Origin of the sequence: Nonomuraea spiralis (assembly GCF_014648435.1) — a bacterium.
In the GTDB taxonomy this organism is placed as follows: domain Bacteria; phylum Actinomycetota; class Actinomycetes; order Streptosporangiales; family Streptosporangiaceae; genus Nonomuraea; species Nonomuraea spiralis.
Genome location: NZ_BMRC01000001.1, coordinates 293388 through 350168 on the forward strand (window position 1 = coordinate 293388; position 56781 = coordinate 350168).

51 protein-coding genes (1 of these 51 cut by a window edge) are annotated in these 56781 nt (G+C 74.1%); 15 read left to right on the top strand and 36 right to left on the bottom strand.

Annotated elements, in window-relative coordinates; all coding sequences use genetic code 11:
- Nucleotides 1-475 precede the first annotated feature (475 nt).
- Genes IEZ27_RS01320 through IEZ27_RS01335 form a run of 4 tightly spaced genes read left to right on the top strand, consistent with a single transcriptional unit; the run spans nucleotide 476 to nucleotide 3857 of the window.
- The gene (locus IEZ27_RS01320) at nucleotides 476-1243 is read left to right on the top strand and encodes a bestrophin-like domain (RefSeq protein ID WP_189645489.1); all 768 of its coding nucleotides are present in this window, start codon (nucleotides 476-478) and stop codon (nucleotides 1241-1243) included.
- A gap of 2 nt (nucleotides 1244-1245) precedes the next feature.
- The gene (locus tag IEZ27_RS01325; RefSeq protein ID WP_189645490.1) at nucleotides 1246-1908 is read left to right on the top strand and encodes a hypothetical protein; all 663 of its coding nucleotides are present in this window, start codon (nucleotides 1246-1248) and stop codon (nucleotides 1906-1908) included.
- Nucleotides 1909-1926: 18 nt separating this feature from the next.
- Nucleotides 1927-2766 carry a phosphotransferase enzyme family protein gene (locus IEZ27_RS01330; protein ID WP_229823055.1) on the top strand — a complete coding sequence of 280 codons (840 nt, stop codon included), beginning with the start codon at nucleotides 1927-1929 and terminating at the stop codon, nucleotides 2764-2766.
- Nucleotides 2767-2792: 26 nt separating this feature from the next.
- Nucleotides 2793-3857, top strand: a complete 1065-nt coding sequence (locus IEZ27_RS01335) for an NAD(P)-binding domain-containing protein (protein ID WP_189645492.1) — start codon at nucleotides 2793-2795, stop codon at nucleotides 3855-3857.
- A gap of 25 nt (nucleotides 3858-3882) precedes the next feature.
- On the opposite strand, the gene IEZ27_RS01340 is transcribed toward IEZ27_RS01335, so the two are convergent.
- Nucleotides 3883-4521: a GNAT family N-acetyltransferase gene (locus IEZ27_RS01340; protein ID WP_189645493.1), complete on the bottom strand. Its 639-nt coding sequence runs from the start codon at nucleotides 4519-4521 to the stop codon at nucleotides 3883-3885.
- 136 nt (nucleotides 4522-4657) lie between these two features.
- On the opposite strand from IEZ27_RS01340, the gene IEZ27_RS01345 reads away from it, so the two are divergent.
- Together IEZ27_RS01345 and IEZ27_RS01350 are read left to right on the top strand one after the other, a co-directional pair.
- Complete coding sequence (locus IEZ27_RS01345) at nucleotides 4658-6355, top strand: serine/threonine-protein kinase (RefSeq protein WP_189645494.1); 1698 nt, start codon at nucleotides 4658-4660, stop codon at nucleotides 6353-6355.
- Between the two features lie 111 nt (nucleotides 6356-6466).
- Nucleotides 6467-7462, top strand: coding sequence for a coiled-coil domain-containing protein (locus IEZ27_RS01350; RefSeq protein ID WP_229823056.1), 996 nt, complete (start codon nucleotides 6467-6469; stop codon nucleotides 7460-7462).
- Nucleotides 7463-7481: 19 nt separating this feature from the next.
- On the opposite strand, the gene IEZ27_RS01355 is transcribed toward IEZ27_RS01350, so the two are convergent.
- From IEZ27_RS01355 to IEZ27_RS01365, 3 genes are all read right to left on the bottom strand, one after another.
- Entirely contained in the window at nucleotides 7482-8414 is a 933-nt protein-coding gene (locus tag IEZ27_RS01355) for a pirin family protein (protein ID WP_229823061.1), read from the bottom strand.
- Between the two features lie 72 nt (nucleotides 8415-8486).
- Nucleotides 8487-9608, bottom strand: coding sequence for an MBL fold metallo-hydrolase (locus IEZ27_RS01360; RefSeq protein WP_125637555.1), 1122 nt, complete (start codon nucleotides 9606-9608; stop codon nucleotides 8487-8489).
- 86 nt (nucleotides 9609-9694) lie between these two features.
- Nucleotides 9695-10483 (bottom strand): SDR family NAD(P)-dependent oxidoreductase, encoded by a 789-nt coding sequence (locus tag IEZ27_RS01365; RefSeq protein ID WP_189645495.1) that lies wholly within the window; start codon nucleotides 10481-10483, stop codon nucleotides 9695-9697.
- Between the two features lie 108 nt (nucleotides 10484-10591).
- Between IEZ27_RS01365 and IEZ27_RS01370 the strand changes: the two genes are divergently transcribed.
- The gene (locus IEZ27_RS01370) at nucleotides 10592-11188 is read left to right on the top strand and encodes a TetR/AcrR family transcriptional regulator (protein WP_229823062.1); all 597 of its coding nucleotides are present in this window, start codon (nucleotides 10592-10594) and stop codon (nucleotides 11186-11188) included.
- 28 nt (nucleotides 11189-11216) lie between these two features.
- Here IEZ27_RS01370 and IEZ27_RS01375 read toward each other — a convergent pair whose 3' ends face one another.
- The 4 genes from IEZ27_RS01375 to IEZ27_RS54850 all read right to left on the bottom strand — a co-directional run bounded on the left by IEZ27_RS01375 (nucleotide 11217) and on the right by IEZ27_RS54850 (nucleotide 15099).
- Nucleotides 11217-11957, bottom strand: coding sequence for a DUF3152 domain-containing protein (locus tag IEZ27_RS01375; protein ID WP_229823063.1), 741 nt, complete (start codon nucleotides 11955-11957; stop codon nucleotides 11217-11219).
- 121 nt (nucleotides 11958-12078) lie between these two features.
- Nucleotides 12079-13479, bottom strand: a complete 1401-nt coding sequence (locus IEZ27_RS01380; protein WP_189645496.1) for an NAD(P)/FAD-dependent oxidoreductase — start codon at nucleotides 13477-13479, stop codon at nucleotides 12079-12081.
- A 134-nt stretch (nucleotides 13480-13613) separates the two neighbouring features.
- Nucleotides 13614-14042, bottom strand: coding sequence for a type II toxin-antitoxin system PemK/MazF family toxin (locus tag IEZ27_RS01385; protein WP_189645497.1), 429 nt, complete (start codon nucleotides 14040-14042; stop codon nucleotides 13614-13616).
- A 43-nt stretch (nucleotides 14043-14085) separates the two neighbouring features.
- Nucleotides 14086-15099, bottom strand: a complete 1014-nt coding sequence (locus IEZ27_RS54850) for a helix-turn-helix domain-containing protein (protein WP_268246030.1) — start codon at nucleotides 15097-15099, stop codon at nucleotides 14086-14088.
- A 115-nt stretch (nucleotides 15100-15214) separates the two neighbouring features.
- Here IEZ27_RS54850 and IEZ27_RS01395 point away from each other — a divergent pair, with 115 nt between their 5' ends.
- Nucleotides 15215-15571 (top strand): VOC family protein, encoded by a 357-nt coding sequence (locus tag IEZ27_RS01395; protein ID WP_189645498.1) that lies wholly within the window; start codon nucleotides 15215-15217, stop codon nucleotides 15569-15571.
- 35 nt (nucleotides 15572-15606) lie between these two features.
- Here IEZ27_RS01395 and IEZ27_RS01400 read toward each other — a convergent pair whose 3' ends face one another.
- A complete protein-coding gene (locus IEZ27_RS01400) occupies nucleotides 15607-16683 on the bottom strand; it encodes an epoxide hydrolase family protein (protein ID WP_229823064.1) in 1077 nt (358 codons plus the stop codon).
- 51 nt (nucleotides 16684-16734) lie between these two features.
- Here IEZ27_RS01400 and IEZ27_RS01405 point away from each other — a divergent pair, with 51 nt between their 5' ends.
- Together IEZ27_RS01405 and IEZ27_RS01410 are read left to right on the top strand one after the other, a co-directional pair.
- Nucleotides 16735-17679, top strand: coding sequence for a helix-turn-helix transcriptional regulator (locus tag IEZ27_RS01405; RefSeq protein ID WP_189645500.1), 945 nt, complete (start codon nucleotides 16735-16737; stop codon nucleotides 17677-17679).
- 7 nt (nucleotides 17680-17686) lie between these two features.
- Nucleotides 17687-18460, top strand: a complete 774-nt coding sequence (locus tag IEZ27_RS01410) for a thioesterase family protein (protein WP_189645501.1) — start codon at nucleotides 17687-17689, stop codon at nucleotides 18458-18460.
- 49 nt (nucleotides 18461-18509) lie between these two features.
- Here IEZ27_RS01410 and gndA read toward each other — a convergent pair whose 3' ends face one another.
- The gene (gndA, locus tag IEZ27_RS01415; RefSeq protein ID WP_189645502.1) at nucleotides 18510-19934 is read right to left on the bottom strand and encodes an NADP-dependent phosphogluconate dehydrogenase; all 1425 of its coding nucleotides are present in this window, start codon (nucleotides 19932-19934) and stop codon (nucleotides 18510-18512) included.
- 66 nt (nucleotides 19935-20000) lie between these two features.
- Complete coding sequence (locus IEZ27_RS01420; protein WP_125637546.1) at nucleotides 20001-20693, bottom strand: HAD family hydrolase; 693 nt, start codon at nucleotides 20691-20693, stop codon at nucleotides 20001-20003.
- 23 nt (nucleotides 20694-20716) lie between these two features.
- Here IEZ27_RS01420 and IEZ27_RS01425 point away from each other — a divergent pair, with 23 nt between their 5' ends.
- A complete protein-coding gene (locus tag IEZ27_RS01425; RefSeq protein ID WP_189645503.1) occupies nucleotides 20717-21361 on the top strand; it encodes an SDR family oxidoreductase in 645 nt (214 codons plus the stop codon).
- A 141-nt stretch (nucleotides 21362-21502) separates the two neighbouring features.
- The gene (locus tag IEZ27_RS01430) at nucleotides 21503-24007 is read left to right on the top strand and encodes an ATP-dependent Clp protease ATP-binding subunit (RefSeq protein ID WP_189645504.1); all 2505 of its coding nucleotides are present in this window, start codon (nucleotides 21503-21505) and stop codon (nucleotides 24005-24007) included.
- A 6-nt stretch (nucleotides 24008-24013) separates the two neighbouring features.
- Here IEZ27_RS01430 and ptsP read toward each other — a convergent pair whose 3' ends face one another.
- The 8 genes from ptsP to IEZ27_RS01465 are packed head-to-tail and all read right to left on the bottom strand — an operon-like array spanning nucleotide 24014 to nucleotide 30577.
- A complete protein-coding gene (gene ptsP, locus IEZ27_RS01435; protein ID WP_229823066.1) occupies nucleotides 24014-25594 on the bottom strand; it encodes a phosphoenolpyruvate--protein phosphotransferase in 1581 nt (526 codons plus the stop codon).
- Between the two features lie 22 nt (nucleotides 25595-25616).
- Complete coding sequence (locus IEZ27_RS01440) at nucleotides 25617-25952, bottom strand: HPr family phosphocarrier protein (protein WP_189645506.1); 336 nt, start codon at nucleotides 25950-25952, stop codon at nucleotides 25617-25619.
- A gap of 18 nt (nucleotides 25953-25970) precedes the next feature.
- Complete coding sequence (locus tag IEZ27_RS01445) at nucleotides 25971-26975, bottom strand: zinc-dependent dehydrogenase (protein WP_189645507.1); 1005 nt, start codon at nucleotides 26973-26975, stop codon at nucleotides 25971-25973.
- The gene (locus tag IEZ27_RS01450; RefSeq protein ID WP_125637540.1) at nucleotides 26972-27397 is read right to left on the bottom strand and encodes a PTS sugar transporter subunit IIA; all 426 of its coding nucleotides are present in this window, start codon (nucleotides 27395-27397) and stop codon (nucleotides 26972-26974) included. Before IEZ27_RS01450 ends, IEZ27_RS01445 begins: the two co-directional genes overlap by 4 nt.
- Entirely contained in the window at nucleotides 27390-27698 is a 309-nt protein-coding gene (locus IEZ27_RS53540; RefSeq protein ID WP_125637539.1) for a PTS lactose transporter subunit IIB, read from the bottom strand. The genes IEZ27_RS01450 and IEZ27_RS53540 overlap by 8 nt, the downstream gene beginning before the upstream one ends.
- Nucleotides 27699-27701: 3 nt before the next feature.
- Nucleotides 27702-28802 (bottom strand): PTS mannitol transporter subunit IICB, encoded by a 1101-nt coding sequence (gene mtlA / locus IEZ27_RS01455; RefSeq protein ID WP_229823068.1) that lies wholly within the window; start codon nucleotides 28800-28802, stop codon nucleotides 27702-27704.
- A 33-nt stretch (nucleotides 28803-28835) separates the two neighbouring features.
- The gene (pfkB, locus tag IEZ27_RS01460) at nucleotides 28836-29819 is read right to left on the bottom strand and encodes a 1-phosphofructokinase (protein WP_189645508.1); all 984 of its coding nucleotides are present in this window, start codon (nucleotides 29817-29819) and stop codon (nucleotides 28836-28838) included.
- Entirely contained in the window at nucleotides 29816-30577 is a 762-nt protein-coding gene (locus IEZ27_RS01465; protein WP_125637536.1) for a DeoR/GlpR family DNA-binding transcription regulator, read from the bottom strand. Before IEZ27_RS01465 ends, pfkB begins: the two co-directional genes overlap by 4 nt.
- A 102-nt stretch (nucleotides 30578-30679) precedes the next feature.
- Between IEZ27_RS01465 and IEZ27_RS01470 the strand changes: the two genes are divergently transcribed.
- The 3 genes from IEZ27_RS01470 (at nucleotide 30680) to IEZ27_RS01480 (ending at nucleotide 32920) form a co-directional block, all read left to right on the top strand.
- Nucleotides 30680-31540 (top strand): hypothetical protein, encoded by an 861-nt coding sequence (locus IEZ27_RS01470; protein ID WP_189645509.1) that lies wholly within the window; start codon nucleotides 30680-30682, stop codon nucleotides 31538-31540.
- Between the two features lie 198 nt (nucleotides 31541-31738).
- Nucleotides 31739-32308: a GrpB family protein gene (locus tag IEZ27_RS01475; protein WP_221762325.1), complete on the top strand. Its 570-nt coding sequence runs from the start codon at nucleotides 31739-31741 to the stop codon at nucleotides 32306-32308.
- A 60-nt stretch (nucleotides 32309-32368) separates the two neighbouring features.
- A complete protein-coding gene (locus tag IEZ27_RS01480) occupies nucleotides 32369-32920 on the top strand; it encodes a Pycsar system effector family protein (RefSeq protein WP_189645510.1) in 552 nt (183 codons plus the stop codon).
- Here IEZ27_RS01480 and IEZ27_RS01485 read toward each other — a convergent pair.
- The 17 genes from IEZ27_RS01485 to IEZ27_RS01565 form a co-directional block, all read right to left on the bottom strand.
- Nucleotides 32895-33848 carry a tetratricopeptide repeat protein gene (locus IEZ27_RS01485; RefSeq protein WP_189645511.1) on the bottom strand — a complete coding sequence of 318 codons (954 nt, stop codon included), beginning with the start codon at nucleotides 33846-33848 and terminating at the stop codon, nucleotides 32895-32897. The two genes, IEZ27_RS01480 and IEZ27_RS01485, sit on opposite strands and share 26 nt — an antisense overlap.
- A gap of 165 nt (nucleotides 33849-34013) precedes the next feature.
- The gene (locus IEZ27_RS01490; protein WP_189645512.1) at nucleotides 34014-34718 is read right to left on the bottom strand and encodes a Crp/Fnr family transcriptional regulator; all 705 of its coding nucleotides are present in this window, start codon (nucleotides 34716-34718) and stop codon (nucleotides 34014-34016) included.
- A gap of 15 nt (nucleotides 34719-34733) precedes the next feature.
- On the bottom strand, nucleotides 34734-36029 hold the full coding sequence (locus IEZ27_RS01495) for a tetratricopeptide repeat protein (RefSeq protein WP_189645513.1): 1296 nt from the start codon (nucleotides 36027-36029) through the stop codon (nucleotides 34734-34736).
- Nucleotides 36030-36078: 49 nt separating this feature from the next.
- Nucleotides 36079-36774: a vWA domain-containing protein gene (locus tag IEZ27_RS01500; protein WP_189645514.1), complete on the bottom strand. Its 696-nt coding sequence runs from the start codon at nucleotides 36772-36774 to the stop codon at nucleotides 36079-36081.
- 41 nt (nucleotides 36775-36815) lie between these two features.
- A complete protein-coding gene (locus IEZ27_RS01505) occupies nucleotides 36816-37925 on the bottom strand; it encodes a hypothetical protein (protein ID WP_189645515.1) in 1110 nt (369 codons plus the stop codon).
- A 31-nt stretch (nucleotides 37926-37956) separates the two neighbouring features.
- On the bottom strand, nucleotides 37957-38868 hold the full coding sequence (locus IEZ27_RS01510) for a protein phosphatase 2C domain-containing protein (RefSeq protein WP_189645516.1): 912 nt from the start codon (nucleotides 38866-38868) through the stop codon (nucleotides 37957-37959).
- Nucleotides 38868-40172 (bottom strand): hypothetical protein, encoded by a 1305-nt coding sequence (locus IEZ27_RS01515; protein ID WP_189645517.1) that lies wholly within the window; start codon nucleotides 40170-40172, stop codon nucleotides 38868-38870. The genes IEZ27_RS01510 and IEZ27_RS01515 overlap by 1 nt, the downstream gene beginning before the upstream one ends.
- Nucleotides 40169-42301: a hypothetical protein gene (locus IEZ27_RS01520; RefSeq protein WP_189645518.1), complete on the bottom strand. Its 2133-nt coding sequence runs from the start codon at nucleotides 42299-42301 to the stop codon at nucleotides 40169-40171. Before IEZ27_RS01520 ends, IEZ27_RS01515 begins: the two co-directional genes overlap by 4 nt.
- Entirely contained in the window at nucleotides 42298-43038 is a 741-nt protein-coding gene (locus IEZ27_RS01525; protein ID WP_189645519.1) for a hypothetical protein, read from the bottom strand. Before IEZ27_RS01525 ends, IEZ27_RS01520 begins: the two co-directional genes overlap by 4 nt.
- A gap of 3 nt (nucleotides 43039-43041) precedes the next feature.
- The gene (locus tag IEZ27_RS01530) at nucleotides 43042-44724 is read right to left on the bottom strand and encodes a hypothetical protein (protein WP_189645520.1); all 1683 of its coding nucleotides are present in this window, start codon (nucleotides 44722-44724) and stop codon (nucleotides 43042-43044) included.
- The gene (locus IEZ27_RS01535; RefSeq protein WP_189645521.1) at nucleotides 44724-46517 is read right to left on the bottom strand and encodes a TRAFAC clade GTPase domain-containing protein; all 1794 of its coding nucleotides are present in this window, start codon (nucleotides 46515-46517) and stop codon (nucleotides 44724-44726) included. Before IEZ27_RS01535 ends, IEZ27_RS01530 begins: the two co-directional genes overlap by 1 nt.
- Entirely contained in the window at nucleotides 46514-47524 is a 1011-nt protein-coding gene (locus IEZ27_RS01540; protein WP_189645522.1) for a protein kinase family protein, read from the bottom strand. The genes IEZ27_RS01535 and IEZ27_RS01540 overlap by 4 nt, the downstream gene beginning before the upstream one ends.
- On the bottom strand, nucleotides 47524-49719 hold the full coding sequence (locus IEZ27_RS01545) for a hypothetical protein (RefSeq protein WP_189645523.1): 2196 nt from the start codon (nucleotides 49717-49719) through the stop codon (nucleotides 47524-47526). Before IEZ27_RS01545 ends, IEZ27_RS01540 begins: the two co-directional genes overlap by 1 nt.
- Nucleotides 49716-52847, bottom strand: a complete 3132-nt coding sequence (locus IEZ27_RS01550) for a tubulin-like doman-containing protein (protein ID WP_189645524.1) — start codon at nucleotides 52845-52847, stop codon at nucleotides 49716-49718. Before IEZ27_RS01550 ends, IEZ27_RS01545 begins: the two co-directional genes overlap by 4 nt.
- 19 nt (nucleotides 52848-52866) lie before the next feature.
- Nucleotides 52867-55269, bottom strand: a complete 2403-nt coding sequence (locus IEZ27_RS01555) for a vWA domain-containing protein (RefSeq protein WP_189645525.1) — start codon at nucleotides 55267-55269, stop codon at nucleotides 52867-52869.
- 925 nt (nucleotides 55270-56194) lie between these two features.
- On the bottom strand, nucleotides 56195-56545 hold the full coding sequence (locus IEZ27_RS01560; RefSeq protein WP_189645526.1) for an MmcQ/YjbR family DNA-binding protein: 351 nt from the start codon (nucleotides 56543-56545) through the stop codon (nucleotides 56195-56197).
- Nucleotides 56546-56554: 9 nt separating this feature from the next.
- Nucleotides 56555-56781 carry the 3' portion of a CBS domain-containing protein gene (locus tag IEZ27_RS01565; RefSeq protein ID WP_189645527.1) on the bottom strand. 190 nt of this gene lie beyond the right edge of the window, so the window shows 227 of its 417 coding nt (coding positions 191-417); its start codon lies beyond the right edge, outside the window; it ends in the stop codon at nucleotides 56555-56557.

A 56781-nucleotide genomic window follows, 5' to 3' on the forward strand; every position in this document is an offset into this window, starting at 1 on the left:
ATGATCAACGATCCGTCCAGCCACCACACAACCCACGCCCACACCACAAGCACGTTCTCGCCCGCCCCCCAACCCCGAGCCTCCGTGCCCCGCGCCGTCTTGGGCCGCCCCGCTCAAGGCCGGCTCCCCAAGGGTTCGCCGCCAGGAGGGCCGGAGCGGGCGGTACGGCGTCCCCATGGGGAGCGTCAAGGGCCGCGTTGCCAAGATCCTGTGGCGGCGAGGGTTCATGTCGCCATGCGATTTCGTCGTGCGATGTCGGCTGGGGCGTCCCGGTGCGGGGGTGGGCCCGACGGGTGGTGGCGCTGTTCGGGGGCCGCTGGGCTGCCGGGAATGAGTACGTCGTCCCCGTGTGACGGCTGATCGGGGTGGGTGGTCGCGGGAGGTTCGGGACTTTACTTTCCGGTAGCTGACGCCGGCATTGCTTAGTGTGATAGTCATGTAACACTGTGTATTCGAGAAGATTTGGGAGATCTTCATGCTGGCGTACACGCTCTCGATCGTGGCGGCCGTGGGCGTGGTGGCGCTCACCGCGCTGGTGTTCCGGCTCACGAAGAAGGGCAGCGAGGACGCCGAGCCCGACGGGGTCTCGGCCGGTCATGCCGGGTCGATGTTGTCGGCGCTGTTCCTGCTGGTGTTCGCGATCGCGATCATCGTGCCCTGGACCACCGCCGACGCCGCCCGGCAGAACGCCCAGGCCGAGAGCCAGGCGGCGATCGACGCCTACTGGGCCGCGGCCGACCTACCTGGCACGGCCCCGCAGACGGTCCGCACCGCGCTGCGCGACTACGTCACCTTCGTGGTCAGAGACGAGTGGCCGCTGATGTCCGACGGCCGGATGGACCCCGTGGGCGCCGCGCGGCTCGACGCCATGCGCAGCCGGGTGAGCGCCGTCGACGCCAAGACCGACGACGACAAGGACGCCCGCGACGCCGTGCTCGAACACGTCGCCGCGATCGCCACCGCCCGCTCCCAGCGTGCGATGGACGCCGCCGCGACCCCGCCCGACGGGCTGCTGTTCCTGACCGTGCTGACGGGCCTGCTGGTCGTCGTCTTCCCCTACCTGGCCGGTGCGCGTCCGCGCGGCCTGGCGATCCTGCCGCTGCTGGCGATGGCCGCGATGCTCGGTTTCGGCACCTACCTGACAATGGACATCGCCCACGCCTTCGCCGGGCCGCTGGCGGTCGGGCCGCAGGCGTTCCAGGGCGCGTTGCAGGAGTTCTCCCGCGTCGCCGGGGGAATGTGACCGTGGGCGTCAGGCGCGCGCCGCTGATGCTGGCCGCCGCTCTGCTCGCCGCGGGCGCGGCCGGCCCGGCGGTGGCCGACCGGATGCTTCCCGCTCCCACACCCGCGCACGTACGGCCGATCGCCAAGCCGAGGATCACGGTTCCCGGCGTGCCGGGAGGGGACGGCCGGCCGGGGCCGGTGGTGTCGGTGCCCGGCGTGCAGATCTGGGATGGGCCGAATCCGCGGGTGTCGGTGTCGATGCGGCCGGGCATGCGTCCGCCGCGGATCCGCGTTCCCGTGCCGCACGTGTCGATCGGCGCCGACTCGCTGTGCGTGGGCGGGCCGGGCGGCACCGTGCAGATGGGGGAGTGCCGCGTCCGTACGCCCCGTCCGACACCACGGCCGACACCGCGACCGACGCATCGGCCGGTGCCGCGCCCGACCCCGACCCCGATCCCGACCCGGCCCCATGCTCCGGCGCCGGTGCGGGCGGTGCCGGAGCCCGTCCGGCGGGTCACGCCGACACCCACCCCGACGCCCACGCCGACCGTCGCGGCACGCAGGAGGATCGCGCAGATCCAGGCGACGCCGCGGCGCAAGAACCCGCTCGGCACGGTTCTGATCATGGTGGTTCTGGTGACCACGATCGCCTCCACCACCGCGGTCGCGTTCAGGGCCCGCTGACGTGCGACAATGGCCGGCGTGTCCGACGTATCCGGGGTGTCTGGTGTGTCCGGCCATGGCGAGGTGCCGCTGATCGGCGGCGGGGTCAATCACGTGGTCCGGGCCGGCGCCACCGTACGCCGCCCGACCGGCCCCTGGACACCGGCCGTGCACGCGCTGCTCGGCCACCTGGCCGCCCGCGGTTTCACGGGTGCGCCGGCCGGCCACGGGATCGACAACCGGGGGCGGGAGGTGCTCGACTTCGTCCCCGGCGAGGTGCCCGGTGACCCGCCGCCGTCCTACGTGCGTACCGACGAGACCCTCGGGGCCGTCGCCAGGCTGCTGCGCGCCTACCACGACGCCACCGAGGGCTTCCCCCTCGCGGCCGCGACCACCTGGTACTTCCCGCCGCGCGACCCGGCCGAGGTGATCTGCCACGGGGACGTCGCGCCGTACAACTGCGTGTTCCGCGACGGGCGGCCGGTGGCTCTCATCGACTTCGACACCGCCCATCCAGGACCGCGTCTGTGGGACGTGGCCTATGCCGCCTACCGGTTCGTCCCGTTGAGCGATCCCCGGCACGAAGGGGCCGGTCCGGTGGGGGAGCAGGCCCGCAGGCTGCGGTTGTTCGCCGACGCCTACGGCCTCGCCGCGCACGACCGGCCGGCGCTGCCCGCCACCGCCGCCGACCGCCTGGAGCATCTCGTACGGCACATGCACGAACGGGCGGCGGCGGGCGACCGCGCCTTCGCCGGGCACATCGCCCGAGGGGACGACGTGTTGTACGGCGTCGACCGCGAGCACGTCCTGCGCCACCGCGCCCGCTTCGCCGAGGCGCTGACCGGTTCGCCCCCTGGTATCGACGAACGGGAAGAGTAGGCCCGGGGCGGCGGTTTCACCTGATCGTGGAGACGACCGAGGTTGTGGTGATCGGGGCCGGGCAGGCGGGGCTGTCCAGCGCGTACTTCCTGCGGCGGTTCGGGATCGAGCCGCTGGTGCTGGACGCGGCGCGCGGGCCGGGCGGGGCGTGGCGGCACCGGTCGCCGTCGCTGACCATGGACAAGGTGCACGGCATCTTCGACCTGCCGGGCGCGCCGGACGGGGTGGAGGTGGCCGGTGACCGGCCGGCGGCGGAGGTCGTCCCGGAGTACTACGGGGGTTACGAGCGGCGGGTGGGGCTGGAGGTCCTGCGGCCGGTCAAGGTCGGGTCCGTACGGGAGGGCGACGGCGGTCGGCTGGTCGTGACGTCCGACGCGGGGGAGTGGGCGGCCAGGGCCGTGGTCAACGCGACCGGCACCTGGACGCGGCCGTACTGGCCCTACTACCCGGGGGCCCCGGACTTCCTGGGCGAGCAGCTGCACTACGCGGGCTATCGCGGGCCGGAGGCGTTCGCGGGCCGGCGGGTGGTCGTGGTCGGCGGCGGGGCCTCGGCGATGCACGTGCTGTCGGAGCTGGCGGGCGTCGCCGCCGCCACCACCTGGGTGACCCGCCGTCCGCCGGTCTTCCGGGACGACGACTTCGGCGAGGACGCCAGGCGGGAGGCCGTGGCCATGGTGGAGGCCCGGGTACGGGCCGGGCTGCCGCCGCAGAGCGTGGTCAGCGTCACCGGGCTCGGTTACAGCCTCGTCGTACGGCAGGCCATGGCGAAGGGGGCGTTGGAGCGGCTGCCGATGTTCCGGGGGCTGACGGCGTACGGCGTGGAGTGGGCGGATGGGCGGCGGGTCGCGGCGGACACGATCGTGTGGGCCACCGGGTTCCGGTCGGCGCTCGACCACCTCGCGCCGCTGCGCCTGCGGGAGCCGGGCGGTGGCATCAAGGTGGACGGCACGCGGGTGCTCAAGGAGCCGCGCCTGCAACTCGTCGGCTACGGGCCCTCGGCCAGCACGGTCGGCGCCAACCGCGCGGGCCGCGCCGCCGCCCGCGACGTCCGCGCCCTCCTGCGTCCACGCCCGGCCGTCCCGGCGGCCTGACCGCCCCTCGGGCCGTGGAGGGGGGTCAGTGTTCGGCGACGCCGAAGGCGGTCCAGCCGAGGTCGGGGAAGCCGGCCGCCTTGGCGACGGCGGCCGAGGCGGTGTTGCTGACCGCGTGCATGTACGTCGGCACCGCCCCCTCGTCCAGCACCCGCCGGGCCGCCTGCGCCACCAGCCGCCTGGCCAGCCCGCGCCCCCTGGCCTCGGGGGCCGTCACCACCGACAGCTCCCGCCCGTACCGGTCGTGCCGCTTGATGCCCACCCCGGCCAGGTGCTCGCGGGTCTCGGGGTCCACGGCCACCAGCACCTCGCCGCCGAACACGCGCAGCCACTCGGGTACGCCGTCGTCCGTCGCGGGCACCCACTCCCCGGCGTCGGCCAGCGGCGCGGGCTCGGTGGTCCAGCGGTAGACGGCCTCGAACCAGCCGCGATCCCCGAATCCGATCAGTGCCGGGATCTCGCGGACCGTCTCGACGGCCTTCACCCGGGCGACGTGCTCGGGCGGCACCGACAACACCGCACCCTCCGGTGTGCCGACTCCCAGCGCGGGGTGGACGCGTCCGTCCCAGCCGGGCTGCGTACGTCGGGGCGAGCCTGTGACGTCGAGGTTTCCCGTGGGCGGCCAGGCCCCGAGCCATTCGCGCAGATGATCGGTGAGAGCCACGGACCTACTATAGGAAGTAGGAAAAATACCGATTGAGGCAGGGGTCCGGTTACTCCGGCGAAGGGGCTCGACACGGGGTGTGACATTCGGCTAGCGTCCTGACATAAGGATCTTTATCCGGTCAGGAGGGCCCGACATGGCTGTTCCCGGTTACACGGAGATCCGGGAACTGGGTCACGGAGGGACCGGGCGGGTCATGCTCGCCGTACGCGACTCCGACGCCTTGCCGGTCGCGATCAAGCACCTGTCCGAGCCTCTGCGCGAGGACGCCGAGTTCGTCGCCCGCTTCCGTGCCGAGGCCGGGGTCATCGGCGAGATCGACAGCCCCCACACCGCCCGCCTGCTGGACTACGTCGAGGCCGGGGGCACGGCCGCCATCGTGATGGAGCTGGTCGACGGCGTCACGCTGCGCCGCCTGATCGCCCAGGAGGGCGGCACCGGCGTCGAGGCGGCGCTCGCCGTGCTGAAGGGGGCGCTGCTCGGCCTCGCCGAGGCGCACCGGCGCGGCGTGGTCCACCGCGACTTCAAGCCCGAGAACGTGATCATCACCACGGACGGCGACAGCAAGCTGGTCGACTTCGGCGTGGCGGCCCGCTTCGGGGAGACCGGCGCGCTGGCCGGCACCCCCTCCTACATGGCCCCCGAGCAGTGGGACGACGCCCCGGCCGGCCCGGCCTCCGACGTGTACGCCGCCGCCGTGGTGTTCTTCGAATGCCTCACCGGCCGCCGCCCCTTCACCGCCGCGAACCTGGCCGCCCTGGCCTTCCAGCACCAGCACATGCCGCCCCCGCTGGAACAGGTGGACGGGCGGCTGCGCGGGCTGGTCGAGCACGGCCTGGCCAAGGATCCGGCCCACCGGCCCGCCTCGGCCGAGGCGTTCCTGGCCGAGCTGGAGGAGGTCGCGCGCAGGACGTACGGCGCGGGGTGGGAGCTGCGCGGGCGGTCGGGGCTCGCCGTGCTGACGTTGCCGTTCACCGCGCTGCTGCCGTCGGCCGGGAGCGGCGTGGAGAGCGTGGCGGAGAGCGGCGCCGGGACGGCCACGAGCGTGGTGCGCAGCTCGTTCGGGCCGCCGGCCAGGCTCGCGGTGACCGGCGGCCTGGTGCTGGCGACCGCGGCGGCGGTGGCGTCGACGTTCGTGATCTGGAGCGGGTCGCCCTCGCCCGACAGCGGCACGGCGCTGCCGCCCGTGGTGGCGGAGGGCACCTCGCTCACGACGGCGCCCGCCTCGCCGGAGCCGGTGACCCCGGTGCCGAGCGGGTCGGGGACGGTCTCGCCGCCGTACACCGCCGGGCCCAGCGGGTACCCGACCGCGCCGCCCGCGTCGTCCGCGCCGCCTTCCACACAGCCCCCGGCCCAGCCTTCCACGCAGCCCGCCACGGCGCCGCCGTCCACGACGCGGCCGGGCACCCGGCCGCCGCGGCCGACCGGCGGGCCGCCCGCCTCCGAGGCGCCGCCCACGCGGTCGTCGCCGCCGTCCGCCCGGCCGCCGGCGAAGCCTCCGGCCACCCGCCCGGCCGATGACCCGCCCGCGACCCGGCCACCCGCCACGAGCGCCCCGCCCACCGGCGCGCCGGCCACGAGCGCCCCGGCCACGAAGCCGCCCGCCACGCCGCCGCCCGCCAAGACCCACAAGCCGCTCCTGTCGGTCTCGCTCGGGGTGTCGCTCGGCGGCTCGCTGCTCGGCCGCGACGGCGGCGGGCTGCTGGACGCCGACATCGACCTGGGACTCGGATCCAGCCTGCTGGGCATACTCGCAGTGCCCGGATCGGCGCTGCTGGGCGGGCGTCTCGCAGTCAGAAGAGCGCGAAAATCCCGTCATCGGGAAAAGTCATGAGTTGCGTACGCGGACGCTTGATCCCCTACTATCAGCGTCGGAAAGAGGGCGTCCCCGGGCCTGATTAGCTCCTGACCGGAACCTGCCCTGCGGCTCGGGTTAAGGAGGACAGTGGCGGTCGCCTCCCCCGCCGTGCGCCATGGAGCGCGGGCCGTGATCGCCGTACTCGCCGGGCTGGTCCTGATGACGGGGAACGCCGCCGCGGGCCGTGCCGCTCCGAAACCCTCGGTGAAGCAGCTCAAGAAGGAGCTGGCCGCGCTGCAGAAGGAGTCCGACCGGCTGATCGAGGAGTACTACAACAGCCGCCGTGCCCAGCAGCAGGCCGACCGGACGGAGAAGGGCGCGCGCGAACGGCTGGCCGCCGCCCAGGAGGTCTACGACCGGGAGTCCCTCCAGCTCAGGACACTCGCCGTGGCCCAGTACGTCGGCGGCGAGCCCAACCAGGTCGTCCAGTTCACCGGCAGCCAGGACCCGCAGGGTCTGCTGGCCCGGATGGCCCTCGGCCAGCACCTCGTCGCCCTTCAGGAGGCGCGGCTGCGCGGCTACGCCAAGGTCAGGAACGAGCGCCGCAAGGCCGAGGAGGAGGCCGCCGCCCGCGCCGAGGAGCTCGGCACCGCCGTGGCCGACCTCGAACGGCGCAAGGAGAAGGCCGAGAAACTGATCGGGAAGATCCGGGACAGGATCGACAAGCTGTACACGGCGCCCGGCGTGCGACGCCCGGACGGCACGTGGGTGCCCCAGCTCCCGGACGGCTCCGAGAACATCACCCCCCGCATGCGCCTGGTCAAGACGCTGATCAAGGAACGGTTCGCGGTGCCGTACGGGATCGGCTGCTACCGGACGATCCAGGACGGCGGCGAGCACCCGCTCGGGCGGGCCTGCGACTTCATGCTCAGCCACGGCGGCGCGATGCCGTCGGCGGGAGAGGTCCAGCGCGGCAACGAGATCGCGGACTGGGCGATCAAGAACTCCAAGCGCCTGGGGATCATGTACATCATCTACCGGCAGCGCATCTGGCACGCCCGGACGGGCACCTGGCGGACGATGTCCAACCGTGGCGGCACGACGGCCAACCACTACGACCATCCGCACATCTCCGTCTATTAGCCCCGATCGGGCGGCACGGTCACCGTACGCGCCCCCGGGGCTTGAGCCGGATGGAGGGCAGCACCGGGGCGGGCAGCGGCTCCCCGTCGAAGCCCTCGACCGTGCCGAAGCCCGTGCTCAGGCCCGAGCTCACGCCGTCCATCCACTCCGCGCGGAACCCGGCGATCTCCTCGTGGGAACGCCCCACGAAGTTCCACCACATGACGATCTCCTCGGCGAAGGGTTCGCCGCCGATCAGCAGCACCCGTCCGCGTCCCGACAACCGCAGCGTGCCGGGGCCGGGCGGCAGGTAGCGCAGCGCCCCCGGCCCGGCCTGCTCGACCTCCCCGTCGAGCAGCAGCAGCCCGTGCTCGTACGCCGGGTCGAGCGGCACCTCGGCCGCGCCGTCGACCGCCACCTCGGCCCCGACCAGGGGGCTGTGGGCGGTGGCGGGCGAGGTCACCCCGCCGAGCGAGCCCATGATCACGGTGGCCTCGAAGCCGGGACCGGTCAGCACGGGCAGGGTGGCGTGGTGCTCGAAGGTCGGGGCCGTCCGCCGGTGAACGTCGGGCAGGGCCACCCAGAGCTGTACGCCGTGCAGCATCGTGCCGGGCGACTCCTCGGAGTGGGAGATGCCGCGCCCGGCCGTCATCAGGTTGAGCTGCCCGGGGCGCACCCGCCGCAGGCTGCCCAGGCTGTCGCGGTGGAGCACCTCTCCGGCGACCAGCCAGGTCACCGTCTGCAGGCCGGTGTGGGGGTGGGGCGGCACGCGCATCAGGGCCGGCTCGGGGCCGAAGGCGTCCACGAAGCACCAGGCGCCGATCATCCGGCGGTGCACGCCGGGCAAGGTCCTGCTCACCCGCATCGCGCGCGGGCCGCCCAGCGGCACCTCGCGTCCGGTCAGCACCTCGCCGCGCCCGCCGGTCTCGGCGGCACAGCGGAGTTCCTGGGGGTCACGTTCCATGTTGCTCACCCCACGACTGTAGGCGTCGCGCGGGCGGCTTCCGTACGGCCTCCGGCGCGACCCCTCCGGGGGACATGGCGACTACGCCATGGTCTCCCACCAGCCGTCCACGGCCTGGGCGGCGGAGACGTCCACGCCCTCGCCCGGCCGGGGCACCACGATCTTGACGTCCCGCGCCTTGGCCTCCCGCCACAGCCGGTCCACCGGCTCGGCCCACGGGTGCAGCGCCAGCGTGAACGTCGCCCAGTGGACCGGCAGCAGCAGCGAGCCGCCCAGGTCGAGGTGGGCGTTGACGGCCTCCTCGGGGTTCATGTGGATGTCCGGCCAGGCCGGGCTGTAGGCGCCGATCGGCATCAGCGTCAGGTCGAACGGCCCGTGCGCGGCCCCGATGCCCCGGTAACCCTGGAAGTAGCCGGAGTCGCCGGCGTAGAACACCCGCTTGGTCGCACCGGCCACCACCCACGAGCCCCACAGGGTGTCGTTCCTGGTGAAGGCGCGTCCCGAGAAGTGCCGGGCGGCCGTGGCGACGAAGCGCAGGCCCGCCACCTCGGCCTCCTCGTCCCAGTCGAGCTCGATGATCCGGTACAGCGGCACGCCCCACCGCTCCAGGTGCGCCCCGATGCCCAGCGGGACCAGGAACGGCGCCTTCTGGGTGCGCGTGAGCGAGCGCACGGTCGCCATGTCCAGGTGGTCGTAGTGGTCGTGCGAGATGGCGATGGCGTCCACCTGCGGCAGCTCGCCGAGGTCGACCGGCAGCGGGTGGTGCCGCTTGGGGCCGGCGAGCTGCGAGGGGGAGACCCGGTTGCTCCACACCGGGTCGAACAGCACCCTCTTGCCCTCGATCTCCACCAGGGTGGAGGCGTGGCCGTACCAGACCGCGCGCACGCCGTCGGCGGGCGGCGGCGCGGACGGCGGCAGGCGCAGCGGGATGGTCCCGGCGGGGTGCCGCTGCTCCTTGTTCCTGGCCATCTCGGCCAGCAGGCCCGCGGGCGGGGTGGTCATCAGGGAGGTGGGCTCGGGCATGGGGTTGAAGAACGTGCCGCCCCTGAACTGCGGCGAGCGCCGCATCCTGCCCACGCGGTCCGGCCCCGACGACAAGGGCCGCACGCCCAGCTCGGCGGGTATCCCGCGCAACGCCCAACCGGCCGCGGCGGCGAGCGCGCCGCCCGCGAGGATCCGCCGTGCGGTCCGCAATCCTGCCATTGCCCACACTCCCCTGAGATGATGTCCATCCCGCCCAACCGGGCGGGACTCCCCGGTGTTCCCGTTCTACGATATATCGCGATAGTTCATACCGTCTTGATCGCTCCGCCGTCGATGACGTAGTCGGCGCCGTTCACGCTTGCGGCGCGCGGCGAGGCCAGGTACGTCACCAACGCGGCGACTTCTTCCGGTTCGACGAACCTACCGGTCGTCATTCCGGTGGCCGACGGCAGCCCCGCGAGCAACTGTTCGTGCTCCATGCCGAGCGAGGCCGCCAGCGCGGCGCCGTACCCGTCGGGGGCCTCCCACAGGGCGGTGCGCGCGGCGCCGGGGGAGACGGTGGCGACCCGCACCCCGTGCGGCCCGAACTCCTCGGCCACGGCCTTGCCGAACGCCGTCAGCGCGGCCTTGGCGGTGACGTAGGCGATCGGCCCCATGTGCGGCGCGCGGGCGCCGTTGGAGGAGATGTTGATCACGGTGCCGCCCCGCCGCAGCAGGCTCGGCATCGCGGCCCTGGTGGCCCGTACGGCGCTGAGGAGGTTCAGGTCGTACGTCTGGCGCCAGGTGTCGTCGTCGGTGCCCAGGAAGCCGGTGACCTGCGCGCCGCCGCCGTCGCCGCCGCCCACGTTGTTGACCAGCAGGTCGATCTCGCCCAGCTCGGCCAGCGCCCGCTCCACCAGCTCGGCGGGGCCCGCGGCGGCGGACAGGTCCACGCTCACCGGGATCGCGCCGGTGCCCTTCAGCTCAGGGGTGACCGTACGGGCCCCCGCCACGACCCGCATCCCCTCCGCGGTCAGCGCCTCGACGATCGCCAGCCCCAGCCCCCTGCTCGCCCCGGTGACGACGGCGGTCTTCCCGTTCAGTCGCATGTCCATGGTTTCGCCTTTCGCATCTGCGTCAGTGGTGATGCGATGACTCTAGAACTTGCAACATCAATGACGCAACTTCGGCGCTAATGGGGACGATCCTGTAACCTCTGAGCTGTGAATGGGACGACGCGGGCCCTGCGGTCCGACGCGGAACGGACTGTCAGGACGATCCTGGAGGCGGCCGAACGGGTGCTCAGCGCCAACCCGGCGGCCAGCATGGAGCAGATCGCCGAGGCGGCCGGGGTGGCGCGCACGACCGTGCACCGGCGCTTCGCCTCGCGGGAGGCGCTGGTGGAGGCGATGACGGCGTGGGCGACCCGGCAGTTCGCCGCCGCCGTGGACGCCGGCCATTCCGAGCAGGCGCCGCCGCTGATCGCGCTCTACCAGGTGACGGCGAACGTGTTGCGGGTGAAGACCGACTGGGGGTTCGCGATGAGCCGCGCGGCGTCGGCGGGAGGCGAGGTCGCCCGTGTGCACGCCGAGGTCCAGGAGAAGTGCGAGGCGCTGTTCCGCCGGGCGCGGGCCGCCGGGGTGCTGCGCGAGGACGTCGAGCCGGAGTGGGCCAGGCGGGTGTACTACGCGCTGATCCACGAGGCCGCGCAGAGCCGCGACGGCGACCCCGACGCGCTGGCCGCCCGCCTGGTGGACACGTTGCTGCGCGGGGTGGGCACGGGCCGCGGCCTGGCCACGACCCCCGCCGCCGAGTCCTAGCGGCGCCGAGTCCCAGCGCTGCCGTCCGTCAGGGGTCGCGGACCAGGGTGTCGCGGCGTTCGTCCGGGCGGCGTTCGGGGTGGGGCCACGGGTTCGGGCGGCAGCGGCCCAGCGACTTGGACTGCTGGACCATGACCGGGGCGGGCAGGCCGGGGCCGGGGCAGGCGCGGTGCTCGTGCCCCAGGCTGTGCCCGACCTCGTGGCTGATGACGTAGTCGCGATAGGCGGCCAGGTCGCCCTCGTACTGCGGGACGCCGTCGGCCCATCTGACCGCGTTGATGACCGAGCGGGTCCCGTTCCAGCACGACAGCGTGCCCCCGGTGCGCAGCGGCAGGCACTGGCGGATCGTCAGCCCGGGGCTGGACAGCGCCACCCGGACCCGTACCGGGCCGTGGTCGACCCGCTGGAAGCGGGCCCAGCCGCGCGGGTCGTTGAGCGTCCGGTGGACCGCCGCCGCGAACACCGCGCCGTCGAACGGCAGTCCCCGCTCGACCTCCACCAGGTAGCGCACCACCTCGCCCTGTCCCGCCCGCGCGGGCGCGCCGCCGCGCACGACGTCGTACGCGCCCGAGGCGGCGTACGGCACCCGGGCGTGCTCCCCGGCCAGCGGGTGCGGCGTGGGCGTCGGCGTGGTGGGGTGGGACGGCGGTGTGACGGAGGGGGCGGGCACGCTTCGCCCGCCGGGCGCCGCGGGTTCATGGCCTGCCTCGGGGGTGGAGGCGCATCCGACGGCCAGCAGCAGCACGATCAGCAGCGCGAGCAGCGGCAACGCGGCCTCCCCACGAGATCATGGTGGGGAGGAATCCACCATATCCACCCAGGGATGCACCGATCATGCCGGGGCCGGACCAGCGCCGGACGCCTCCATGGTCAGGGGGCGTCGGCCGGGGTCAGCGGGTGGGAAGCGCGTACGGGGTGAGGTCGAAGGGCGGCCGTTCGCCGAGGGCCAGGATGGCGGCGATCTCGCCGGTGAGCGGGCCCGCCGTGAGGCCGTACGCGCTGAGCCCGGTCGCCACGATCACCCGGGGCGTGAGCGGGCCGATGAGCGCGGGACCGGGGGCGTTCACCGGGCGCAGGCCGACCCTGGTCTCCGACACCGTCGCCCCGAACAGGCCGGGCGCCACCCGCAGCCCCGCCTCGATCACCTCTTCGAGCCCGCCCATCGTGACCCGCGGCGCGAACCCGACGTCCTCCACGGTCGCGCCGATCACGATCCGCGAGTCGGGGAAGCCGAGCAGGTACGGCCCGCTCCTGGGCAGCACCATGGGCCAGAACGCGGTGTCCACGCCGTCGAGGGTGGCGTGCAGGATCTGCCCGCGCCGGGGGAACACCGGCAACTCCACCCCGAGCGGACGGCACACCTCGCCCGTCCACGCCCCGGCCGCCACGATCACGACGTCGGCCTCCAGCGGGACGCCCTCCTCGGCCTGCATGCCGCTCGCGGGCGGCGTGCCGGTGGCCGGGCGGGGAGCGCGGGCGGCCGGGCCCCGCGACGGGGGCTCTTCCTCGGCGGGTTCTTCGGCGGGTTCCGCGGAGGGCAGGCCGGGGCCCTCCGGGGAGCCGTCGGGCGGGCCGCCGAAGGGCGCTCCGGCCACCGGTTCGATGGCCTCCTCCACGGGCGTTCCGGCGAGGGGCGAGGTGAGAGGGGCGGCCTGGCGCCAGGAGGTGGTTCCGCCGCCCGTCGCGCCCGCCGCCGGGCCCGGAGGGCTCCACTGTCGCCCGGTTCCCGCTGGCGTGTCCTCGTCCGCGGGGTGGACGTAGACCTGGCCGTCGGGGGTGAGGACGGCCGTGCCCCTGCGTACCTCGGCGCCCTGGGCGACGGCGGCGCGCAGCAGCGCGTCACGTACGGAACACCCGTCCACCCGGGCGGCGCCGGGCACGAGGAGCGCGCTGAGCTCGTCGGACAGCGGCGGGAACAGGTCCGACGGGGTCAGCACGTCGGTGACCTCGCCCATCTCGGGCGCGTCCGCGTGGCGGCGGCGCAGCAGGGCGCGCACCGGTTCGAGGTCGACCGGGTCCTCCGCGACCAGCAGGGCGCCGACCTTGGCGTACCCGAAGTCCTCGCCCAGGGCCTCGACCAGCCCCGGGTAGTGGCGGGCGCCCTCGCGGGTCAGGCGGTACCAGTCGTCGTCCTCCGGGTGGTCCACCCACGGGCACACGATGCCCGCGCCCGCCTGGGTCGCCTGACCCGGGCAGCCGCGGTCCACCACGGTCACGTCCACGCCCCGGCCGCTCAGATGGTAGGCGGCGCCGGCTCCGACGATCCCGCTCCCGATCACCACAACACGCATGCACCCATGATCGCAGGACGGGCTCATCCCGGGCGATGACCGGATCGTGCGCTTACCATCCGGATACTCCCTCGCGCCCATCCGTGGGGGCTACCGACCCGCCTCGCCGGTCGGGCGGCCCGACCCCGGCCGGGTCAGCCGGCGCCCCAGCCGTGCGTCCTCATGAGCGTGGCCGCCACCCGCGCGAACCGGTCGCCGTCGAGCACCGCGCCCTCCCGCCGGATGTCGTCCTCGTCCAGTACGAAGACCCGGTCGAGCCGCAGGTACGACACCCGCCCGTCGCGGCCCCACGCGCCGACCTCCAGCCAGTCGGGGCCGTCGTCGCCCTTGCTGGAGAGCATCATGCCGAGCAGCCTGCGCCCGGTACGGCCCACGATCAGTAGCGGCCGGTCCTTCCCCCGCGACGGATCCTCCTCGTACGGCACCCACGCCCACACGATCTCGCCCGGATCGGCCAGGCCGTCGAGGTCGGGGGAGTAGGCCAGAGTGACGGGCCCGCTGAGCGAGTGGACCTCGCGTACGACGCCCCGGTCGGGCCGGGGGTCCTCACCTAGATCACGCATTGTGGGAGCTTAAGGCGGCAGGGCGCCCGAAATCCACCCGCCCTCACAGAACGGGTGAGGCCAGCAGACGGCGCAGGGCCGTCGGGGTGTGGCCGAGATGGCGGCGGACCGTACGGGTCAGGTGGGCCTGGTCGGCGAACCCGAGATCGGCGGCCAGCGCGGCCAGGCTGGGCTCGCCGCTCTCCAGCCGGTCGAGCGCGCGGCTGACGCGTACGCGGTTGCGGTAGTGGGTCAGCGAGACGCCCAGCTCGCGGGTGAAGGCCCGGCTGAGCTGGTAGGGGGAGACGGACAGGAGCTCGGCGAGCGGCAACAGCCCGCCGGCCGCCGGATGATCGGCCGCGATCGCCTCGCGGGCGGCGTCTGCGACGGCCCGGGGCGAGCGGGCGGTGACCCGGCCCGGGTGGGGCGCCGCGGGGCGGGACCGCACGGCCGGGGCGTGGTGTCGAGGTACGGCGCCGGGACGCGCGGCCGAGCCCGGAGGAGTGGAGGGGGCACTCTCGCCGCGGCCGGTGGCGGGGGAGGGGGCGTTCTCGGTGCGGTCAGTGGCGGGGGAGGGGACGCTCTCGGTGCGGCCGGTGGTGTGGGAGGGGGTGGCGGGGGGGGGGGTGAGTGCCAGTTGGTCGAGGGTGGTGGAGACCAGGGAGAGCAGGGACTCGACCAGGGCGAAGTCGGGGTCGCCGGCGCGGGCCGAGGCGAGCAGGCTCCGGTGCGCCAGCTCCAGGCGGGCGTCGACGTAGACGGTCGAGCGGGCGAGCGGGGTGTCGTCGCCCGCCAAGCGGCGCCACAGGCCGGGGGACAGGGAGAGGGACGTGCACACGTCGCCGCCCGCCGGGTGGGCGAAGCGTTCCTCCTGGCCGGGTGTGCCCAGATAGGCCATCGTCGGATCGACGGCGGCGGGACGGCCGTCGGCCATGCGGCGGAACGCGCCGCGGTGCACCAGCACCATCCGGTGGTGCCGGCCGGCCTCCGCCGGTGACCAGCCGCGGTGGTCGTCCACGCAGGTCACCACGTCGAGGGAGAAGCCCTTTCCACGGGCCAGAGGCTTGGAGGATCGCACCCGCCGTACGTTACGCCGCCCCTCCGACAATCCCGCGACGGGCAGAGGAGGGAGCGCGGCGGTGGCGCAAGGATGTTCAAGACCGTGGTGGGGTGGCGTCGGCAGGCTGTGGGGCATGACGACAACGATTTCCTCCATAGTCATCGACTGCGCCGACCCTGTCGCCCTGGCGGGCTTCTACGCCAAGGCCACCGGGTGGCAGGTCGCCGACGCAGACCCCGATTACGCCTCCGTCACCGGCGGTCCCGTGCAGCTCTCCTTCCAGCGGATCGAGGGTTACCAGGGGCCCGGCTGGCCGGACGGCGGCGCCAAGCACCTGCACCTCGACCTCACCGTCCCCGACGTCGAGGAGGCCAGGAAGGCGCTGGTGGCGCTGGGTGCCACCGTGCCCGACCTGCAGCCGGGCGGCGACGAGTGGACGGTGGTGCTCGACCCCGAGGGCCACCCGTTCTGCGTGATGGCCGCCGGTTAGAGATCCGGAAAGCCGGTCAGAGGGCCGGAAGCCGGTCAGAGGGCCGAGAAGAACGCCTTGACGTCGTCGGCCAGCAGGTCGGGGGCCTGAAGGGCGGCGTAGTGGCCGCCGCGCGGCGGTTCCGTCCAGCGCACCACGTTGTGGGTGCGTTCGGCGTAGCGCCGGACCGTGCTGTCGCCCGGGAAGACGGCCACGGCCGTGGGGGTCTTGCCCGGTTCGGCGGGCGGCGCCCAGTCGCCGCCGCTCTCGCGGTAGAGGCGCGCGGAGGAGCCGGCGGTGCCGGTCAGCCAGGTGATGGTGACGTTGGTCAGGATGTCGTCGGGGGCGACCCCGCCGACGTCCTGGCCCCAGCTCGCGAACGCGTCCAGGTGCCAGGCGAGCTGGCCCGCGGGCGAGTCGGCCAGGGCGTAGGCGAGGGTCTGCGGCCTGGTCCCCTGGATGGCGGCGTACCCGGAGAACTCGCGGTGCCAGCGTTCGATGCGCCGCGCCCGTTCGGTCTCTGCCTCGGTCAGGCCGGCCAGGTCGTCGGAGACGAACGCCGTGAGCGCGTTCAGGTGCACGCCCACCACCCGGTCGGGGACCGCGCGAGCCACGGCGGGCGAGACCAGGGAGCCGAAGTCGCCGCCTTGGAGGCCGTAGCGGGTGTAGCCGAGGCGGTCCATGAGCTCGATCCAGGCGGCGGCGACGCGGCGTACGCCCCAGCCGGTCCGCGTGGTGGGCCCGGAGAAGGCGAACCCGGGCACCGACGGGATGACCAGGTGGAAGTCGCGGACGAGCTGCCCGGCCACGCGGGAGAAGTCGGCGAACGTGCTCGGCCAGCCGTGCGTGAGCAGCAGCGGCAGCGCGTCGGGACGCGGCGAGCGTACGTGGGCGAAGTGCACCCGCTGGCCGTCGATCTCGGTCGTGTACTGCGGCAGCGTGTTGAGCCGCGCCTCGTGTGCCCGCCAGTCGTAGCCGTCCCGCCAGTACGCGGCCAGCTCCTGCACGGCCTGCGGCGGCACGCCGTACGACCAGCCGACCCCCTCCAGGGCGTCCGGCCGGCGTGTACGGTCCAGCCGCGTCCGCAGGTCGTCGATCGCGGACTGCGGAATGTCGATGACGAATCGGTTCATGCCACCCACGCTAGGCAGCATTGCGGCCAGGTTCAGGCCACAATGGTCACCGTGCTGGAAACCTCGGCGCGGTTGTTGCGCCTGCTCTCGCTCCTGCAGTCCCGGCGCGAATGGCCGGGCGCCGAGTTGTCGGACCGGCTCGGCGTCGCCCCGCGCACGCTGCGCCGCGACGTCGACCGCCTGCGCGGCCTCGGCTACCCGGTGGGCTCCACGCCGGGCGTGGCCGGCGGCTACCGGCTCGGTCCTGGCGCGGAGCTGCCGCCGCTGCTGCTCGACGACGAGGAGGCCGTGGCGGTCGCGGTCGGCCTGCGTACGGCCGCGGGCGGCACGGTGACCGGCATCGAGGAGACCTCGCTGCGTGCCCTGGCCAAGCTCGAACAGGTGCTGCCCGCCCACCTGCGCCGCCGCGTGAACGCCCTGCAGACCCACACCGTGCCCATCGTCCGGCAGGGCCCGACGGTCGATCCCGAGCTGCTCACCCGCGTCGCCGCCGCCTGCCGCGACCACGAGCAGCTCCGCTTCGACTACACCGACCACGAGGGCGCTTCCTCGTCGCGGAAGGCCGAGCCGCACAGCCTGGTCAGCAAGGGAAACCGCTGGTACCTGGTCGGCTGGGACGTCGACCGCCAGGACTGGCGCACGTACCGGGCCGACCGGATCGAGGTGCGCACGCCGAACGGCCCGCGCTTCGTCCCGCGCGAGCCGCCCGAGGCCGACGTGGCCGCCTGGGTGCAGCACCGGCTCGGCCACCAGATGTGGCCCGTCCAGGGCCGCTTCCTGATGCACGCGCCCGCCGAGCGGCTGGCCGGCCGGATCGGCGGCGAGATCGAGCCCGTGGACGAGACCACCTGCGTGCTCACCATGCGCGGCGACGACCTGCACCTGATGGCCGTGGTCGTGGCCTTCCTCGACGTCGACTTCGAGGTGCTCGAACCGGCCGAGCTGAAGGACCGCCTGCGTGCCCTGGGACGGCGGCTGCTCTCCTCTAGAATATGATTCGGTGATGGCGACGACAGCGTTCTTCACGCGCAAGGAGGGCGAGTTCGTGCCCGCCCCGCACGCGCGCGGCCCCTGGTCCCCCGACATGCTCCACGGCCGCCTGCTCGGCGGCCTCGCCGCGAGCGCCCTTGAGGAGCGGTACGCCGAGCCCGGCCTGCACTTCGCCAGGATCACCGTCGACCTGTTCCGCAACAGCCCGATGGTGCCCGTCACGGTGGAGACCACCCTGGTCAGGGACGGGCGGCGGATCCGGGTCGCCGACGCCGTGCTCTCCACCGGGCAGGGCGTGATCGGACGCGCCTCGGCCGTGCTGCTCCGGCAGGGCGAGCAGCCCGAGGGCAGCCTGCCGCACACGCCCGCCTGGGACGAGCCGCCGCCCGCCGGCGACCCGGCGGAGGGACGGGACTGGAAGCCGCCGTTCGACCTGTGGCGCCTGACCGAGTGGGGTCAGGGCGGGCGCGGCCGGGTGTGGCTGCGGGAGACGCACCCGCTGGTGGACGACGAGCCGCTGACGCCGCTCACCCGCGCCGCCCTGGCCGCCGACTTCGCCAGCCCGCTCAGCAACATCGGCTCGGCGGGCGTCAGCTTCATCAACGCCGACTACACGCTGACGCTCGCCCGGCTGCCCGAGGGCGACCTGCTCGGCGTCGAGGCCACCGGCCATCTCAGCGCCGGCGGCGTCGCGACCGGCCAGGTCACGCTGCACGACACCGCCGGCCCGGTCGGGTTCTGCGTGGTCACGGCGGTCGCCAACCCGGTCGCCCTGACCTCCCGCTGACCCGCGCGCGCCCCGATGCGCTCGCGGGCGCGCGGACGCGGTGGAAAAGTCAGGCGGGGCGCTCGGCGCGGTCGCCCGACCAGTCGGTGTGGAAGGCGCCCTCCCGGTCCACCCGGTGGTAGGTGTGCGCGCCGAAGTAGTCGCGCAGCCCCTGCACCAGCGCGGCCGGGAGCCGGTCGCGGCGCAGCCCGTCGTAGTAGGCGAGCGCGGAGGAGAATCCCGGCGTCGGCACGCCGATCCGCACCGCCGTGGTGACCACGCGCCGCCACGCCTCCTGCGCGGTGTTCAGCGCGGCGGCGAAGGCCGGGTCGGCCAGCAGTGTCGGCAGGTGCGGGTCGGCGTCGTACGCGGAGCGGATGCGGTCCAGGAACTTGGCCCTGATGATGCAGCCGCCGCGCCAGATGGTGGCCATGGCGCCCAGGTCGACGTCCCAGCCGTACTCCTTCGAAGCGGCGGCGATCTGGTCGAAGCCTTGGGCGTAGGCGACGATCTTGGAGGCGTACAGGGCCTGGCGTACGTCCTCGACCAGCTCGCGCTCGCCGACGCCGGACAGCTCCGGGCCCTCAAGCGAGGCGGCGGCGGCGCGCTGCTCGGGGTGGCCCGACAACGCGCGGGCGAAGACCGCCTCGGCGATGCCGGTCACCGGCACGCCCAGGTCGAGCGCGCTCTGCACGGTCCAGCGGCCGGTGCCCTTCTGCTCGGCCTGGTCCACCACGATGTCCACGAACGGCTTGCCCGTGGCCGCGTCCACCTGCTCCAGCACCTCGGCGGTGATCTCGATCAGGTACGAGTCCAGCTCCCCGCGGTTCCACTCCCTGAACACCTCGGCCAGCTCGGCCGGCGTCGCGCCCAGGGCCTGGCGCAGCAGGTCGTAGGACTCGGCGATGAGCTGCATGTCCGAGTACTCGATGCCGTTGTGAACCATCTTCACGAAATGCCCGGCGCCGTCGGGGCCGACGTGCACCGCACACGGCACCCCGTCCACCTTGGCCGAGATGTCCTGGAGGATCGGGCCCAGCGCCTCCCACGACTCCGTCGAGCCGCCCGGCATGATGCTCGGCCCGAGCAGCGCGCCCTCCTCACCGCCGGAGATGCCGGTGCCCACGAAATGGATGCCCCGCTCGCGCAGCGCCGCCTCGCGCCGCCGGGTGTCCTGGAAGTGGGCGTTGCCGCCGTCGACGATCATGTCGCCCGGTTCCATCAGGTCGGCGAGCTGGTCGATCACCGCGTCGGTGCCGGGACCGGCCTTCACCATGATGATCGCCCGCCGCGGACGCTTCAACGAGGCCACGAACGCCGACAGCTCCTCGGCCGGCACGAACGTGCCCTCGCCGCCGAACTCCTTGATCAACTGCTGCGTCCGGGCCGTCGTGCGGTTGTGCACGGCGACCGCGTATCCATGTCTGGCCAGGTTCCTGGCCAGGTTGCGTCCCATGGTCGCCAGGCCGGTGACGCCGATGTCTGCCAAATCCATCTCAATGCTCCTCTGCGGGGGATACGCACGATCAAGCTGGCAGGTTCGGCGGGATATTCCCGGCGCTCAGGAAGGCGAGCGCACGCCGAGCTCGTCCAGCCGGTCCAGCATGTCGGCCGGGTCGGCGTACACCCGGAACGCGCCGGCTCGTTCGAGCTCGTCCCTGCCGTATCCGCCGGACAGCAGCCCGATGCCGAGCGCGCCGGCCCGGCGGGCGGCGAGCAGGTCCCAGACGCTGTCGCCCACCACCATCGCATGCAGCGGGTCCACCTGGACGAGCGCCGCACCGGCCAGGAACAGATCCGGGTCGGGCTTGGCCCGCCGCACCAGGTCGCGGGTGACCATCGGGGTGTCCTCCGGCAGGCCGAGCATGCCGAGCGCGAGCCGGGCCGTACGGGCGTAGCCGCTGGTGGCGATGGCCCACGGCACGCCGCGCGCGCTCAGCTCGCCGAGCAGCTCGGCGGCCCCCGGCAGCGGCCGGACCGAGTCCACCTGCTGCTCGTACGCCTCGGCGTGGGTCACCTGCAACTCGTCGATCTGCTCCTGGGTCAGCTTCAGCCCGGTCTCGCGCAGCAGGGCGCTGACGAACAGGCCGCCGCTCATGCCGATGCGCCGGTGGATGCGCCACACCGACAGGTCGATCCCCATCCCGGACAGCGCCTGCCGCCACGCGATGACGTGCTGGTAGACGCTGTCGATCAGAGTGCCGTCCAGGTCGAACAGGAACGCGGGCGTGGGGGCCTGCGGGAAGTCGCTCATGCGGTCCATGACACCATGGGGGTATGCGGATCGTCATCGCGGGGGGCCACGGGAAGATCGCGTTGCGGCTCGCCGAGCGGCTCGGATCCGGGGCGGTCGGCCTGGTGCGCAACCCGGCGCACGTGGCCGACGTGGAAGCCACCGGTGCCGAGGCCGTGCTGTGCGACCTGGAGCGGGCGAGCGCCGAAGAGGTGGCGGAGATCCTGCGCGGCGGCGACGCCGTGGTCTTCGCGGCGGGCGCGGGGCCGGGCAGCGGCGCGGCCCGCAAGGACACCGTCGACCGGGGCGCGTCCGTCCTGATGGCAGAGGCCGCCGAACGCTCGGGTGTGCGGCGGTTCATCCAGATCTCCTCCATGGGCGCCGGGCGACCGCCCGCGCCCGGCGGCGACGCGGTCTGGGCCGCCTACATCGAGGCCAAGACCGCCGCCGAGGACGACCTGCGCGCCCGCGACGGCCTGGCCTGGACGATCCTGCGGCCCGGCCGCCTGACCGACGAGCCCGGCACGGGCCTGGTCCGGCTGGCCCCCGAGGTGCCGCCCGGCTCGGTGCCCCGCGACGACGTGGCCGCCGTCGTCCTCGCGCTCCTGGACAACCCGGGCACCGCCCACCGGACGCTGGAGCTCGTCTCGGGCGACACCCCGATCATCGACCTCGTCGCCACGGAGTAGACCGCCACGGGGTAGACCGCCACGGAGTGAGTGGCCGCGGAGTCGGTCGCTGCGGAGTAATGCGTCCCTTTTGCCGATTGCTGGCTATGACTTGCGGCTTCTTCGGCTAGATGTCCCCCTGATGCACTAGGGGGAGATCAAATGTCCGACATGCCGTTCAGGTCGTTCTTCGGGGGAGATCCGTTCAGGGGGTTCGAGGAGCTCACCGGGCGGGTGTTCGGCGGGATGGAGGGCTGGCCGCCGTCGCGGCCGAGCGTGCAGCGCGTCGACGTGGGCAAGCTGCTCAGCGCGTCGGCCAGGGAGGTGCTCAGCCGGGCCCTGGAGATGGCCGGGCAGCGCGGCGCGCCGGACATGGACGTCCTGGACATCCTCGACGCGCTGACCGAGTCCGACGCCACCCGTCCCCTGATGCAGTCGGCGGGCATCGACCTGGGCAGGCTGCGCGACCGCATCGACGCCCTGGCCGGGCCCGGCGAGGCGGGCGAGCCGCCGACCACGCTCTCACCGGCGGCCAAACGCGCCATCCTGGACGCCCAGCGCATCTCGCGCGCCCTGCAGTCGTCCTACATCGGCCCCGAGCACCTGCTGCTCGCCGTGGCCGCCAACCCCGACTCCGGCGCCTCCCGCCTGCTGCACGAGCAGGGCGTCTCGGCCAACGAACTGCAGCAGGCGATCATGTCCGGCGCCTCGCGCCAGCAGCACGGCGACGGCCGTCAGCCCACCGACACCCCTTCGCTCGACGAGTACGGCCGGGACCTGACCGAGGAGGCCAGGCAGGGCAGGGTCGACCCGGTCGTCGGCCGCGAGGACGAGATCGAGCAGGCCATCGAGGTGCTGTCCCGGCGTACCAAGAACAACCCGTGCCTGATCGGCGAGCCCGGCGTCGGCAAGACCGCCATCGTCGAGGGCATCGCCCAGCGCATCGTCAACGGCAGCGTGCCCGACACGCTCAAGGACCGCCGGGTCGTCGCGCTCGACCTGACCGGCATGGTGGCCGGGTCGAAGTACCGCGGCGAGTTCGAGGAGCGCATCAAGAAGGTCATCGACGAGGTCCGCGCGCACGCCGACGAGATCATCGTCTTCATCGACGAGGTGCACACGCTGGTCGGCGCGGGCTCGGCCGAGGGCGGCATGGACGCGGCCAACATCCTCAAGCCCGCCCTGGCCCGCGGCGAGCTGCACGTCATCGCCGCCACCACCATCGACGAGTACCGCAAGAACATCGAGAAGGACGCCGCCCTCGAACGCCGCTTCCAGCCGATCCTGGTCAGCGAGCCCACCGTCGAGCAGACGATCGAGATCCTGGCCGGGCTGCGCGACGCGTACGAGGCCCACCACCAGGTGCGCATCACCGACGAGGCCCTGGACGCCGCCGCCAACCTCTCGGCCCGCTACATCTCCGACCGTTTCCTGCCCGACAAGGCCATCGACCTCATGGACCAGGCCTCGGCCCGGGTCCGGCTGCGCTCGCGCACCCCCGGCAGCGACGTGCGCGAGCTGGAGGAACGCCTGGAGGCGCTGCGCCGCGACAAGGACCAGGCGGTCACCTCCGACGACTTCGACCGGGCCAAGGAGCTCACCGTCCAGATCGACAAGCTCCGTCCCGAGCTGGACCGCGCCCGGCAGGGCGCCGACACCGTCCCGCAGGTCATGGTCGAGGACATCGCCCAGGTCGTCTCCCGGCGTACCGGTATCCCCGTCACCCAGCTCACCGAGCAGGAGCGCGAGCGCCTGATGCGGCTGGAGGAGCACCTGCACGAGCGGGTGATCGGCCAGGACGAGGCCGTCGTCGCCATCGCCGAGGCGGTACGCAGGGCCAGGGCCGGATTGTCCGACCCGAACCGGCCCATCGGCAGTTTCCTGTTCCTCGGTCCGACCGGCGTCGGCAAGACCGAGCTGGCCAGAGCCCTGGCCGCCGCGCTGTTCGGCGGCGAGGACCACATGGTGCGCATCGACATGAGCGAGTTCCAGGAGCGGCACACCGTCTCCCGCCTGATCGGCGCGCCCCCCGGGTACGTCGGCTACGAGGAGGCCGGCCAGCTCACCGAGGCCGTACGCCGCCGCCCGCACGGCGTCATCCTGCTCGACGAGATCGAGAAGGCCCACCCCGACGTCATGAACATCCTGCTCCAGATGCTGGACGACGGCCGCCTGACCGACGGCCAGGGCCGCACGGTCGACTTCACCAACACGATCGTCATCATGACCAGCAACATCGGCGCCCAGCTCATCCTGGACGCCGAGGGCGACACCCCGCAGCTCCAGGACCAGCTCATGGACCTGCTGCGCCACTCCCTGCGCCCCGAGCTGCTCAACCGCATCGACGAGACGATCATCTTCAAGCGCCTGGAGCGCGAGCAGCTGCGCCAGATCGTGGACCTGCTGCTGGAGCGCACCCGGCAGCGCCTGCGCGGTCAGGGCATCTCGCTGGAGGTCTCCGGCGAGGCCAAGGACTGGCTGGCCCGGCGCGGTTACCAGCCCGAGTTCGGCGCCCGTCCGCTGCGCCGTACCGTGCAGCGGGAGCTGGACAACCGCCTGTCCACGATGTTGCTGACCGGCGAGGTGGGCGAGGGCGGCAAGGTCAGCGTGGACGTCGAGGGCGACCAGCTCCGGCTCAGGGCCCACAACCCCGAGCCGGTCGGCTGACCGTCGCTAGCCCAGCGGCGCGAGGGCGCGTTCGCGGCACTCCCGCAGCGTGAGGGCCGCCAGCGCCTCACGTACGACGGGCACGCACACCGGGGCCATCGACAGGCTCGACACGCCGAGCCCCACCAGCAGCGGCGCGACCGCCGGGTCGCCGGCCGCCTCGCCGCACACCCCGACCGCCTTGCCCGCCCGCCGCCCGGCCTCGGCGCACATCCCGACCAGCCGGAGCAGGGCGGGCTGGGCCGGGTCGAGGAGGTCGGACAGGCCGGGATGTTGCCGGTCGGCGGCGAAGGTGTACTGGGCCAGGTCGTTGGTGCCGATGCTGAGGAAGTCCACCTCGGCCAGCAGTTCGTCGGCCTGGAGGGCGGCGGCCGGCACCTCGACCATCACGCCCGCGCGTTCGATGCCGCGCGCGCGGGCGCGGCGGGCGAAGTCGGCCGCCTCGCGCGCGGTGGTCACCATCGGGGCCATCACCCGGACGTCGGCGCCCGTGGCGCGGGCCGCCTCGGCGATGGCGTCGAGCTGGGCGTCCAGGACGCCGGGCAGCACCCGGTCCACCCGCAGGCCGCGCACGCCCAGCGCCGGGTTGGGCTCGGCCGGCAGGCCGAGGAAGGGCAGCGGTTTGTCGGTGCCGGCGTCGAGCGTGCGCACGGTCACCGTCCCCGCCCCCGCGAAGACCCGCGCGTACGCGGCCACCTGCTCCTCGTGCGAGGGCGGCTGCCGACGGTCCAGGAACAGGAACTCGGTGCGGAACAGGCCCACGCCCTCCGCGCCCGGACGCAGGTCAGCGGCCGAGCCGATGTTGTGCAGCAACTTCACCGGATGGCCGTCGGCGGTCCTGCCGGGGCCCGTGCTCGCCGCCAGCCTGGCCCGCTCCCGCCGGTCGGAGTCCCGTACGCGGTCGGCCTCCTCCTCGGTGAGGCCGACCGTGACCTCGCCGGTGAGGCCGTCCACGCCGATCACGGTCCCGTCGGGGACGTCCATGACGCCCGCGCAGGCGACGACGGCGGGCAGGCCGCGGCCCCTGGCCAGGATCGCGGTGTGGCTGGTCGGGCCGCCGCGCTCGGTGACCAGCGCCAGCACCCGCGGGCCCAGGCCGACGGTGTCGGCGGGGGACAGGTCCTCGGCCACCAGCACGTACGGATGGCCCGGGTCGGGCACGCCCGGCACCGGCAGGCCGAGCACGGCGGCCACCGCGCGCGCCCTCAGGTCGTCGAGGTCGGCGGCCCGCTCGGCGAGGTAGCCGCCCAGCGCGGCCAGGGCCTCCTTGTGCGCGGAGAAGGCCGCGTCCAGGGCGTGGGCGGCGTCCAGGCCGTCGTCGCGCACGTGCGCCTCGGTCTGTTCGCGCAGCATGGGGTCGCCGGCCATCATCGCCAGCGCCTCCAGGATCTCCGCCCCTTCGGCGGCGTCCTCCGCGTCTGCCGCGCGGGCCTGGGCTGCGCGGCGTTCGAGGTCGGCGGCCAGGGTGTCCAGGGCCTTGGCGGCCGCGGCCGCCTCGGCGTCGGGATCGGCCACCCGGCGGGGGGCGGGCAGCACGGGCGGCGCCGCCATCCGCACCGACGGCCCGGCGGCCCTTCCCCGGCTCACACCCAGCCCCTTCAACGTCGGCTCAGACATCGGACGCGCCACCGTCCCCCGCCCCGGCGGCCCGTCCGGCCTCCTGCGCGGGGGCCGTGGGCGGGGCGGCGTCGAGGTCGAGGGAGAGCAGGGCGGCCAGGGTGTCGAGCGCCTCCTCGGCTCCCGGGCCGTCGGCCTCCAGCGTCACCTCCGTGCCCCGGACCGCGCCCAGCGACAACACGCCCAGCATGCTGCCGGCGGGCACCGACTTCTGCCCGACCCGTACCCGCACCGGCACCCCGAGCCGGGCCGCCTCCCGTACGAACACCTTCGCCGGACGCGCGTGCAGGCCGCTGGCCGAGGCCACGACCACCGTTCGACTCGCCATGGCGAACCTCCTCTGCGCTCAGGGTTCCATCGTCACCTTGATCGCCTCGCCCCTGCTGACGAGATCGATCCCGTCGAGCACCCGGGGCAGCGGCAACCGGTGTGTGATCAGGTCGGACACCACGACGGCGCCCTCGGCCACCAGGCGCAGGGCCTCGGCGTTGTGCGCGGGGCTGGAGCCGTTCGCGCCCACGAGGGTCAGCTCCCGGTAGTGCACCAGGTTGGAGTCCAGCGCGATGACCGGGTCGTCCTTCGGCAGCCCGCCGAAGAGGCTGACGCGCCCCTGCCGGGCCGCCATCCGCACCGCCTGCTCCTGGGCCGCGCCGGAGGCCGCCGCCGTGATCACCACGTCGGCGCCCCGGCCGCCGGTCAGCTTGAGCACCTGCTCGACGGCGTCGGAGTCGATCACCGCGTCCGGACGTACCAGCTCGGCCGCCATCGCCAGCCGCCGGGCGTTGACGTCCACGAGGAAGACCCGTGCCGCGCCGCGCGCCCGCGCCAGCCGTACGTGCAGGCAGCCGATCGGGCCCGCGCCCATCACCACCACGTCGTCGCCCGCGCCCACCCGGGCCAGCGACTGGCCGTTCAGCACGCAGGCCAGCGGCTCGGCCACCGACGCCTCGGCGAACCCGACACCGTCGGGAACGGCGTTGACACCGTTCACCGCCAGCACCTTGGCCGGGACGATCAGGTACTCGGCGAACCCGCCGTCGTAGTGGTAGCCCATCGACTCCTGCCGCGGGCAGACGGTCAGGCGGCCCCGGCGGCACTCCGCGCACGTCCCGCACGGGATCGCGGCGATCACCTGCACCCGCGCCCCGGTGTCCACGACCTCGCCGGCGATCTCGTGGCCCATCACGCGCGGCGGCCTGATGTGGTGGTGGCCGTACCTGAAGATCTTGGCGTCGGTGCCGCAGGTCGAGCAGTTGCGCACCCGGATCTTCAGCTCGCCCGGCCCCGCCTGGGGCTCGGGCGCGTCCTCGATCCTGATGTCGCCCGGGGCGTGGAACCTGGCTACCTTCACGTCAGCTCCTTCAGCACCTGGCCCGGCTCCGTCGCCTCGCGCAACGTCCTGGCCCGGTCGGGGTCGAGCAGGATCTCGGCCAGCGCCGCCAGCAGCGGCACGTGCCCGTCGCCGGCGGCGGCGATGCCCACGCACAGTGTGACGCGCTCGCCGTCCCAGTCGATCCCGCCGGGGAAACGCACCACGCAGATCGCGTCGCGCGCGACGTCCTGCTTGGAGGCGGCCGTGCCGTGGGGGATGGCCACCCCCTCGCCGACGTAGGTGGAGATCGTGCGCTCGCGTTCGAGCATCGCCTCGACGTACGGCTCGGCGACCGCGCCCACGTCCACCAGCACCCGCCCGCACCTGCGGACGGCCTCCTCCCGCGAGGCGGCGCTCTCGTGCAGCAGCACCGCCCGCGGGTCGAGCAGATCCTCACGCATCGACGGTGCCGCCGTTCCTGATGGTCTCGACCAGCCTGGTCACCGCCGGGTCGCCGAGGAAGACCTGGAACGACACCAGCGGCTTGCCCGGCGCGGCGGCCCTGGCCCTGGCGGCCAGCCCGGCGTGGCACACGACGACGTCCGCGTCGGCGGGGATGGAGTTGACCGGGGTGTGCTCCACGGTGACGCCGCTCTCCTTGAGCTGCTTGCGGAGCTGGGAGGCGAGCATGACGCTGCTGCCCATGCCCGCGTCGCAGGCCACGATGATCTTGTGGATGTCCTTGCTGTCGATGCCGGCCATGGGTCACGCCTCCTTGGTGACGGGTTCGGTCCGGACGGGCTCCGGCCCCTCTTCCTTCTCGCCGCGGCCGAAGCCGAGCAGCACGGCGGCGACGGCGAACGACACGGCCGCGGCCACCGCGATCCCGGCGATCGAGCCGAGCCAGCCGCCGCGCGGCGTCACCGCGAGATAGGCGAAGATGCTGCCGGGCGAGGGCGTGGCGACCAGTCCGGCGCCGGTGATCATGAAGGTGAAGACGCCGGCCGCGCCGCCCGCGATGACCGACAGGATGAGCCGCGGCTTCATCAGCACGTACGGGAAGTAGATCTCGTGGATGCCGCCGAAGAAGTGGATGATCATCGCGGCCGGCGTGCTCGGCCGCAGCTGACGCGGCCCGAACAGCAGGTACGCCACCAGCAGCCCCAGCCCCGGCCCCGGGTTCGACTCCAGCATGAACAGGATCGACTTGCCCTGCCGGACCGCCTCGGCCACCCCCAGCGGCCCGAGCACGCCGTGGTTGACCGCGTTGTTCAGGAACAGCACCTTGGCCGGCTCGATCAGCACCGACGCCACCGGCAGCAGGTTGTTGGTGATCAGCCACTCCACGGCGTTCCCCGCCGCGCTGGTGACGACCCGGACGACCGGCCCGATGCCCAGGACGCCGGCCACGGCCATGGCGGCGCCCACGATGCCGGCCGAGAAGTTGTCCACGAGCATCTCGAACCCGGCCTTGGTCCGCTGCTCAGTGAACTTGTCCACATATTTCAGGATTACGGCGGCGAGCGGGCCGACGATCATCGCGCCCAGGAACATCGGGATGTCCGAGCCCACGACGACGCCCATCGCCGCCACCGCGCCGACGACCGCGCCGCGCTGCCCGTGGACCATGCGGCCGCCGGTGTAGGCGATGAGGATCGGCAGCAGGGACGTGATGATCGGGCCGACCAGCTCGGCCAGCTCCTTGCTGGGCAGCCAGCCGGTCGGGATGAACAGCGCGGTGATCAGGCCCCAGGCGATGAACGCGCCGATGTTCGGCATGATCATTCCGGCCAGGTGGCCGCCTAAGCGCTGGATCGTGGCCTTGACTCCGGTGCCGTAGACCGGAGGGGTGTAGCTGTCGGCCATGGGACTTGCTCCTTCGGGGGGATGAGCAGTGGATCAGCCGTGGGATGAGGGCGCGACCGGCTCCGGGACGGGCGGCGCGTGCGGCACGGTGAGCGGCCGGGCCGGATCGGGGAGCCCGGTCCGCACTCCCGCGCGGTCGATGTCGGCGGGGCCGGGCATCCTGCTCCCGGGCAGCCGGACCGCCGCCGCGCCCCAGGCCAGCGCCTCGGCCAGGGCGGGGGCGCCGCGTCCGCCCGCGGCGAGGAAACCGGCCAGCATGGCGTCGCCCGCGCCGACGGAGCTGCGCGGCTCGGTGACCGCGGCCTCGCCGTACCAGACGCCGCCGTCCTCGACGAGGACGGCGCCGTCGGCGCCGAGGCTGGCCAGCACCGTACGGGCGCCCGCGGCCCGCAGCCCGGCCGCCGCCTCGACGACGTCGCCGACGCGCGCCAGCGGCCTGCCGGTCACCGCGGCCAGCTCGTCGAGGTTGGGCTTGACCAGCGCGGGACCGGCCGCGAGCACGCAGGCCAGCGCGGGGCCGCTGGTGTCGACGGCGACGTGGAGGCCCGCGGCGGCGAAGCGGCGGCACAGCCGGGCGTAGACGTCGGCGGGCACCTCGGGCGGCAGGCTGCCCGAGGCCACCACCCAGTCGGCCTCGTGCGCCGCGGCCAGCACGGTCTCGGCGATCGTGTCGAGCTCGGCCGCCGACAGCGCCGGGCCCGGCTCGTTGATCTTGGTCACGGTGCCGTCGGGCTCGGCGAGCGTGACGTTGGACCTGGTCGTGCCCGCCACGGGCACGGTGACCATGTCCAGCCCCTCGGCGGCCAGCAGGCGGACGAGCTGCGCCCCCTCGTCCCCGGCGAAAGGCACCACCGCCCGCGCGGCGACCCCGTTGGCCAGCAGCGCGCGCGAGACGTTGACACCCTTCCCACCCGGGTCGAGCCGGGCCCCGGCGGCGCGGATGACCGCGCCCCTGGCCAGGGCGGCGATCTCGATCGTACGGTCCAGGCTCGGGTTGAGCGTCAGCGTGAGGATCACGCGCGGATCACCTCCGGCCCGGCGGCGGCGATGTCGGCGGCGAGCGCCGGGTCGAGCCCCGCGTCGGTGATCACCACGTCGATCTCGCCCAGCTCGGCGAACGTGGCCAGGTAGGTGTTGCCGAACTTGGTGTGGTCGGCCAGCAGCACGCTGCGCTGCGCGGCCCGGACCATGGCCCTCTTGATCGCGGCCTCGGCCGGGTCGGGTGTGGTCAGCCCGCGGGCGGGCGAGCAGCCGTTGGCGCCCATGAAGGCGACGTCGACGTTGAGGTGGGCCAGCGGGCGCAGCGCCCAGTCGTCGACCGTGGCCAGCGTCTTGCCGCGCAGCCGTCCGCCCAGCACGATCACCTGCAGATTGGCCCGCGAGGCCAGGACGGTGGCCAGCGGCGGCGAGTTCACGATCACGGTGAGCTCGCGGTCGGCGGGCAGCGCCTGGACCAGGCGGCCCGTCGTGGTGCCGGCGTCGATGATGACCGAGCCGTCCTCGGGCAGCTCGGCCAGGGCCGCCTTGGCGATGCGTTCCTTCTCCGCGGTCATCACCTCGTCGCGGGCGGCGAGCGCGGGCTCGAACCCCAGCCGTTCGACGGGGATCGCGCCGCCGTGCACCCGGCGCAGCACGCCCGCCCGTTCCAGGGCGGTCAGGTCGCGGCGGATCGTCTCGGTGGTCACGTCGAGCTCCGCGGCCAGCGTCACCACGTCGACGCGGCCGGCGTCCCGCGCTCTGCGGAGGATCTCCTGCTGCCGCTCCTCGGCGTACATGATGTTGGTTCACCGCCGTTTCTGTGTGGGTTCTCCTGTGTTTATACCCGCTTTCGTTTGACGGTCAAGAGGCGGACGGCGCAATCTGGTAGTTATAGGCGGGTGCGAATCAAGCCCATGGCCGCCGTGGCGGCGGTCGTCCCCTTCGTCGCCCTGGCCACGCCCGCCCACGCCGCGGTCGCCCGGCCGATCCCGGTGCCCGCGGGCACCACGGCGGCATGGGTGGTGTTCGACAGGAAGGCCGGCAAGATCGTCGCCACCAGGTACGCCCACCGCAAGTTCCGCTCGGCCTCGGTCGTGAAGATCCTCATCGCCATCGACTACCTGGAACGGCGCAAGAGCGTGCCCGCGGCCGACGCCCGGCTGCTGAAGGTCATGCTGCGCTCCAGCGACGACGACGCGGCCTCGGCGTTCTGGGACCGCGGCGGCAAGGGCCAGATCATCGTGCGGACGGCCCGCAAACTGGGCCTGTCCGACACCACCCCGCCGCCCGCCTCCAAGCCCGGCTTCTGGGGCTACACCTCGCTCAGCGCGTACGACGTCGTGCGCACCTACCGCTACCTGCTCGACAGCGCCGACGCCCGGGTACGCGACCTCATCCTCGGCCACCTGCGCGCCTCCACGCCGTGCGGCACCGACGGCTTCGACCAGACCTTCGGCATCCCCCGCGCGGTGCCCCGGCCGTGGGCGGTCAAGCAGGGCTGGTCCGGGTTCGGCGCGACGCCGCCGGGCAAGTGCGACGCCAAGTCCATGGCCGCGCCCGTCTCGTGGATCGCGCAGCGCGCCACCGGCTCGGGCGTGCCCGACTACGGGCGGCCCGTGCTGCACACGACGGGCCTGGCCGGCGCCGGCGACCGCCTCGTCATGGCGGTGCTCACCGCGCACCCGGCGGGCAGCACGTGGAGCGCTTCCGTCAAGCGTGTCACCGACCTGACGGCCGCGCTGCACCGCTCGGTCTCATGACCGTCGTGAATTGATTTCGCAACGCCGAACAGGCCCGCCGGGAAATCGTTCCCGCGGGCTGTCGGCCGCTCTCCCGCCGGGCCATTAAGGCGAGAGAAACCCCAGGTCACAAGGGTGCGAACGTGATTCGCTGACAAATATCAATGGCGCGACAAAGAGCCTCTAGGTTGGCCGCGAATATGGCGATACAATTGCCCTGTGCCTAGCGTGGACATCGCGAGGAATAATCCTGACTGGGAATCCGCCGGAAAAGCGCTCGCCGCCGGGCTGCTCGACGCGCTGACGCCGCCGGCGCTCCGGGTGGAGCACATCGGCGGCACCTCCATCCCCGGCATGGACGCCAAGCCGATCTTCGACCTCCAGGTGAGCGTGCCCGACCTCGACGCCGCCGAGGCGGCACTGGCGGCGGCGCTGCCCCCGCTGGGCTTCGCCGACACCACCTACTTCCACGACCACGTCCCGGCGGGCTCGGCCGGGCCGCCCGAGATGTGGCGCAAGCGGCTCTGGATGCGCCGCGGCCACACCGGTCCCGACGTCAACCTGCACATCCGCCAGGCCGGAGGCCCCGGCGAACGGTTCGCCCTGCTGTTCCGCGACTGGTTCCGCGCCCATCCGGCGGCCGTGCCCGCCTACGCGGCGTTCAAGCGGGCCCTGGCCGAGGCGGTGACCGGCAACGCGGCCTACACCGAGACGAAGAACCCGGTCGTCGACCTGGTCGTCGCGACGGCCGAGGACTGGGCGGCCCGTACCGGCTGGAAAGTGACCTAGAGCCGTGCCGCGCCTCCGAAGCCCCGGCGGACGTGCCCGCTCCTCCTCGGGGACGTGCCCATGAAACGCGCCCCCGTCAGGAAGCCTCCCCTCCTGCCCGTCGCGCCGCAGGCCGGGCCGGGCGCCGACGACGCCTGGAAGACGCTCACGCTCGTCATGGACCTGGTCAAGCACGCCGAGACCAAGGCGGGACTCACCCTGGCCTCGGCGGGGGTCGTCGGAGGCGTCGTCTACACGCTCATCAGGGGCGTGCCCCGGGTCAGCGCGGCCTTCGGTCTCACGGCCGGGGCCTGCGCGCTGGCCGTCGCCGTCGCCGCCGTCGCCGCCGCGCTGGCCCTGATCCCCAGGGTGCGCAGCGAGCCCACCAACCCGCTGCACTACCACCACGTCGCCACGCGCTTCGGCACCCGCCCCGAGACGTACGTGGGCGAGCTCGGCGGGCTGGTGGGCCGGCCGGACGCGCTCGTGCCCGCCATCGCCCACCAGGTGTGGGCCAACTCCCGGGTGGCGGAGAAGAAGTACCGCTGGGCCGGTGTGGCGCTCGGCGCGCTGCTGGCCGGCCTGGCGATGCTCACCGTCACGGCCGTCATCGCGGTGGTGCAGAACCTCTGACCGCCGCCGGGCCGGGCGGCAGCTCCAGCAGCTCCCGTACCAGCCGGGCCAGCAGCCCGCCGTCGTCCAGGAGCTCGGCCCCCGCCGCCAGGTAGTGCCGGGCGGCGGCGGGCCGGCCCGCCAGCCGTTCCAGCCGGCCGAGCTCCACATAGGCCGTGGCCTCCTGCGGCGCGTGGTCGATGAGGTACGTGAAGGTCAGCCGCGCCGCCTCCGCCTCGCCCGCGTCGGCCTGGGCGCGGCCCAGCCGCAGCAGGGTGGAGGGCGAGGGGCCCGGCCGGGTCCGCAACAACTCCTCCAGCGAGGCGACCCCGCCGGAGGCCCCGCCCTCCCGCGCCGGACCGGACCGGCCGGCAGGCGTACGGTCCGACACCCACACCCAAGCGGTCGCCGAGAAGTCGCGGTCCCGGATCGAGCCGTCCACCTTCCAGAACTCGTCGGGACGCAGGGAACGGAAGCCGTGCCGGATCACGTCCTGGTAGAGGTGGTCGGAGACGATCACCGCCAGCTCGGCCACCGGATGGTCCACCAGTACGGACTTGACCGCGGGGGCGTCGAGCAGCCGGAAGCACTCGATGATCGCCGGGCCGCTGAACCCCGTGGGGCCGGTGGACACCACGCCGTTGGTCAGCGACAACCGCAGCCGGATCCGCGCGCCGTCGCTCAGCAGCCGGTTCTCCTGCCGCAGCGCGACGGTCAGCCCGTGCACCAGCTCGGGGATCACCGCCGTCTCGTCGATGTCGCTCGGCGGCATGATCAGCACGCCGTCGCCGCTGCTCTGCACGATCTCCTCGGGCAGCCCGGCGGCGCGGCAGGCCGCGTACACGACCGTGACCAGGCTCTGCTGGGCGCGGATCTGCTCGGGCACGGGCCGTCCGCTCCAGCCCTTGATGTCGACGGCTCCGCAGAGCACTCTTCGCGGCGATGACATGTGCTTCCTCTCCGGTCGGCGGTCGAGGTCATTGTCCGGGGGCCCCGCGACCGCCAACCCCTACTGGTGCGGGGAAGGCGGCCGGGACAGCGGCGATCCTGGTGGGGACCCCGTCCCGCCGCACAGGGGCCGGCGGGACGGGCCCCGGGCCGCCCCCGCCGGCGCTCATCGTGGGGGAGTGCCGAGGAGGTGGTCCGGGGCGTCCATGTCGGCCAGCGCGGCCAGCCCGGCCACGTCCAGGATGACCACCCGGCCGCGCCGGCTGACGACCAGCTCCTTCATGGCGGCGATGGCCTTCTGCACCGTTCCCTCCTTCGCGCCGATGAGCATGGCCAGCTCGGCCTGGCGCAGGTCGGCGGCCCAATGGCCGCCCACCACGCTGGCCGAGCGCTGCACCTGGTAGAGCACGGCGCGGGCGAGCCGCTGGTCCACCTCGTAGCCGGCCGCGTCCGCGCGGAAGATGTTGGCCTGCCGCAGCCGCTCGGCGGTGTTGGCGGTCAGGGCCACCGCGGCCCGCGGCTGCGTGCCGACGAAGTGCTTGAACGCCTCCCCGGCCACCACCAGCAGGGTCGCCGGCACCCGTACGGTCACCGTGGCCGTACGCGGCATGTCGCCGAACACCGCCATCTCGCCCAGGATGTCGCCGGGATGGCGGATGGCGAGCAGGGTCTCCGCGCCGTTCTCGACCGTGGCGTGCACGTTGACCCGGCCGGTGAGCAGCAGGAAGACCGCCTCGCCCGGATCGCCCTGGTGGACCACGGCCTGCCCCGAGCCGTACGTCTTGACGCGGCCCAGCCGCAACAGCGCGTTGCGGGTCGGCCCGTCCAGCGCGCCGAGGAAGGAGGTCCTGGGCCACAGGTCAGGAGGCATGCGCATCACCTCGGGTCACGCGGGTGGGGGTCGGGGGGCGTGCGTCGTCCAGGGGGATGGCGTCGGATCCAGGCCGTTCTCCTGGAGAACCTTGATTATGACGTCGCCGCCCTCCCAGGATGCGGCACCTGTGCAAACTTCCCGGAGGAAGTCCTTTCTGTCCTCGCCGGAAACCCGGATCAGGGCGGTGCCCAGCAGCCGCCGGGCCGTCTGGAGGTCCCTGCGCCGGGCCGCGCGGAACGCCAGCGACACCAGAGGCAGGACACTGCGGGGATCGGCCTCGGCCGCCTCGTTGAGAAAGGCGTCGGCGACGGCGAGGTCGCCCAGCGCGCTGCGTACGCACGACAGGTCCAGCAACAGCGCGCAGGTCAGCCTGGCCGCCTTCGCCGACGGCTCGGGACGGGCCCGGACCAGGCGCAGCCCCTCGGTGAGGTAGACCAGCGCGCGGTGCGTATGGTTGCGTTCGAGCTCCAGGCGCCCGAGCCGCTGGCACGCGGCCGCGCACAGCGGCCTGCGGGCCAGCAGGAACGTCCACGTCTGGGCCGCGGCCTCGACGTCGCCGAGCCGCCGGTGGCAGTCGCCGAGCCGCAGCAGCGACTCCTCGGCGTCCGGGCCGTCCGCGCCGGGCAGCAGCCGCAGCGCCTCCTCCAGGTCGAGGATCGCCTGCCGGTACTCGCCCCGCCCCAGCAGCAGCCCGGCCCGCGCCGCCAGCTCCCCGGCCGGCGGGCGGGACGGCCCCGAGGCGGCGGCGGCCCCCCGGCCGGGGGCGTGCAGCCAGGCGACCGAGAGCGCGCCGCGGCCGAGCCGGACGGGACGGTAGTCCTCGGGACGGTGCTCCAGGAGCCCCCCGACCACCACGCTCTGGAAGAAGGAGTCCGAGGCGACCACGGTCAGGTCCGTCGCAGGGGCGCCGTCCGCCGCGGCCCCGACCGCCTCGCTGTCCAGCAGGCGCAGGCACTCGGCCACGGCGTGACCCGCGATCCCCGGCGGCAGGACCAGCCCGCGGGCCAGCGCCAGCCGGAGCCGGACCCCGGGCCCGCGGCCGCGGTTGGCCTCGTCGAGCGCGGCCCTGACCTCCCGCAGCAGGCGGGGGAGCACGGCCGCCGAGTCGGCGCCGCCGGGCAGCAGCAGATGCACGCCGTGGGCGGCGGCCTCGTCCGCAGGCTCGGAGGCGGCCTCGTGCACGGGCCGGCCACCGAACCGCGAGGCGGCGCCGAACGCGGCGGCCAGCGCCGTCCCGAGCCGGGCCCGTACGGCGGCCGGCCCGGGGGCGCGCCCGTCCACGCCGGCGGTCACGCACACGCCGTCCACACGAGCCTCCCGTCCGGCCGGGGACACGGCCCGTCAGCACGCCACGTCATCAGAACTCGACGTGGTCAAGGGGGACCTCGCGGAACCCGGCGACCCGCTCGGGGATCTGCAGCGCGTCGCCGGCGGCCGTGGCCACCAGAGAGTTGAGCATGGTGTTCAGCGCGGAGGTGATCGCCTCGGTGTCGGTCGCCGCGCCGGGCTCGGCGATGAACGCCGCCACCGTGGCCATACGCCGGAGCACCGCCTCGACCGCCTCGCCGAACCCGTAGGTGATGACGTGCGGGTGCGGACGCCACCGCGGGTCGGTCAGCGCCTCGAACGCGTCGACCCACCGCTGCGCGGGGTTGTCGGCGGGCGCGCCGTCGGTCAGCAGGAACACCACCGGCCGCAGCGGACGCACCCCCCGCGTGGTCAGCCCGGACAGGTCGAGCTCGATGCGGTCGCGCAGCGTCTCGAACAGCGGTCCGAAGTACGTGGACCCGCGGCACTCCACGACCGGCAGGCCGGTCAGCCCCGAGATCTCCGTCATCGCGAGCACCACGTGCGGCCTGGTGCTGAAGGTGAGGATCGACAGGTGGACGAACTCGGACACGCGGGGGCTGGAGTAGAGCGTGTTGACGATGTCCTCAAGGGTGCGGTTGAGCAGGCTCTCGTGCGGCTTCATGGACTTCGACACGTCGAGCACCAGGTAGGTGGGCAGGCCCTGCGGGCCGGCGTGGGCCCTGGCGGGGCTCGGATCGTTCACGGTGGCTCCACATCTGATGACATTGGGGACGGCGGACCGGCTCAGGCGAACAGGGACGCCACGAGCCCGGCGCCGGCGAGCAGGACCAGGACGGCGAGGCAGGCCACGATCACCACGGGCAGCAGCCGCTCCGGCCTGAAGGCCCCGCCGATGGGCGGCGCGGTCCGGTGCTCGGGCGGGGGTGGCCGGTGTTCGGGTGGGGTGGGCCGGTCGCGGGGGGTGCCCGTGACCGGGCTGTGCGGCGGGCGCGGGGCGGGGACGCGGACGAACTGGTCCGGATGCGCCGCCTCCAGCAGGGGCAGCAGGTCGGCGACCGGCGGGCGCAGCGCCGGGTCGGCGGCGGTCAGCGACCGGTGCAGCGCACGGCCGAGCGGCCCGTCGCGTACGGCCGACGGCAGCGCGGCGTGCGCCGCCTCCGGATCCGGCCCCCGCACCCCGGTCAGGCAGCGCAGGATCAGCACGGCCAGCTTGTACCGGTCCGTACGGACGGTCAGCCGGTCACCGGGCGCCACGCGCGGGTCGTCCCACATCTTGGACTCCACCCACGGCCGGTCGGACAGCCCGCACGAGTCCACGTCGATGACGAACACCCGGCCGCTGCGGCGCGTCCAGAAGGCGTTGGCGTAGGACCAGTCGCCGTAGACGACGTCGTGCCGTTCCAGCAGGGCGCCGACCGCCGCCAGGTTGCGCGCGACCGACAGCCGCTCGGCCGGGCCGGGCGCCTCCCAGCCGCGCCGGGCGAAGAACGCCGGATCGGACTGGACGAGATGGTCGACCTCAAGGAGGCGGACCGTCGTCGACCCGGAGATCATCCGCATCGGCACGCTGAACTCCGCCGGCGCCCTGGCGATGACGACCCCGGCCGTCCTGGCGCCGTCCACGACCCGGGTGACCGGCCAGCAGACACTCCGGTCGACCAGCGCCCGGTCGTCCGCGGGCATCCCGGCAGGCAGCGCGATCAGCCGTTCCAGCACGCCGGCGGCCTCGGCCGGGCGCCCCGGACGGTAGAGCTTCACCAGCCAGCCCGGATGGTCCGCGCACTCGTAGACGATCTCCGACTCACCGTTCTCGGCGGCGATCACCGTTCCGCGCGCGGCGACCTCGCGAAGCGGCGTGACGGCCTCGAACGGGCTGTCCGACCACGCCCTCACGACCCGCACCTCCCGTTCTCAGGCGTCCCGTTCATGAGGCGCACCACACGACGACGGCGGTGCGGTCGTCGAGCCGGCCGGGGGACTCGAAGCCGACGTCCCCCAGGAACTCGGCGATGTGCGGCGGCGCGCTCCACCGGCCGGCGAACCAGCGCGCCAGGGGATCGCCCGCCAGCACGTCCCCCAGCCCGTCGGTGGCCAGCGCCAGCACCGCGCGCGGCGCGAGCTCGACGGTGACGCTCGTGACCTGGTCGGGGTGGAAGGGCAGGAACTCGGTCAGCCGGCCAGCGTCGAGCCCCGCCTTCTCCTCACCGATCAGCCGCCGCCAGCCCCCGGGCAGCCGGAGCCAGCCGCCGACGTCCGCCAGCGCCATCAACCTGGCCGTACGATGCCCGCCGGGGCCGGGGCTCACCGGGACGACGGCCACCAGCGCCGCCGCCCGCACGTCGTGCTCGGTGACGCCGTGCCGTACGGCCGACCCGGCCATCTGGCGGGCCGCGTCGAGGAAGACATCGGGGGCGCGCAGGGGGCCGCCGCGGTCCAGGTCCGCCCTGACCCGGCCGACCAGGGCGGTGACCGCCACGTTCGCGCCGAGGTGGGACTGCCTGCTGTCGGACATGCCGTCCGCGAGGGCCACGATGAGGTGGCGCTTGGCGGTGTCCCGTCCCAGGCGGTAGGCGTCCTGCCTGGGCACGGCGGGCTCCGCGCACCGATGACCCGGGCCCACCAGCGACACCGCCCGTACGGTCAGGTCACCGACGCTGACGGCGTCCGCGGCGATCCCGGCCAGGGCCGGTTCGTCCGGCAACCGCCAGGGCAGCCGCGCCGCGGGCACCCCCCGCCCCCTGGCCGCCGGCACCGTCCCAGGGTGGGAACGGGTGGCGCCCGGGGCCGAGGCCGGGACGGCGGCCGGAGGCCGGGACCTGCGGAACGGCCAGAGCATCAGGGCTCCCCGACGACGTGCGGACCGCCGTCGAAACCGTCGCCGTAGCCGTCGCCATGGCCGTCCTTGTGGCCGTTGGCGGTGGGACGGGCGTCGCTGTGGCGGCCGCGTTGCCAGGGGGCCGGGTGCCAGCCGGTGACGTTGTCCACCGACCCGGGCACGACCTGCGACGGGTGCACGTCCTCCGCATCGTCCCGACCGCCGGGGACGTCCGCCGCCGGGGGAGGCGGCTGGAGGGCGTGCCGCGGCTCCCGCGGGCCGATCTGCTCGATGCCGAACGCCCCGATCGGCGCCGCACTGGCGATGCCCTCGATGGGCTCGATGATCAGCTTGCGGATCGTCTCCATCTCCGCTTCCTGGATCATGTCGTTGTCCACGAGCTTGTTGAACAGGTCGATCCGGGCCTGCATGCTCAGCTCCTTGCGCTTGCGGATGTCGCCGATCACGTCGGCGACCCGCTCGGGCGCACGGTGGAGCAGCAGCAGCATCAGGTCGTCCTCGGAGGTGATCTGGTGCCGCAGCCCGGTGATGCCCTCGGCCTCAAGCTGCCCCTCGATCCGGGCGTCCGCCTGGGCGGCCATCCAGCCGGCGGCCTTGCGGTCGTGGCTGACCTGCACGGCGAAGCGGAACAGCGAGATGCCCTCCACGGGATAGTGCTGCACCCGGTCGTGACCGAAGTCGATCATCAGCTGCCGTTCCAGGTCGGCGTCCCGGGTGATGTCGAAGTCCCGGCAGATCGGCGAGACCGCCTCGCGGATCCGCGACTGCACCAGCGCGTTGCCGTCCTGGATCCGGGACGTCACGATCGTGACCGGATCGCTGACCCGCCATCCCACGTCGATCCTCAGCCGGAACCTGGCGGCCCTGGACCTGCTGGCCACCTCCAGGTACAGGGCGCTGTAATGGTCGGCCATGTCCACCTCGTACCGCCAGCGGTAGCGACGTCCGAAGATGCCGGGCGGCTTGGCCAGATGGACGACCTGGCCGGAGTCGTCGCTGTAGAGCAGCGCCCGTCCGGGCTGGATGGGCGCGCGGCCCGCCACCTGGGTCTGCTGTTCGAGGAGGATGAGCGGCACCGGCTTCGGGGCGGGCGGGCCCCAGATGTCCTCGGCGGCGCGCCGGGGCAGGTGCTCGCGTGGACTGCGCGAGTGCGGGGGCACCGGCGGGCCCTGGGGGAGGGGGCCGGTCATCCCGGCCGGGTAGTCCTGCGGGATGACCGGGCCCGGCTGCACCGGCTGGTGCTGCGGCACGGCTCCGTTCCCGGGCAGCGGCTGGGGAGGCATGGGCTGGTTCACTGCGGTCATCTCTCTTCTCGGACGAGGCGGAGGACCTCCGCGGCGGCGGCGGGCGCGGGACGTGACCCCTTGGCCCACTTGCCGGCCTCGTGGGCCAGGATCGTGGCGCTGCGCGGGGTCTCCGCGACCGCCTCCATGAGACGGGCGAAGGACCTGCGGGCCAGGGGGTGGGCGTCCACGCTGTGGGCCCACTCGGCGAGGATCTCCTTGGCGTGCGGGTTCAGGTGGGGGGCGGTGACGGCGTCCCGCCACAGCGAGGCGATCTCCCGATGCCGTACGGGATCCCGCGTGGCGATGTAGAGCAGCGCCGGCCAGGTGACGCCGGAGACCTGGCGCACCAGGTCGGCCGCGGCCAGCAGGAACGCCAGGCGCGCGATCGGCTTGCGCGAGCTCTTGCCGAGCCAGGCCAGCAGGAGCGCGGGCGCCTCCAGGCGTTCGCCGTCGACCTCCCACATCTCGGTGAGGCTGTTGCAGATCGCCGTCATCACGCCCAGGTCGGCGGAGGCGGTCAGCTCCTCCAGGGCCTTCATGGCCGCGGCGGGGCCGGCCGCGTCGTACTCGATCCGCCAGCACCGGGCCGCGGTCGCCTGCAACTGCGGCGACTCGTCCGCCGACCAGGCGCGCACCAGGTTCCGTACGGGCGGCCCGAGGTCCGGGTCGGCCATGGCGGCGTGGCGCAGGGCCCGCGCGGCGGCGTCCCGCAGGTCGGGATCGTCGCCCTCCGCCCACGGCCTGATCACCAGGGCCCGGACGTGGTCGAAGGACCGGGCGCCGAGCACGCCGGTGGCGACCGCCGCGCGCACCCGGACCGACTCCAGCTCGTGCCGCGCGCACACGCGCAGCCAGGCCAGCAGGGTGGGGCGCGCCTGGTCGTACTCGTTCCAGAAGTAGAGCAGGTACTTCTGCTGGAAGCCCGGGTCGCGGTAGCGCACGGCCTCGGTGGGCGCGCCGCCGTGCCGGGTCTCCACCGTCGCGCGGACCACGTGGGCGCGCAGCGCCCGCAGCCTGGCCCGCTTGCGGGCGACCAGCGGGGCGTCCCTGGCCGGCTCCGCGCTCTGCAGCGGCCGCTCCGGCTCCAGGCTCTCGCGCATCAGCTCGGCCGCGGCCGACACCGTCTCGTACGGCTCGCCGCCCAGCACCGCGACGGCCACCGCCATGCTCTGCGTGGGCAGGTCCGGCAGCGCCTCGGCCCACCTCTCGAACTCGGCCGCGTCCAGCATCGCCAGCCGGTCGCCCACGGTCTCGGCCAGCGGCTCGCCCGCCTTGTACGCCTCCGCGGCGTACGTCGCGATCAGCGCGGCGTGCCCTGGGGAGGAGTTCTTGGCCAGCTCGCTCCGCAGCAGGTCCATCATCGCCCGGTCGCCGAACACCTGCTCGACGGCCTCGTCGTCGAGGTCGCGGCTCAGGTGGCGGAAGAAGACCTCCACCCGGTCGGTCACCTGGCCCAGCTCCATGACCAGCGCGCCGACCCCGGCGCCGGTGATCCGGCCACCGGCCGACATGGTCACGATCAGCCGCGCGTCGGCACGTTCGAACACGTCGGCCAGCTGGTCGAGGTCGTCGGCGGTGAGCTGACGGCAGGCGGCGCCCGGCAGGTCGGCCAGGATGTAGCCGCACCCCTTGGCCAGTACGTCGGAGGTGAGCGCGCTCAGCCTGGTGCCGGCGTGCAGCCGGTAGACGGTCGCGCAGCCGAGCAGGAGCCTGGTGGCCGCCATGCACTTGCCGCTGCCGGGGTCGGCGCGGATGAACAACACCCGGCGCGCGCCGGCCGCCTCGACCAGGTCGCCGAATTCCGCCGGGGTGACGAACCGCTTGTCGGCGTGCTCCAGGTCGGCCGGGCCCAGCTGCCACACGCGCGGCGCGTCCCTGGCCGCCGACACCGCGTGGTAGTTGATGTAGAGGTCCCGGCCGGCCGCCTGGCCGGCGCGCACGTTCGCGCCGCCGAAGCTGGAGAAGGCGTCCGCCTCGGTGCCCAGCCGGTCCTGGACGACGCCGGGGGTGGCGGCCCTGGCGGAGATCTCGCGGCCCAGGTCGTGCGGCTTGCGCTCGCCGCGCTCGCCGGGCTCCGGATCGTTGTCGGAGCCCTGAGGGTCCGGGGTCTTCGGCTCCTCGGGGTTCGGCGGTTCCTTGTCACTCATGCCCTGTCTCCGAAGTGGTTGTTGATGTCGCGGCCGGCCACCTGGCCGGCGATGATGTGCGCGTCCGCGAACGTCCCGCCCGCCGGACGGCCACCGGAGGCGGCGCCGGGCTCGGGCGCGGGTTCGGGCTCGGAAGTGGGCTCGGGAGTGGGCGGGGCGTCGGGCCAGGGGGCGCCGCCCGGCAGCCACAACCACGCCCGCCGCCCTCCTCCCGCGTCCACCTCGCGCAGGTCCCGCTCCTCCAGCGAGGTGAGCTGCCCGGCGACGGTGTCCTCGACGACGCCCGCCGACATGATCACGACCAGCTCGGCCGTGCCCCGCTCCAGGACGTCCCGCGCCGCGGCGCACCCGGCCAGTTCCCTGGCCACCACCGGGCCCGGTCCGGCGAACCCGCCGGCCGCGTCCCCGGCCGTCATGCCGAAGTGGATCGCCAGGCGCAGCCGCAGCCGCCCGTCGGCCGCGGTCAGCCGGTTGTGCTCGCGCACCGCCGCCCGCACCTGGTGGACGAAGCCGTCGCAGACCACCGACTCGGGCTCGCCGGGCGGCAGTACGGCCAGCTCGCCCCCGACCTCCCCGGCCCGGCCCCAGGACGGCCGGTCGAGCCGGGCACGCCCGGCCGCCACGTCCAGCGTGCCGCGCAGCCCCTCCCGGATCAGCTCCTGCATCCTGGCCGTACGCGTGCCGTAGCCGTGCGCCCGCACCGCGAGCACCAGCCTGCGTTCGAAGTCGCGGCCCATCGCTCACCACCACGCCAGGGCGGCGCTCAGCACGACCACGGCCAGGACCAGGCCCCCGAGCAGCCAGCGCGGCACCCGTACGGGCCGCCGCCAGGCGTCGGAAAGCAGACCGGGCGGCGCCTGGACGGGACGCGGCGCGGACGGGCGCGCGGCCGTCTCGTGACGCGGCTCGGCCAGCCGGTTCAGCAGCTCGGGCACCAGCCGGTCGGCCAGGACGGCGGCCTCGCGCGGATCGGACAGCCGCGCGTAGATCAACGCCCCCGCCCGGGCCCAGACCCCGGCGCCGTCCTCCCGCGACAGCCGCCCGGCCAGCCAGCGCATCGGCTGCCCGCTGTCCAGCCGCGTGCCGAGCAGCGGTTGCAGCAGGCCGGCCAGCCGCGAGGCCGCCAGCTCCCGGTAGTGGCCGGTCAGCCGGTCGGCGTACCAGTCGACGAGGTTGAGGTACTCGACGATCTGCCCCGACTCCGCCTCCGGCACCCGCACCCGGCGGCCGGCGGCGGCGCAGATCCACTCCACGAGCTGGAAGAAGCCGTCGTCGTACTGCGTGGGCAACATCCGGTACAGCTCGGCCAGCAGCTTTCCGTCCATGCCGTCCGTCTCGTCCGTGCCGTCATCGGCGGCGGGCGGGGCGCTCACCGGCTCGGTCGCGCCGGGCACGCGGTGCACGGCGGGCGGCGCGGGCCGCTGCACCGGGAACACGTAGGCCGACACGGACGGCTCGGCGTACTGCCGCAGCGACAGGGCCGTCGCCTCCAGCCGGGCCTCCAGCGTGCGGTACTGCGACACGACCGGGCCCAGCCGCTCGGCCAGGCCCGTCCCGCCGAGCTCGTTATAGGCCCTGACCAGGCAGCGGGCGACCCTGGCGCACTCGTCGGCGGGCGCCTCGGCCTCCTCCCACAGGGCGATCCTGTTCTCCTCCCGCGGCTGGGTGGGCGGCGCGCCGGCGTGCGCGTGCGCGGCGCGGAAGACCAGGTGCGGCTGCAGGCCGCCGCGGTCGTCGCCCTGCGCGGGCTCGTACGTGGAGAACGACGGCCGCCAGGCGCAGCCCGTCCCGCGCAGCAGCACGGCGGCGGTGAACCGCAGCCCCCTCAGGTAACCGCCCTGGACGGGTGCCTGGAGGTCGGCGGCCGGGAGCATGGCCGCGAGAGGCCGTTCCGGCTGCCTCAGCACGGCGGCCACCAGGGCGGACAACCCCCGCACCGGCTGCGGCCGGTTGCCGGCCCGCGCGCGGAAGGCCCGGAGCAGCTCCTCGTGCTCACCGGCCGGGAGCCGGGCCAGCGTCCGGCCGTAGGTCACCTGGCCGGGCGGGTCGCCGAGGCGCAACGCGTCCAGTCCCTGCCACAGGCACGCGAGTGCCAGGTCGATGCCCACCGTCGCGTACGGCCCGATCAGCGCGCGCGCCACCTGGGGATGGCGTCCGCCGCCCGCCCGGGGCGAACCCGCCGACAGGGCGACCGCGTCGGGGTCGGACGAACGCTCGATGATCGTGGCCAGCCCGTCGCCCGGCAGGACGAGGTAGACCAGGCTGCGATGCCCGGACGCCACCCCCTGCGGCAGCGTGGCCATCGGCAGGATCAGGTGGGCGGCGTGACGGATACGCGGATCCTCGGTGGAGTACGCGACCGGTCCGAAGTCCTTGCCCGGCTGCCAGCGGAACTCGACCTGGTCGACTGACGTCGCGTTCATCAGATTCCGATCCTCCGGGCTTCCGGTGAGGTGAGCACGCCGGTCATCGCCATGAGGGCGATCAGCGGATTGAGCACGCGGCAGGGCCGCACGCCGCGGACGAACGTCTTGTCCGCCACGGTGTCCGAGCCGGCCGCCGAGGCCACGTGGAAGGTGGCCCGGCGGCATTCCCGGTAGGGCCGCGTCCAGGCGTCGGCGTGCCTGGCCTGGAGGTAGGCGTAGACGTCGGCGCTCTCCCGCAGCGAGGAGTCCGGGTCCAGCACCCGGTCCGGCTGCCGCAGCCACGACGCGATCGGGTCCTCGAAGCGCAGCAGGTCCGCCTTGCCCAGCACGATCGCCGTGCTCAGCTCCGCCAGGCGGCCCGACGCCTGCAGGAGCTCCAGCACGGTGGCGAAGGTGCGGTCGCCGAGCTCGTCCCGGCCGAGTTCGGCGGCGTTCACCACGAAGATCAGCCCGTCGGCCACGTCGAGGAAGCGGCGCGCCGACTCGATCTCCAGCAGGTCGCCGCCCGCCACGTCGAACAGCGCGACCGGGCGCCCCCCGCCGCCCGCCTCGCGCACCATGAAGATGTCCACCAGGCCGACGGCCCCCGGCCGGGTGTGCTCGACCACCCGCGAGTCGTTGAGGAACGGGCTGACCTGCTCGTCGACCAGGCTCTGGTGGCCCGCCAGGCTGATCGCCTGGTGGCTCAGGCCGGGGCCGAGGCCGTGCTTCTCCAGTTGCGCGATCATGGAGATCAGCAGGTGGGTCTTGCCGGAGTTGGTCGCGCCGACGAACCCGTAGACCGACGGCGTGCCGTGCTGCCCGTAGGCGAGCGGGAGGTAGTGCGCCGCCCCGGGCCCGGCCTCCTCCGGTCCCGCGCAGCGGACGAAGGCCGTACGCCGCGACACCGCCCGCTGGGCCGGGCTGGCGCTGTCGGGGATCGTCAGCGTGACGTACGCGCCCTCGCCGCGGTCGTAGCGGTAGAGCTCGCGCTCGTCCCAGGTCAGGGTGGCGGCGCAGATCGGGCACGGCACCAAGGGGCCCGCCGGGGCCGGGGCGGCCGGCCGGGCCGGTGGGGAAGAGGGCATGGGCGCTCCGTTGGCTCTGCGGGCGTAGTCGGCGACCAACCGGCCCGCGACGCTGTCGTAGACGGGATGCGCGGCAAGCGTGCCCGCGCGCTCGCTGAAGCGGATGAACAGCCCCGGATGGCCGGGCGGCCTGGCCCGGTCGTCGAAGGTCTCGAAGGCCGGCGGCCGGTTGGTCCGTACCGGCTCGTCGGACACGAGCCCGCCGACGATCGCGTCCAGCCCCCACAGCAGCGGGTACGCGCACTCCGACGGAGGCAGCTCGATCAGGTCCTCCTCACCGGCCAGCACGTGCGACAGCAGCGGCACGAGCTGCGCCAACGCCTCCGGCGAGCGGGACTCGGCCGCCAGCCCGACCCGGTACGGCTCGATGCCGCGCCGCGTGAGGGGCAGCAGCCGCTCCCCTTGCACGCCCAGCCACTGCCAGTCGCGCACCTCCAGCGCGAGCCGGGGCGTGAGCAGCGCGGGCGCGCTCACCAGCAGCCGGGCGAGCGCGCTGTGCTCCCCGTGCGGCTGCTCGCGCCGCACCAGCACCGCGTGCCGGCCGAAGACGCCGTAGAAGTGGCTGACCTCGCACGAGCCGCCGGGGTCGGTGCGCAGCCAGTGCTCGACCCGGCGGTGGAGCCGTCCGAGCTCGTCCGGCGCCAGCGTGGAGGCCGTGGGGCCGAAGGCCGGGCCCGTCGCCAGGCGCTGCCACCCGTAGGTGACCTGGTGCAGGATGCTCATCTGCGCCGCCTCCACGGCCGTCCGCGCCGGGACGGCTCATCAGGGATGGTGGGGCCCGCGGGGGCCGGCCAAGCGGGCTCCGGCTCGGCCGCGGGCACGGTCTGCGGATGCTTACGGGCCCGCAGCGCGAAGAAGTCGGCCCGGCCCCGCTCCAGCGCGACGTCGGGCGACAACCCGCGCGGCACCGGATCGGCCGCGTCCAGCCGCCGCAGCAGCTCGCGCACCGACGGACGCCCCTCCGGCGGGCCGAAGACACCCTGGAGCAGGCGTGCCAGGTCGGGTGGGGCGTCGGCCAGGTCGGCCCGCTCGGGGGCGCGGCCGGTCGCCACGCAGAAGATGAGCCGTCCCGCCGCCCAGACGTCGTCGTCGCCGGTCACCACGCCGCCGGCCTGGCCGGGCCGCTGCTCGGGCGCCCACCACGGCGGCGCGCCCGCCACCGACCGGGGTGTCCCGGCCGGTGCGGCCTCGGTGAAGCCGGTGATCTGCGCGCACACGGTGTCCCAGTGGACCGTCTCGGGCGACAGCGCCCGGTGGGCGATCCCGGCGGCGCTCGTCCAGCGCAGCCCGGTCAGCAGGCTCCGCTGGAAGGGCAGGCTCTCGCTGGGCAGGATCCGGCCCAGCGTGCCGCCGACCGGCCGGCCGCGGTAGGGCGCGAGCAGGACGAACGGCAGCTCGCCGTCCGCCTCGTAGCCGATCAGCCGGGAGACCTCCGAGGGGTACGGCCCCGCCCCGCAGAGCCTGCTCAGCCGCAGCCCCGCCAGGATCTCGTTGTCGAGCGCGTCGTACCCGGCGCCCGGACCCGGAGCCGCCGGGCCGACATGGCGGGCCTCGTGCCGCCCGCCGTCGGCGTAGGACAGGGTGAGCAGGCAGGAACGCAGCGGCGGCGCGGGCTGGAGGGGGTCCTCGCGGCGGTCGGTCACGGTGGCCTCGACGGGGACGCCGTGGCGGTCGCGGAAGCGCAACACCGTTCCCGGCCGGGTCGTCGGCGGTTCCGGACGGGTGGTCATCACTGCTCGCCCTCCCGCCCGGTCTCCGGCTCGTCCGCCCACGTCCGGCAGGCGACGCCCGGCCGTACCGGGAGCAGGCGCAGCGTCCCGGCGTGCCGCGCCGAGGGCACCCACACCGTCCCGGCGGGCAGCGACTCCCGCATGGCGGCGCGGCAGCGGCGCGGGGCGAAGCGCACCACGCCGGGCGGCCCGCCGCCGACGTCCAGCAGCGACAGGTCACGGGCCAGGCAGAGCTGCCACATGACGGCCGACGGATCCTGCGCCGCGGCCGCCGCCAGCTCCGACAGGTCCTCCTCCGGCGCGACGCCCCCGGCCTCGACCGCCCACTCCGTCGCGAACGGCGGCGGATCGTCCATGCCGTGCTCGGCGACGTGCTTCTCCCACACCGAGAACAGCTCCGCGGCCCGGTCACCGGCCCGCCCGGCGTGCTCGGCGGCCGAACCGGAGGCCAGCCCGCGCAGCGCCGGCTCGGCCGCCTCCCGCACCAGTCCGGCCAGGAAGTGCTCGACCCGCCGATCCCGCCGCCCGGGGACGACGTCGTCCGCGGAGCCGTCCGGCGGGCGGGTGCGTTCGGCGGCCACGGCGCCCACCTGGGCGAGCGCGGCGCTCACCCGGGCGGCCGCGTCGGCGGACTCGACCCGCGCCCCCGCCCGCGCCCATTCGCGGACGGCCAGACCGGCGACCGCGAGCAGGTCGTCGACCGCCTTCCCGGCCTCGCCGAGCCGGCGCGCCGCCACCCAGGCCGCCGTACGCCGCCGCCAGGAGCCGCGTACCGTCCACACCGCGCCGGCCAGCGCCACGATCAGCACCAGCGCCCACATCGGCTGCGGCAGCACCCCGGCGGCCTCCAGCGCCGCGCCGGCGACACCGCCCACGACACCGCCCACGACGGACGCGGCGGCGTTCGCGGCGAGGGAGCCGGCGTGCCCGCGCAACCGTCCGCCGGGCCCGCGCAGCACGGTCAGCGCGACCGACAACGTCCAGAGCAGCGCCATCACCAGCCCGCTGGCCACCCCGAACGGGGTGAGCCCGGCCAGCGCCGCGCTCACCAGGCCCACGGCCGGCAACCACGGCTGCGGGCCCGCCATCGGCTCCGGCTCGCGCAGCCCCGCCACCAGCGCGTCCGGGCAGACCTCCCGCAACCTGGGCACGAGCGACCGGCTGCCGCGCGGCATGAGCCGGGCCTGCCACCGGTCCAGGCCCTCGATCAGGCGCGGCAGCGGCGTGCCGGCCTCCAGCCCGGCGTCCAGATACCGGCCGATCGCGGCGCGGACGCGGCCCGCGTCGAACTCCTCCGGCTCGCCGGGCACGACCCCGGCCGCGGCGACGGCCGCCCGATGGCCGGCGTCGAGCCGGGCCGTGTTGTGGGCCGCCGTGAACAGCTCCTCCAGCCGCTCCCGCAGCAGCCCGAGCGCCTGCCCGGCGACGGTCGCCGCCGTCGCGGCGGGCACCGGCCCGGCCATGAGGGACACGTCGTCGCCCAGCTCGTCGCCCAGGGTGGCGGCCTCGTCCACGGCCGCCCGCGCCTGGGCCACCAGGCCCGCCAGCACACCGTCCGGGACCGGCCGCAGCGGCCGCGCCGGAGGCTCCCCGGCCGCCGCCGCGGCGGGCTCGGGGACGTCGGTGGCCGGCAGTCGTGCGCTCGCGGCGTCGGCAGCCAGCAGGCGGGCGCCGGCGGCGGCGAGCGCCTGGCGGAAGTCGCCGCCGCCCTCGCCCGTCCAGGCCAGCCTGATGCCCGGGTTGGCGACCAGGCCGGGCATGCTCTCGACCACGCGCAGGGTCTCGCGGAACACCTCGCCCAGCGACAACACGTCGAGCAGGCGCAGCAGGCCCGCCTCGGCGCCCTCCGCCCGGTCCCGCCGCACCGCGGGCGCCGCCGCGGCCGCACGCCAGTCGATCCCGTACGGATCGGGCACCCACAACACCCCGGCCGCCTGCGCCAGGCTGCCCGGCAGCGCGATCCGCCCCGGTTCGTCCCGTGCCCTGCCCACCACCACGCACAACACCTCGTCGGTGTAGCGGGAGGACAACAACAGCTCGTAGGCGCTGCGGTGCCGGGCCAGGGCCGCGACGTCGTCCACCACCAGCAGCGACGTCAGGTCCTCCCGGCCGTCCTCGGACAGCAGCGCCGCCACCTCGCCGACCGCGCCCTCGCCGAGGCCGCGCAGGCTCAGCCGGACGACCCGCCCGCTCACGCGCCGCCTCCCGTCCGCCGCTTGTACGCCTCGTACAGGGCGTGCAGGTTCTCCCGCGTGGCGGCCGGCAACTCGAACGTGAAGGCCATCGCCGCGGGGAGGGTCTCGTGCCAGAACCGGCGCAACATCCGGGCCCGCGCCCGGTTCGCCGGGGCGATCTCGACCAGCATCCGGTCCAGGCAGTCGACCTGCTCCGCGGCCATCCCGACGACCAGCTCGAACAACTTCGACGGCGGATGCGTGCCCTCGTCCAGCTTGTACGGCGCCGCCTGCATGAGCTGCGCGCAGAACACCCGCGCGGCGTCGTCGTTGTCGGCCAGCGTCCACAACTCGTACGCCTGGAGCAGGCTGCCCCACGAGGAGGCGTCCTCCAGCGCCTTCAGGCCGAGCGACATGGCCACCTCGTTGAGCCGCACCTCCGCCTGGGACGGCGAGGCCGGGTCGCCCAGCACCCGCACGTCGCCGTTCCACATCGCGCACAGCAGCCGGTGCAGGATGCGCACCCGGTGCTCCTCGCGGGTGGCCAGGTAGCCGAAGTCGTAGCCGGTGCGCTGCCGCCAGGGCAGGAAGTCGTCCCGGCGCGGCCGGTGCACCGCGTCCGCCCAGGTCCGCAGCACCTGCCGGACCTCCTTGACGTCCGTGATGCCCATCGAGGAGCGGAACAGCACGACCGACACGGACTCCGCGGTGGTGCCGCTGAACTCGAAGGTGATGCCGGGTCCCTCGGGAAGCTGCAGCGACGTACGCAGGTAGGAGGCGATGGCCGGGCTCTCGGCGCCCGGGTAGGACACCAGCACCTTCAGCGGCCCGGTGCCCTGCGGGGTGAAGTTGGCCGGCACCAGCCCGGTGAGCCGGCTGCGGAACTCCTCCAGCTCCGCCTCGCCGAACCGGGGCCGGTCCGAGCCCAGCCCGGCCGCCTGGTCGAGCAGGTCGCGCAGCTTGGGCAGCAGCGTCGTCCGGCCCTGGGTCTCCTCCTGGAGGTACGTCTTGACGTCGGTCTTGATCCGCTCGCGCAGCTCGTGGACCGCGCGTTCCGGCGTGGCCTCGATCGACTGGCGGTAGATCCGCCGCCAGCCGTCCTGGCCCATCAGCCGCCGCAGCACCTCGGCGTCGTCCGCGGTCGGCTCGATCATGAGCCGTTCCCTGATGCGGACGACGGCGTTGCGGCAGAACTGCTCCAGGCTGCCCGTGGGCAGGTGGAAGACCACCCCCACCCTGGGCCGGTAGAGATGTTCCGAGCGTTCCCTGAACTGGTCGGGATCCTGCCTGGCCAGGTCGTGCAGGGCCTGGTTGAGCGCGCGCAGGTGGTCCTCGGCCACGCCGAGCGCCCGCTCCCACCGCTGGTGCTGGGACGCCCACGGCTCGGTCCACAACACCCGGCTGCGCCAGCTGTACCAGAGGTCCTGATCCTGGCGCGCCTCCGCGGGGGCGTCGTCGGTCCACTTGACCTTGACCATGCCGAGCGAACGGTCACGCAGCTGCGGCAGCGCGGGCGGGATCTCGCGGAAGCCCGGCGGCGGCGGCGGAGGCATGCTGCGGCGCTGCATCAGCCCCTTGACGCCGAGCTGGTCCACCGGGTCGGCCAGCGAGCCGTGCCCGAAGAGCACCCGCCGCACCCGGAACGGGTCGATCTTGCCGAGCAGCCCGAGCACCGCGCCGCCCGGGTCGAACTGGCTCACCATGGCGGGTACGGACCGGTCGAGCTGGGCGCGCAGCTCGTTCAGCCCGATCCGCATCGCGGCCAGGCGGTCGGCCAGCACCGCCAGCACCTCGCGGGCCCCGGTGGCCGGTCCCGGCTCGGCGTACTCCACCTGCTGCCGGGCGAAGAGCTGGTGGATGTGCGAGAGCGTGAAGAACTCCTCGATCAGCGCCCGGTTGGTCTCCGCACCCGGGACCGGCTCGCGCAGCTCCTCGATGCCGGCCCGCAGCAGCCGGCCCGCCACGACGTCGGCCAGCTCCTCCACCGGCGTGGTCAGCGACGTCACCAGCGCCGTGGACACCCCGCGGTTGCCCACCCCGTTCTCGGCCATGGTCTGCCGCTGGCCGACGGAGTTGATGAAACTGTCGGCGAAGGACTGGTGCTGCTCGCCGTCGCTGCGGACCTTCGGGCTCAGCTCGGTGCCGATCAGCGACATCACCAGCGACACGACCGAACGCCGCAGGTCGCCGGGCTTGGCGCCGGTCGGGCGGGAGAACAGGAACGCGGTCTGGGCGACACCCGGCCGCATCGCCACCCGCCCCTCCAGCGGGTAGCGCACCGCGATCTCCTCCGGATCGGCCTGGTCGCCCTCGAACCCGGGCAGGTGCCGTACGGCGTCGGCGGTGTTCTGGTGGTCCACGAGCTGGAACATGTCGAGCAGGGCGCGGCCCGCGTTGAGCTCGGCCGGCCGGCCGCCGCCCGCGCCCGACTCGAAGGCGGAGGGCATGAGCACCAGCGGATAGATCTTCGGCTTGAGGTCGGTCTCCTGGAACTGCCTGCTGATCAGGTGGAAGTAGTCGTAGAAGATGCCCGCGCCGGTGCCCCCGGCGACGGAGAACGCCACGAAGACGTCCACCGCCCTCGGGTTGATCCTGGCGCCGTCGGCCAGCCGGAACAGGTCGGTGGCCGCCTGGTTGCCCGACAGGTTGCCGATGGCCGCGTCCAGGTCGCGGATCGCGGGGGCGAGGCCGTCGCGGAAGGTCTCGAACAGGGCCGCCCGCCCCACGGTCGGCATCTGCCCGGCGCCCTTCTGCAGCGGCAGCACCCGCGGCTCCCCGTGGCTGGGCGGCAGCCAGCCGCGGACCGCCTCCCCGGCGGCCAGCCGCAGGTTCACCGCCACCTGGGGGTAGGAGTCCACCTGCGGCACCAGGCCGCGTACGTAATGGGCGGTGAGCTGCGCCGTGCGCACGTGCTTCGGGCCGGGCACGACGCTCAGCGGCAGCCGGTCCAGCTCGGCCTGGTTGACGTCGGCGTAGACGAACTGCAGGCAGGCCGGCAGCTGGTAGCGCTGGGCGTCCTCGCGTTTGCGCTGGAAGAGGCTGCCGTCCGGGCCGCAGATCTCCTCACGCAGCCGGCGTTCCAGACCGGCGCCGATCGCGCAGCCGGTGCCGCCCAGACCGACGAAGAGCAGGGGCTGGTAGAGCTTCATGTGATGTCTCCTCGCGACCTCAGAGCCAGGGGCTGTCGTAGTCGGGGGCGGTCCGCTGCCAGGGGTCCTCCCGCTCCACCGGGTCGTCGCCGGGTCCGGGGGGCGGCGCGGCGACGGTGTGCGTGGCGGTGGGCATGGAGGTGGGCATGGAGGTGGGCGCCGCGGTGGACGCTGCGGTGGGCGTCCGGCGGGGCCGGGCCGGGCCGCGCCGCCTGGCCGTGTCCCGGAAGACCAGCCGGTGACCGCTCGGCAGAGGCCCGCTCTCCACGCCGAACCCGAGCGCCTGGCGGTCGCCGTCCGGCGTCTCGACCGTGACGCCCGCGCCGGCCCGGTACGCGGTGAACACCTGGTCGCTGCCGTCGGGCCTGGGCGGTACGAGCCGCGGGGCGTAGGAGTCGCCGTCCCGTACGGCGAACCGGAAGCGCGGCGACCAGCTGCTGGGCGCCTTCAGCTCGGCGCCGGTGCGCTCGCCGTCGAGGGTCAGCGCGACCGACAGGCCGCGTACGTTCGCCCGGCGGCGGCGGGCGGCGCGGACCAGCAACAACGTCAGGGCCAGCAGCAGGAGCACGATCGCGGCCGCCGCGATGTACCGCCGGTAGGTCTCCCACCAGGTGGGCGGCCGTTCCACCGAGACGGTGAGCAGCCCGGCGGCGTACACCGCGCCCTGATCGCCGTCGTCGGCCAGCCGCACCTCCATGGACGTGCCGCCGAGCGCGGCGTCCTTGCCGAAACGGACGGTGAAGTCGGTGGCGGAGTCGCCGGGCGGCACCGTGAACGGGCCGGCGGGTTCGAGGGCCGGAGGAACGCCCGCGACACCCTGGAACGACAGCCGGACCCGCTTGGGCGCGGCGGAGTCGTTGCGCACCCGCACCAGGCCGCGCACGGCCTCCCCCTGGCGTACGGTGCCGTCGCCGCCGAACTCGATCTGGCCCTGGACGGTGGCCGCCGCCGCGCCCACCGTGACGGTGGTCGGCACCCGTTCCGCCCGGATGCCGGTGCCCGAGACGACACCCGTCAGCGTGACGTCGCCGGGTGCCTGCGGCGCGGTGAGGACACCCGCGTAGCGGCCGTCGTGCTCCTTGTCGTCCGGCGCGCGGCCGTCGTCCCTGACCTGGACGGTCTGCGGCCGCGCCAGGCCGCCGCCGGTCGCGGTGACCGAGAACGTCAGGCCGCGCAGCGCCTCCTCGTCGGTGATCGCGCCCCTGCGGGTGACCAGGGAGAGCCGGATCCTGACCTCCTGCCCGGCGCGGGCGGACGGCGGTTCCGGCACGATCGCCGCCTGCACCGCGCCCTGCCACAACGCGGTCGCGCTGACCAGCCGCCGGCTGAGCCGCTGGGGCGCCTTCAGCCGGACCGTCCAGGTGCCGTTGAGCGGGTTGACGATGCGCAGGGCCTCGGTCGCGGTGTTCGCGCCGCTGTGGGCGAAGGTGGAGTCGCCGAGCGTGCCGGTCGTCACCGTACGGCCCTCGGGGTCGACGAACTCGGCCAGCACCCGGGGGTCGCTCTTGCTGACCGTGATGGTGCCGTCGGTGGCGATCAGCGGGATGTCCACCTTCAGCTCGCGGGTCTGGCCGTCCTCGACGGTGGTGGAGTCGGTCGGGGTCAGGCCGGTGCAGGTCGCCGCCGCGTACGCCTCGAACAGCGAGCGCGTGACGTCCCGGTCGTCGCGGACGATGCGCGCCCTGGGCCGGGACTCGGCCCGGTCGTCGCACCCGGCGCGCGACCCGCCGGCGGCGAACCTGTCCAGGTTCTCCTGCGTGACCCCCGAGCCGAACCCCAGCGGCCAGACCTGCACGCCCTCCCGCTGCGTCTGCCCGATCACCTGGCCGAGCTGCTGCGCGGCGCCGTTGTTGCGGCGCTGCCGCACCTGCGGGTCGGTGTCGGAGCCGCTGCCGTACGCGGGGCTGCGCGGCACGTCGAGCCGGCCGTCGGTGAGCAGGAAGACCACCTTCAGCGCGCCGGCCGGCGAGCCCTCGCGCAGCGTCGCCAGCGCCTGCGTCAGCGCCGCCACGTGGTCGGTGTCGTTCCCCTCCTCGTCGGTCCGGCGGTGCAGGCCCTTCACGCATTCCGACAGGTACTGCAGGCTGACGCCGTCGCCCGTGACGGTGGGGCGGCAGACCTGGCTCACCGCGTTCTGGCCGGGCCGGCCGTTGTTGCTGCCGAAGCCGATCACGGTGACCCGGCTCTGCGGGTTCAGCACGCTCTGGGCGATCGTGGAGGTGGCCTCGATCTCCCGCGACACGGCGCCGGCGGACAGGCTCCCCGACTCGTCGACCGCGACCACCATGTCCAGGGGCAACGTCTCCGGCGCGGGGGGCGCCGCGCGGGCGGTGAGGGCGTTCAGCGGTGCCGGGAGCGCGAGCACCAGTGCCCCCGCCACGATGAGAGCGCGCGTCGCCCGGCAGCGCAAAGCTGAAGTCATATCCCGAGTCCTTCGATGAAAGGCGTTACGAGGGCGCGAATTCGCCTCGCCCCGTTCGAGACGCGCCGCTCTTCATTTCTTAGGGTCCATGCTGACCGAATTAGATCGCATTTAGGGGGAATTGTTACTTCACTGTGATCCAAGTCGAATTCATCGAATGGGTGTTACCTTTTTGCGGACATTGTCCGAAATGTCGGTAATGTGAATCCGGCTCGGGGGTGCGGGTCGCGCCTGGAATGCTGACGCATGTCGTGACCTGCCAACCCGCAGTGATGCGGGTAAGCGGCGTATGAGGCGAACCGGACAGATTCGGCCGTGATCGGATGTGTTGCCGGTGGTGCCTGAGTGACGGTTGGGGCATGCGATGCGTAAAATCCGAATTCAGCAAGCCGTGTTTCCGTATGCTGCTGCCGACATAAATCGAAATATGCGGAGATTTGCGGAGTTATCTGACTTGCTGGCCTCTGCCCTTTTTGTGGAGTTCGCTACCGCAGGGCGATTTCACCGGAATTCGCCACATATGAGGCTTCGCAACCGCCCGACGCAAGCACGCTCGCCACGGGCACGGGCACGGGCACGGGCACGGGCGGGGGCGGGGGTGCGGGCGGGGGTGCGGGCGGGGGTGCGGGCGCGGGTGGACTCGGGTCAGCGGCTCTTGGCTGTCCAGCCGGCTCTGATCGTCCGCCTCGGCCCCGGCGGGCCGGCCGGCCCGCCGGGGCCGCCTCCGCGTGATCCGCCGGGCGGCACCTCGGCCACAGCGCTCAGGTGGTACAGGTGCGGCACCCGTCCGCCGCCACGCGCGCACGCCGACGAGGCCATCGCACGCACGCGGAAGTCAGCCCACGGCGTTCAGGGAGGAGGGGAATGCGGGCCGAGGGCTTCAGCGGGTCTGGGGGGAGTATGTCGCGCAGCCGGTAGAGGGGCCTCAGGGGCCGGTCAGGAGTTGCTGTTCCAGGCGTACCTTCTTCGGCACGCACATCCGCCACGCCTCCAGCACCAGCTCCCGCATCTCCGCCACGTCGAGGGCGTCCATGCGGGCGACCACCCAGTGGAAGCGCAGGTCGGACTCCCCGGGCATGAGGAACTTGTCCGGCTCGGCCGCCACCAGGGCCTCGCGTTCCTCCTTCGGGAACCCGAAGCCCATCTGCGTCTCGTCGCGCGAGAACGCCACGTAGACGATCTTCCCCACGCGGAACTTGACCCGGTCCCGGATCAGGTGCTCGGACGAGCGTGGAAGGGTGCGCGCGAAGCGCCGTACGTCCTCGACTGTGACCACACGGCCACGTTAGCGGTTGCCCTCCGCGGCCGAAATGTCGGCGAGCGCCGAGTTCGGGTCCCGCTCCAGCGCCAGGTCGCCGAGGCTCACGATCCCGACGGGACGGCCGTCCTCGACGACCGGGAGGCGGCGTACGGCGTGCGAGCGCATGATCTGCACGGCCTGGTCGATGCTCGTGTCCGGCCCGACGGCCTCGACGGACGGGCTGCACGCCTCGCTCACCGGCGTGTCCGGTC

What these genes read in the sequence shown, in the direction of transcription:
- IEZ27_RS01320 (WP_189645489.1), top strand. Translation starts at nt 476, where the DNA reads ATGCTGGCGTACACGCTCTCGATCGTGGCGGCCGTGGGCGTGGTGGCG.
- IEZ27_RS01345 (WP_189645494.1), top strand. Translation starts at nt 4,658, where the DNA reads ATGGCTGTTCCCGGTTACACGGAGATCCGGGAACTGGGTCACGGAGGG.
- IEZ27_RS01360 (WP_125637555.1), bottom strand. Translation starts at nt 9,608, where the DNA reads ATGGCAGGATTGCGGACCGCACGGCGGATCCTCGCGGGCGGCGCGCTC.
- IEZ27_RS01365 (WP_189645495.1), bottom strand. Translation starts at nt 10,483, where the DNA reads ATGGACATGCGACTGAACGGGAAGACCGCCGTCGTCACCGGGGCGAGC.
- IEZ27_RS01380 (WP_189645496.1), bottom strand. Translation starts at nt 13,479, where the DNA reads ATGCGTGTTGTGGTGATCGGGAGCGGGATCGTCGGAGCCGGCGCCGCC.
- IEZ27_RS01385 (WP_189645497.1), bottom strand. Translation starts at nt 14,042, where the DNA reads ATGCGTGATCTAGGTGAGGACCCCCGGCCCGACCGGGGCGTCGTACGC.
- IEZ27_RS01395 (WP_189645498.1), top strand. Translation starts at nt 15,215, where the DNA reads ATGACGACAACGATTTCCTCCATAGTCATCGACTGCGCCGACCCTGTC.
- IEZ27_RS01400 (WP_229823064.1), bottom strand. Translation starts at nt 16,683, where the DNA reads ATGAACCGATTCGTCATCGACATTCCGCAGTCCGCGATCGACGACCTG.
- IEZ27_RS01410 (WP_189645501.1), top strand. Translation starts at nt 17,687, where the DNA reads ATGGCGACGACAGCGTTCTTCACGCGCAAGGAGGGCGAGTTCGTGCCC.
- gndA (WP_189645502.1), bottom strand. Translation starts at nt 19,934, where the DNA reads ATGGATTTGGCAGACATCGGCGTCACCGGCCTGGCGACCATGGGACGC.
- IEZ27_RS01420 (WP_125637546.1), bottom strand. Translation starts at nt 20,693, where the DNA reads ATGAGCGACTTCCCGCAGGCCCCCACGCCCGCGTTCCTGTTCGACCTG.
- IEZ27_RS01425 (WP_189645503.1), top strand. Translation starts at nt 20,717, where the DNA reads ATGCGGATCGTCATCGCGGGGGGCCACGGGAAGATCGCGTTGCGGCTC.
- IEZ27_RS01430 (WP_189645504.1), top strand. Translation starts at nt 21,503, where the DNA reads ATGTCCGACATGCCGTTCAGGTCGTTCTTCGGGGGAGATCCGTTCAGG.
- IEZ27_RS01440 (WP_189645506.1), bottom strand. Translation starts at nt 25,952, where the DNA reads ATGGCGAGTCGAACGGTGGTCGTGGCCTCGGCCAGCGGCCTGCACGCG.
- IEZ27_RS01450 (WP_125637540.1), bottom strand. Translation starts at nt 27,397, where the DNA reads ATGCGTGAGGATCTGCTCGACCCGCGGGCGGTGCTGCTGCACGAGAGC.
- IEZ27_RS53540 (WP_125637539.1), bottom strand. Translation starts at nt 27,698, where the DNA reads ATGGCCGGCATCGACAGCAAGGACATCCACAAGATCATCGTGGCCTGC.
- mtlA (WP_229823068.1), bottom strand. Translation starts at nt 28,802, where the DNA reads ATGGCCGACAGCTACACCCCTCCGGTCTACGGCACCGGAGTCAAGGCC.
- IEZ27_RS01465 (WP_125637536.1), bottom strand. Translation starts at nt 30,577, where the DNA reads ATGTACGCCGAGGAGCGGCAGCAGGAGATCCTCCGCAGAGCGCGGGAC.
- IEZ27_RS01480 (WP_189645510.1), top strand. Translation starts at nt 32,369, where the DNA reads ATGAAACGCGCCCCCGTCAGGAAGCCTCCCCTCCTGCCCGTCGCGCCG.
- IEZ27_RS01485 (WP_189645511.1), bottom strand. Translation starts at nt 33,848, where the DNA reads ATGTCATCGCCGCGAAGAGTGCTCTGCGGAGCCGTCGACATCAAGGGC.
- IEZ27_RS01490 (WP_189645512.1), bottom strand. Translation starts at nt 34,718, where the DNA reads ATGCCTCCTGACCTGTGGCCCAGGACCTCCTTCCTCGGCGCGCTGGAC.
- IEZ27_RS01510 (WP_189645516.1), bottom strand. Translation starts at nt 38,868, where the DNA reads ATGCTCTGGCCGTTCCGCAGGTCCCGGCCTCCGGCCGCCGTCCCGGCC.
- IEZ27_RS01515 (WP_189645517.1), bottom strand. Translation starts at nt 40,172, where the DNA reads ATGACCGCAGTGAACCAGCCCATGCCTCCCCAGCCGCTGCCCGGGAAC.
- IEZ27_RS01520 (WP_189645518.1), bottom strand. Translation starts at nt 42,301, where the DNA reads ATGAGTGACAAGGAACCGCCGAACCCCGAGGAGCCGAAGACCCCGGAC.
- IEZ27_RS01525 (WP_189645519.1), bottom strand. Translation starts at nt 43,038, where the DNA reads ATGGGCCGCGACTTCGAACGCAGGCTGGTGCTCGCGGTGCGGGCGCAC.
- IEZ27_RS01530 (WP_189645520.1), bottom strand. Translation starts at nt 44,724, where the DNA reads ATGAACGCGACGTCAGTCGACCAGGTCGAGTTCCGCTGGCAGCCGGGC.
- IEZ27_RS01535 (WP_189645521.1), bottom strand. Translation starts at nt 46,517, where the DNA reads ATGAGCATCCTGCACCAGGTCACCTACGGGTGGCAGCGCCTGGCGACG.
- IEZ27_RS01540 (WP_189645522.1), bottom strand. Translation starts at nt 47,524, where the DNA reads ATGACCACCCGTCCGGAACCGCCGACGACCCGGCCGGGAACGGTGTTG.
- IEZ27_RS01550 (WP_189645524.1), bottom strand. Translation starts at nt 52,847, where the DNA reads ATGAAGCTCTACCAGCCCCTGCTCTTCGTCGGTCTGGGCGGCACCGGC.
- IEZ27_RS01555 (WP_189645525.1), bottom strand. Translation starts at nt 55,269, where the DNA reads ATGACTTCAGCTTTGCGCTGCCGGGCGACGCGCGCTCTCATCGTGGCG.